General features: G+C 70.8%; 56 protein-coding genes (1 of these 56 running past the window's edge). 34 read left to right on the top strand and 22 right to left on the bottom strand.

Features of this window, described 5'->3' with window-relative positions:
* Nucleotides 1-1,282 carry the 3' portion of an RICIN domain-containing protein gene (locus ACIBJH_RS24755; protein WP_399119021.1) on the top strand. It extends 83 nt beyond the left edge of the window, so only the last 1,282 of its 1,365 coding nucleotides appear in the window; its start codon lies off the left edge, out of view; its stop codon occupies nt 1,280-1,282.
* 42 nt (nt 1,283-1,324) lie between these two features.
* Nucleotides 1,325-2,230 (top strand): aldo/keto reductase, encoded by a 906-nt coding sequence (locus tag ACIBJH_RS24750; protein WP_399119020.1) that lies wholly within the window; start codon nt 1,325-1,327, stop codon nt 2,228-2,230.
* 149 nt (nt 2,231-2,379) lie between these two features.
* Here the strand turns inward: ACIBJH_RS24750 and ACIBJH_RS24745 are convergent, their stop codons facing one another.
* A complete protein-coding gene (locus tag ACIBJH_RS24745; RefSeq protein ID WP_399119018.1) occupies nt 2,380-3,090 on the bottom strand; it encodes a dienelactone hydrolase family protein in 711 nt (236 codons plus the stop codon).
* 181 nt (nt 3,091-3,271) lie between these two features.
* On the opposite strand from ACIBJH_RS24745, the gene ACIBJH_RS24740 reads away from it, so the two are divergent.
* The 4 genes from ACIBJH_RS24740 to ACIBJH_RS24725 all read left to right on the top strand — a co-directional run bounded on the left by ACIBJH_RS24740 (nt 3,272) and on the right by ACIBJH_RS24725 (nt 6,246).
* A complete protein-coding gene (locus ACIBJH_RS24740) occupies nt 3,272-3,646 on the top strand; it encodes a BlaI/MecI/CopY family transcriptional regulator (RefSeq protein WP_399119017.1) in 375 nt (124 codons plus the stop codon).
* Nucleotides 3,647-3,693: 47 nt separating this feature from the next.
* Entirely contained in the window at nt 3,694-4,626 is a 933-nt protein-coding gene (locus ACIBJH_RS24735) for a M48 family metalloprotease (protein WP_399119016.1), read from the top strand.
* A gap of 103 nt (nt 4,627-4,729) precedes the next feature.
* A complete protein-coding gene (locus tag ACIBJH_RS24730) occupies nt 4,730-5,125 on the top strand; it encodes a VOC family protein (protein ID WP_399119015.1) in 396 nt (131 codons plus the stop codon).
* 50 nt (nt 5,126-5,175) lie between these two features.
* On the top strand, nt 5,176-6,246 hold the full coding sequence (locus ACIBJH_RS24725; protein ID WP_399119014.1) for an adenosine deaminase: 1,071 nt from the start codon (nt 5,176-5,178) through the stop codon (nt 6,244-6,246).
* On the opposite strand, the gene ACIBJH_RS24720 is transcribed toward ACIBJH_RS24725, so the two are convergent.
* Nucleotides 6,228-6,743, bottom strand: coding sequence for a DUF664 domain-containing protein (locus tag ACIBJH_RS24720; RefSeq protein WP_399119013.1), 516 nt, complete (start codon nt 6,741-6,743; stop codon nt 6,228-6,230). The two genes, ACIBJH_RS24725 and ACIBJH_RS24720, sit on opposite strands and share 19 nt — an antisense overlap.
* 27 nt (nt 6,744-6,770) lie before the next feature.
* Nucleotides 6,771-7,661: a LysR substrate-binding domain-containing protein gene (locus ACIBJH_RS24715; RefSeq protein ID WP_399119012.1), complete on the bottom strand. Its 891-nt coding sequence runs from the start codon at nt 7,659-7,661 to the stop codon at nt 6,771-6,773.
* Nucleotides 7,662-7,786: 125 nt separating this feature from the next.
* On the opposite strand from ACIBJH_RS24715, the gene mgrA reads away from it, so the two are divergent.
* Nucleotides 7,787-8,779 carry an L-glyceraldehyde 3-phosphate reductase gene (mgrA, locus tag ACIBJH_RS24710; RefSeq protein WP_399119011.1) on the top strand — a complete coding sequence of 331 codons (993 nt, stop codon included), beginning with the start codon at nt 7,787-7,789 and terminating at the stop codon, nt 8,777-8,779.
* A gap of 3 nt (nt 8,780-8,782) precedes the next feature.
* On the opposite strand, the gene ACIBJH_RS24705 is transcribed toward mgrA, so the two are convergent.
* A complete protein-coding gene (locus ACIBJH_RS24705; protein WP_399119010.1) occupies nt 8,783-9,769 on the bottom strand; it encodes an oxidoreductase in 987 nt (328 codons plus the stop codon).
* A gap of 104 nt (nt 9,770-9,873) precedes the next feature.
* Between ACIBJH_RS24705 and ACIBJH_RS24700 the strand changes: the two genes are divergently transcribed.
* Nucleotides 9,874-10,803 carry an AraC family transcriptional regulator gene (locus tag ACIBJH_RS24700; RefSeq protein ID WP_399119009.1) on the top strand — a complete coding sequence of 310 codons (930 nt, stop codon included), beginning with the start codon at nt 9,874-9,876 and terminating at the stop codon, nt 10,801-10,803.
* Here ACIBJH_RS24700 and ACIBJH_RS24695 read toward each other — a convergent pair.
* A complete protein-coding gene (locus tag ACIBJH_RS24695) occupies nt 10,742-11,080 on the bottom strand; it encodes a DUF1905 domain-containing protein (protein ID WP_399119008.1) in 339 nt (112 codons plus the stop codon). The genes ACIBJH_RS24700 and ACIBJH_RS24695 overlap by 62 nt on opposite strands.
* A 75-nt stretch (nt 11,081-11,155) precedes the next feature.
* Complete coding sequence (locus tag ACIBJH_RS24690) at nt 11,156-11,539, bottom strand: nuclear transport factor 2 family protein (protein WP_399119007.1); 384 nt, start codon at nt 11,537-11,539, stop codon at nt 11,156-11,158.
* A 370-nt stretch (nt 11,540-11,909) separates the two neighbouring features.
* On the opposite strand from ACIBJH_RS24690, the gene ACIBJH_RS24685 reads away from it, so the two are divergent.
* From ACIBJH_RS24685 to ACIBJH_RS24670, 4 genes are all read left to right on the top strand, one after another.
* Nucleotides 11,910-12,320 (top strand): hypothetical protein, encoded by a 411-nt coding sequence (locus ACIBJH_RS24685; protein ID WP_200709653.1) that lies wholly within the window; start codon nt 11,910-11,912, stop codon nt 12,318-12,320.
* A 72-nt stretch (nt 12,321-12,392) separates the two neighbouring features.
* Nucleotides 12,393-14,732 (top strand): FHA domain-containing protein, encoded by a 2,340-nt coding sequence (locus ACIBJH_RS24680; RefSeq protein WP_399119006.1) that lies wholly within the window; start codon nt 12,393-12,395, stop codon nt 14,730-14,732.
* Nucleotides 14,733-14,741: 9 nt separating this feature from the next.
* A complete protein-coding gene (locus tag ACIBJH_RS24675) occupies nt 14,742-15,290 on the top strand; it encodes a hypothetical protein (RefSeq protein ID WP_399119005.1) in 549 nt (182 codons plus the stop codon).
* Nucleotides 15,280-16,227 (top strand): serine/threonine-protein kinase, encoded by a 948-nt coding sequence (locus ACIBJH_RS24670; protein WP_399119003.1) that lies wholly within the window; start codon nt 15,280-15,282, stop codon nt 16,225-16,227. Before ACIBJH_RS24675 ends, ACIBJH_RS24670 begins: the two co-directional genes overlap by 11 nt.
* A 1-nt stretch (nt 16,228) precedes the next feature.
* On the opposite strand, the gene ACIBJH_RS24665 is transcribed toward ACIBJH_RS24670, so the two are convergent.
* Together ACIBJH_RS24665 and ACIBJH_RS24660 are read right to left on the bottom strand one after the other, a co-directional pair.
* A complete protein-coding gene (locus tag ACIBJH_RS24665; RefSeq protein WP_399119002.1) occupies nt 16,229-16,696 on the bottom strand; it encodes a nuclear transport factor 2 family protein in 468 nt (155 codons plus the stop codon).
* 31 nt (nt 16,697-16,727) lie between these two features.
* Nucleotides 16,728-18,017: a streptophobe family protein gene (locus tag ACIBJH_RS24660; RefSeq protein WP_399119001.1), complete on the bottom strand. Its 1,290-nt coding sequence runs from the start codon at nt 18,015-18,017 to the stop codon at nt 16,728-16,730.
* A 162-nt stretch (nt 18,018-18,179) separates the two neighbouring features.
* Here ACIBJH_RS24660 and ACIBJH_RS24655 point away from each other — a divergent pair, with 162 nt between their 5' ends.
* Nucleotides 18,180-19,451, top strand: coding sequence for a DUF6777 domain-containing protein (locus tag ACIBJH_RS24655; protein ID WP_399119000.1), 1,272 nt, complete (start codon nt 18,180-18,182; stop codon nt 19,449-19,451).
* Between the two features lie 79 nt (nt 19,452-19,530).
* Nucleotides 19,531-19,983, top strand: coding sequence for an ATP-binding protein (locus tag ACIBJH_RS24650; RefSeq protein ID WP_019069155.1), 453 nt, complete (start codon nt 19,531-19,533; stop codon nt 19,981-19,983).
* On the opposite strand, the gene ACIBJH_RS24645 is transcribed toward ACIBJH_RS24650, so the two are convergent.
* Nucleotides 19,980-20,759 carry a class I SAM-dependent methyltransferase gene (locus tag ACIBJH_RS24645; protein WP_399118999.1) on the bottom strand — a complete coding sequence of 260 codons (780 nt, stop codon included), beginning with the start codon at nt 20,757-20,759 and terminating at the stop codon, nt 19,980-19,982. The two genes, ACIBJH_RS24650 and ACIBJH_RS24645, sit on opposite strands and share 4 nt — an antisense overlap.
* Nucleotides 20,760-20,846: 87 nt before the next feature.
* Between ACIBJH_RS24645 and ACIBJH_RS24640 the strand changes: the two genes are divergently transcribed.
* Nucleotides 20,847-21,239: a helix-turn-helix domain-containing protein gene (locus tag ACIBJH_RS24640; RefSeq protein ID WP_399118998.1), complete on the top strand. Its 393-nt coding sequence runs from the start codon at nt 20,847-20,849 to the stop codon at nt 21,237-21,239.
* Nucleotides 21,240-21,248: 9 nt separating this feature from the next.
* Here the strand turns inward: ACIBJH_RS24640 and ACIBJH_RS24635 are convergent, their stop codons facing one another.
* From ACIBJH_RS24635 to ACIBJH_RS24625, 3 genes are all read right to left on the bottom strand, one after another.
* Entirely contained in the window at nt 21,249-21,851 is a 603-nt protein-coding gene (locus tag ACIBJH_RS24635) for a ClpP family protease (protein WP_399118997.1), read from the bottom strand.
* 1 nt (nt 21,852) lies between these two features.
* A complete protein-coding gene (locus ACIBJH_RS24630; protein ID WP_399118996.1) occupies nt 21,853-22,506 on the bottom strand; it encodes a ClpP family protease in 654 nt (217 codons plus the stop codon).
* A gap of 102 nt (nt 22,507-22,608) precedes the next feature.
* Nucleotides 22,609-23,817 (bottom strand): epoxide hydrolase family protein, encoded by a 1,209-nt coding sequence (locus tag ACIBJH_RS24625; protein WP_399118995.1) that lies wholly within the window; start codon nt 23,815-23,817, stop codon nt 22,609-22,611.
* A gap of 133 nt (nt 23,818-23,950) precedes the next feature.
* Between ACIBJH_RS24625 and ACIBJH_RS24620 the strand changes: the two genes are divergently transcribed.
* A complete protein-coding gene (locus tag ACIBJH_RS24620) occupies nt 23,951-24,433 on the top strand; it encodes a VOC family protein (protein ID WP_399118994.1) in 483 nt (160 codons plus the stop codon).
* Nucleotides 24,434-24,438: 5 nt separating this feature from the next.
* On the opposite strand, the gene ACIBJH_RS24615 is transcribed toward ACIBJH_RS24620, so the two are convergent.
* Nucleotides 24,439-26,967: a beta-L-arabinofuranosidase domain-containing protein gene (locus ACIBJH_RS24615; protein ID WP_399118993.1), complete on the bottom strand. Its 2,529-nt coding sequence runs from the start codon at nt 26,965-26,967 to the stop codon at nt 24,439-24,441.
* Between the two features lie 178 nt (nt 26,968-27,145).
* On the bottom strand, nt 27,146-27,904 hold the full coding sequence (locus tag ACIBJH_RS24610; RefSeq protein WP_399118992.1) for an ABC transporter ATP-binding protein: 759 nt from the start codon (nt 27,902-27,904) through the stop codon (nt 27,146-27,148).
* 156 nt (nt 27,905-28,060) lie between these two features.
* Between ACIBJH_RS24610 and ACIBJH_RS24605 the strand changes: the two genes are divergently transcribed.
* The 9 genes from ACIBJH_RS24605 (at nt 28,061) to ACIBJH_RS24565 (ending at nt 38,675) form a co-directional block, all read left to right on the top strand.
* Complete coding sequence (locus ACIBJH_RS24605; RefSeq protein WP_399118991.1) at nt 28,061-29,095, top strand: ABC transporter substrate-binding protein; 1,035 nt, start codon at nt 28,061-28,063, stop codon at nt 29,093-29,095.
* A 5-nt stretch (nt 29,096-29,100) separates the two neighbouring features.
* Nucleotides 29,101-29,901: a class I SAM-dependent methyltransferase gene (locus tag ACIBJH_RS24600; protein ID WP_399118990.1), complete on the top strand. Its 801-nt coding sequence runs from the start codon at nt 29,101-29,103 to the stop codon at nt 29,899-29,901.
* The gene (locus ACIBJH_RS24595) at nt 29,898-30,689 is read left to right on the top strand and encodes an ABC transporter permease (protein WP_399118989.1); all 792 of its coding nucleotides are present in this window, start codon (nt 29,898-29,900) and stop codon (nt 30,687-30,689) included. Before ACIBJH_RS24600 ends, ACIBJH_RS24595 begins: the two co-directional genes overlap by 4 nt.
* Before the next feature lie 164 nt (nt 30,690-30,853).
* Nucleotides 30,854-32,437 carry an ABC transporter substrate-binding protein gene (locus ACIBJH_RS24590; RefSeq protein WP_399118988.1) on the top strand — a complete coding sequence of 528 codons (1,584 nt, stop codon included), beginning with the start codon at nt 30,854-30,856 and terminating at the stop codon, nt 32,435-32,437.
* A 2-nt stretch (nt 32,438-32,439) separates the two neighbouring features.
* The gene (locus tag ACIBJH_RS24585) at nt 32,440-33,396 is read left to right on the top strand and encodes an ABC transporter permease (protein WP_399118987.1); all 957 of its coding nucleotides are present in this window, start codon (nt 32,440-32,442) and stop codon (nt 33,394-33,396) included.
* Nucleotides 33,393-34,280 (top strand): ABC transporter permease, encoded by an 888-nt coding sequence (locus ACIBJH_RS24580; protein WP_399118986.1) that lies wholly within the window; start codon nt 33,393-33,395, stop codon nt 34,278-34,280. The genes ACIBJH_RS24585 and ACIBJH_RS24580 overlap by 4 nt, the downstream gene beginning before the upstream one ends.
* Entirely contained in the window at nt 34,280-36,010 is a 1,731-nt protein-coding gene (locus ACIBJH_RS24575) for a dipeptide ABC transporter ATP-binding protein (protein ID WP_399118985.1), read from the top strand. Before ACIBJH_RS24580 ends, ACIBJH_RS24575 begins: the two co-directional genes overlap by 1 nt.
* The gene (locus ACIBJH_RS24570; protein ID WP_399118984.1) at nt 36,007-38,013 is read left to right on the top strand and encodes a CocE/NonD family hydrolase; all 2,007 of its coding nucleotides are present in this window, start codon (nt 36,007-36,009) and stop codon (nt 38,011-38,013) included. Before ACIBJH_RS24575 ends, ACIBJH_RS24570 begins: the two co-directional genes overlap by 4 nt.
* Nucleotides 38,010-38,675: a TetR/AcrR family transcriptional regulator gene (locus tag ACIBJH_RS24565; protein WP_399118983.1), complete on the top strand. Its 666-nt coding sequence runs from the start codon at nt 38,010-38,012 to the stop codon at nt 38,673-38,675. Before ACIBJH_RS24570 ends, ACIBJH_RS24565 begins: the two co-directional genes overlap by 4 nt.
* Here the strand turns inward: ACIBJH_RS24565 and ACIBJH_RS24560 are convergent.
* The 3 genes from ACIBJH_RS24560 to ACIBJH_RS24550 form a co-directional block, all read right to left on the bottom strand.
* Entirely contained in the window at nt 38,629-39,531 is a 903-nt protein-coding gene (locus ACIBJH_RS24560) for an SGNH/GDSL hydrolase family protein (RefSeq protein WP_399118982.1), read from the bottom strand. The two genes, ACIBJH_RS24565 and ACIBJH_RS24560, sit on opposite strands and share 47 nt — an antisense overlap.
* 77 nt (nt 39,532-39,608) lie before the next feature.
* Nucleotides 39,609-41,273, bottom strand: a complete 1,665-nt coding sequence (locus ACIBJH_RS24555; protein ID WP_399118981.1) for an ATP-binding protein — start codon at nt 41,271-41,273, stop codon at nt 39,609-39,611.
* Nucleotides 41,274-41,281: 8 nt separating this feature from the next.
* On the bottom strand, nt 41,282-41,956 hold the full coding sequence (locus ACIBJH_RS24550) for a response regulator transcription factor (protein WP_399118980.1): 675 nt from the start codon (nt 41,954-41,956) through the stop codon (nt 41,282-41,284).
* Between the two features lie 232 nt (nt 41,957-42,188).
* Here ACIBJH_RS24550 and ACIBJH_RS24545 point away from each other — a divergent pair, with 232 nt between their 5' ends.
* Complete coding sequence (locus ACIBJH_RS24545; protein ID WP_399118979.1) at nt 42,189-42,581, top strand: STAS domain-containing protein; 393 nt, start codon at nt 42,189-42,191, stop codon at nt 42,579-42,581.
* A 3-nt stretch (nt 42,582-42,584) separates the two neighbouring features.
* Here ACIBJH_RS24545 and ACIBJH_RS24540 read toward each other — a convergent pair whose 3' ends face one another.
* From ACIBJH_RS24540 to ACIBJH_RS24530, 3 genes are read right to left on the bottom strand one after another with little or no spacing between them, the layout of a single operon-like run.
* Nucleotides 42,585-43,460 carry a geranyl diphosphate 2-C-methyltransferase gene (locus ACIBJH_RS24540; RefSeq protein ID WP_399118977.1) on the bottom strand — a complete coding sequence of 292 codons (876 nt, stop codon included), beginning with the start codon at nt 43,458-43,460 and terminating at the stop codon, nt 42,585-42,587.
* Nucleotides 43,461-43,509: 49 nt separating this feature from the next.
* Nucleotides 43,510-44,550 (bottom strand): family 2 encapsulin nanocompartment cargo protein terpene cyclase, encoded by a 1,041-nt coding sequence (locus tag ACIBJH_RS24535; protein ID WP_399118975.1) that lies wholly within the window; start codon nt 44,548-44,550, stop codon nt 43,510-43,512.
* 16 nt (nt 44,551-44,566) lie between these two features.
* Nucleotides 44,567-46,009, bottom strand: a complete 1,443-nt coding sequence (locus ACIBJH_RS24530; RefSeq protein WP_399118974.1) for a family 2B encapsulin nanocompartment shell protein — start codon at nt 46,007-46,009, stop codon at nt 44,567-44,569.
* 292 nt (nt 46,010-46,301) lie between these two features.
* Between ACIBJH_RS24530 and ACIBJH_RS24525 the strand changes: the two genes are divergently transcribed.
* On the top strand, nt 46,302-47,096 hold the full coding sequence (locus ACIBJH_RS24525; RefSeq protein WP_399118973.1) for a VOC family protein: 795 nt from the start codon (nt 46,302-46,304) through the stop codon (nt 47,094-47,096).
* Between the two features lie 16 nt (nt 47,097-47,112).
* On the opposite strand, the gene ACIBJH_RS24520 is transcribed toward ACIBJH_RS24525, so the two are convergent.
* On the bottom strand, nt 47,113-47,727 hold the full coding sequence (locus ACIBJH_RS24520) for a TetR/AcrR family transcriptional regulator (RefSeq protein ID WP_399118972.1): 615 nt from the start codon (nt 47,725-47,727) through the stop codon (nt 47,113-47,115).
* Between the two features lie 57 nt (nt 47,728-47,784).
* Between ACIBJH_RS24520 and ACIBJH_RS24515 the strand changes: the two genes are divergently transcribed.
* Nucleotides 47,785-48,252, top strand: a complete 468-nt coding sequence (locus ACIBJH_RS24515) for a nuclear transport factor 2 family protein (RefSeq protein WP_399118971.1) — start codon at nt 47,785-47,787, stop codon at nt 48,250-48,252.
* A 13-nt stretch (nt 48,253-48,265) separates the two neighbouring features.
* Here the strand turns inward: ACIBJH_RS24515 and ACIBJH_RS24510 are convergent, their stop codons facing one another.
* A complete protein-coding gene (locus ACIBJH_RS24510) occupies nt 48,266-49,477 on the bottom strand; it encodes a low temperature requirement protein A (RefSeq protein ID WP_399118970.1) in 1,212 nt (403 codons plus the stop codon).
* A 121-nt stretch (nt 49,478-49,598) separates the two neighbouring features.
* Between ACIBJH_RS24510 and ACIBJH_RS24505 the strand changes: the two genes are divergently transcribed.
* The 6 genes from ACIBJH_RS24505 (at nt 49,599) to ACIBJH_RS24480 (ending at nt 55,138) form a co-directional block, all read left to right on the top strand.
* Nucleotides 49,599-50,297, top strand: coding sequence for a ribonuclease H (locus ACIBJH_RS24505; RefSeq protein WP_399118969.1), 699 nt, complete (start codon nt 49,599-49,601; stop codon nt 50,295-50,297).
* A gap of 207 nt (nt 50,298-50,504) precedes the next feature.
* Complete coding sequence (locus ACIBJH_RS24500) at nt 50,505-50,630, top strand: hypothetical protein (protein ID WP_399118968.1); 126 nt, start codon at nt 50,505-50,507, stop codon at nt 50,628-50,630.
* Nucleotides 50,631-51,233: 603 nt separating this feature from the next.
* A complete protein-coding gene (locus tag ACIBJH_RS24495) occupies nt 51,234-51,602 on the top strand; it encodes a roadblock/LC7 domain-containing protein (RefSeq protein ID WP_399118967.1) in 369 nt (122 codons plus the stop codon).
* 131 nt (nt 51,603-51,733) lie between these two features.
* On the top strand, nt 51,734-52,945 hold the full coding sequence (locus ACIBJH_RS24490; protein ID WP_399118966.1) for an FAD-dependent monooxygenase: 1,212 nt from the start codon (nt 51,734-51,736) through the stop codon (nt 52,943-52,945).
* Between the two features lie 115 nt (nt 52,946-53,060).
* A complete protein-coding gene (locus ACIBJH_RS24485; protein WP_399119302.1) occupies nt 53,061-54,551 on the top strand; it encodes an MFS transporter in 1,491 nt (496 codons plus the stop codon).
* On the top strand, nt 54,548-55,138 hold the full coding sequence (locus tag ACIBJH_RS24480; protein WP_399118965.1) for a TetR family transcriptional regulator: 591 nt from the start codon (nt 54,548-54,550) through the stop codon (nt 55,136-55,138). The genes ACIBJH_RS24485 and ACIBJH_RS24480 overlap by 4 nt, the downstream gene beginning before the upstream one ends.
* Nucleotides 55,139-55,229: the final 91 nt, after the last annotated feature.

Genomic DNA, 55,229 nt, shown 5'->3' with positions numbered 1-55,229 from the left:
GGTCCCGGCGCCCGGCACCTACTACGTCCAGAGCGCCACCACCGGCCTCAACGCGGCCGACAAGGGGGGAGCGGTGGAGCAGCACAACCCCAAGGGCGACGAGGACCACCAGCAGTGGAACCTCAAGGCGAGCGGATCCTCGTACGTCCTGGAGAGCACCGACACGGCAGGCAGCTGCCTCGGCCGCTCGGGTGCCCAGGCGAAGACCGTCGCCTGCACGAGCGCCGACGCCGCCTGGCAGATCACCGCGACCGGCGGTGACCAGTACACGCTCCAAGTCCCGGGCACGGCAAGCTACTTGACCGTCGCCGCCAAGCCCTCCGGCGCCAACTACCCGGCCCAGCTGGCCATCGGCTCCTCCGGCGGGCTCGCGTCCTGGTACCTGACCCCGATCAGCTCACCCACCAGGCCGATCCCCGCCCAGGATCAACGCACCCTGGACCAGGTCACGTTCCTCACCGCGCACAACGCCTACGCCAACGGGGTCGACGGCGGCTTCGCCCCGCCCTTCGTGAACTTCTTCCCCAACCAGGCCCGGGGCATCAACCAGCAACTCTCTGACGGTGTACGGGGGTTCATGCTGGACATCCACCAGACCTCCGACGGCGCGATCCTCTGCCACGACAGCTGCACCCTGGTCAGCAGCCCGGTCGCCCTGAATGTCGACCTCCAGCGCATCGTGGACTTCCTCAAGGCGCACACCGACCAGTTCGTCACCGTCTTCCTGGAGGACTACGTCGACCCGACCGTCCTGCGCGGCGAACTCGCCCGTGTCAACGGCCTGTACGACGTGCTGTACCGCCCCGACCAGACCGGTGTGCAGCAGAACGGCTGGCCGAAGATGGCCGACCTGATCGCCGCCAACCACCGCCTGCTGATCTTCACCGACCACAGCCGCGCCTCCGACCAGTCCGCCGGACTGACCCGGGACAGCTTCGGCGTGATGTACCAGCGCGAGTGGACCGTCGAGAACTACTGGTCCATGGGCTCCGGCGCAGGCTCCTCCGACTGGTCCTGCTACAGCCGCTGGTACGGCAGCGACCTCAACGTGCCGCTCACGCAGACGTATTCGGGGTTCCGGCCGCTGTTCGTCATGAACCACTTCCGTGATGCCACCATCGCCGGGACGGCCCAGACCGACAACACCAAGGTCCTGGACCGGGCCCGGCGGTTCTGCCAGCCGGCCGCCCGCAAGAAGCCCAACTTCCTCGCCGTGGACCGCTACGACCTCGGCAACCCCGCGTCGGCCGTCGACAGCCTGAACACCTACACGTATCCGTAAAGTGCGGGCGGCTGCGGCGCGCGTGTGTGCGAAACTCCGCTGATGACCTCAGCGAAGATCACCGCCGCAGCCGCGGGCACCTGGAAACTCGGCGACCTGACCGTCAACCGCCTCGGCTTCGGCGCGATGCGGCTGACGGGCAGCGCCGCCTTCAACCTCGGTACGCCGAGCGACCGTGACCGCTCGATCGCCGTGCTGCGCAAGGCGGTTGAGCTGGGTGTGAACCACATCGACACGGCCGCCTTCTACTTCTCGTCGCTGCGGTCGGCCAACGAACTCATCAACACCGCGCTCGCGCCCTACTCGGACGACCTCGTGATCGCCACGAAGGTCGGGCCCTTCCGCAACTACTCGGGGGAATGGAGCAGTTCGGCACGCCCCGACGACCTGCGCGGGCATGTCGAGGAGAATCTGCGCCAGCTCGGGCGCGACCAGCTGGACGTGGTCTATCTGCGCCGGATGGGCCAGGACTCGATCGCCGAACACTTCGGCGCGCTCGCCGAACTCCAGGAGGAGGGCCTGGTCCGGCACCTCGCGCTCTCCGACGTCGAGCCCGGGCACCTCGCCGAGGCGCAGGAGATCGCCCGGGTGGTGAGCGTCCAGAACCGGTTCGCGCTCGACTCCTACCAGGCCGAGACCGACGACATGCTGCGGATCTGCGGCGAACAGGGCATCGCGTTCGTGCCGTTCTTCGCCATCGCGGGCGCGGGCGGGGCGAGAAGCGCGACCACCGCCCACGACGACGAGGTCCTGGCCGTCGCGGAGGCCCACGGCACCAGCCCCGCCCAGATCCGCCTGGCCTGGACCCTGGCCCAGGGCCCGCACGTCCTCGCCATCCCCGGCACGGGCAACCCCGACCACCTCGCCGAGAACGTGGCGGCCGGCGCGATCCACCTGACCGACGACGAACTGGCCGGACTCAACGAGCTGCACAGCAAGGCCGGTTGAGCCACGGCTGGGCTGCTCGCACCAGCATGACTCCGTCCAGCATCAGATGGTGTTGGGGCAGCTCGCGCACCTCGGGCCGGGGCGGTAGGACCTCGGACCGAGGCGCCGTGGCCTCACTGCCGTGCGGCGTGTGCGAAGTCGCCGTGGGGTCAGCCCAGTTGGGCGTGCAGGAAAGGCACCGTGCTCGCCCAGGCGCGGGTCGCGGAGTCGGCGTCGTAGACCGGGCGGCCGTCGTTGAAGAAGGCGTGGTTCGCCGGGTAGAGGCGCAGGTCCGCGGTGATGCCGGACTGCCGCTCGACGGTCTCGCGCAGGGCGTCGAGGCTCTTCGTGGGGATGCTCTCGTCCAACTCGCCGTAGTGGCCCAGGATTTGCGCCTTCAGCCCGGAGAAGTCGGGGAACTCGCCCTGGATCACGCCGTAGAACGGCACCGCAGCGCTGACCCGCGGGTCGGCCGCGGCCAGGTAGAGAACGAAGCCGCCGCCCATGCAGAAGCCGACCGCGCCGACCGTGTCCGAGGTGACCTCGGGCAGCGACAGCAGGTGGTCGACCGCGCCGGAGAGCAGTTCGACACCGCGGGCGACGGGGAGCGCCAGCATCATCCGCAGGGCCTCGTCGCTGTCGTGCGCCACGTTCCCGCCGTACAGGTCTGGGGCGAACGCGACGAAGCCCTCCTGCGCGAGCCGGTCGGCCACATTGGCGATGTGGTCGGTCAGACCCCACCACTCCTGGATGACGATCACACCCGGCCCGCTCCCGGACGGCGGCAGCGCGAGATAGCCGTGAGCGGTGCCCCCGGCGCTGGGAAAGGTGACGTTCTGGTGGGCCGGGGCTCCGGTCGACTTCGGCAGCTCGGAGGACATGACGCCCAACTCCTGTACGGCGGTGCTCGATGGGGGAGTGCCGGGGCGGCCTCGACCTCCTTCCGCAGGGGGCACGCGGGAACGGGCACTCGGGTGCCGTGACGATACGGCACCCTGATGACTACAATTCTGTAGACGGTCTGCTGGACTGTATGACGAGGACGGGGTGAGGATCGTTCCCATGGCCGACGCGAAGGACGAACGCCGACCGGCGGGTGAGCTGGAGGCCACCGTCATGGCCGCCCTCTGGGCCGCCGGCGCCCCGCAGACCCCCGGAGAGGTGCAGCTGAGCCTCGGCACGGGCCTGGCCCGCACCACGGTGACGACGATCCTGACCCGGCTGCACGACAAGGGCGTCGTCGACCGCAGGCGCCAGGGCCGCGGCTACGCCTACTTCCCGGTCCAGGACGCGCAGGGCCTCACCGCCCGCCGTATGCACACCGAACTCGACCGCGACGGCGACCGGGAGACCGTCCTCGCCCGCTTCGTCGCCCAGCTCAGCCCCGACGACGAACGCGTCCTGCGCGACCTCCTCGAATCCGGTGAGCAGGCGTGAGGCGCGGTGGCGCGTGGGATCCTGGGTGCGATGAAATCCGGTGACCGATGATCGCCCCGCTGCTCCTCCCGCTCGTGCTGCCGTTCGCGCTACGGCCCATGGCCCGGCGCGCCCTGGAGCGGCTCACGCCGGTCACCGCCCTGTGGCTGCTCACCGGCTCTGCGGTGATCGCGGCCGGCTGTACCCTCACCGCCCTCGGCGCGTTCGTCCTTACCGGCCTGCTCCGACTCCCGCTGTTCGCGGCACTCGGCGAACTGATCCACCCACTGCGCACCTCCTACGGCGGTCTCGTCCCGCCGGCGGCCGTGCTGTCCGCCGGGGCCCTGACCGTGTGCGCCTGGACGGTGACCCGGTGGGCGCTGCGCGAGTCGCGTGCCTTCCGCGTCGCCCGCGCGCAGGCCGCGACTGCGCCCGTCGCGGGTGACCTGTGCGTGCTCGACTCCCCGCACCCGGACGCCTACGCCCTGCCCGGGCGACCGCACCGCATCGTCGTCACCACCGGGATGCTGCGCAGCCTCGACGCCGCCGAGCGCGAGGCACTGTTCGCGCACGAGCGGGCGCACAACGCGGGCGGCCACCACTACTTCCTCGTGGCCGCCGAACTCGCCGCGCGCTGCCATCCCGCGCTCGGTCCGGTCCGCGACGCGATCCGGCTGGCCGCCGAACGCGCGGCCGACGAGGCCGCCGCCATCGCAGTGGGCGACCGGCGCCTGATCGCCCGGGCCATCGCCCGCGCGGCCCTCGCCGGACAGTCGGCCCGCTCCCGGCGCCCGGACTTCGTCCCCGGCGCCACGACAGGCCCGGTCCCACAGCGCGTCAAGGCGCTCCTCGCGGCCCCGCGCGGCACCCACCGCACCGCAGCCTGCGGACTCGCCGCCCTGCTGATCGCCTGCGCGACGCTCTCCTTCGCCGCCGCGGCCACCGAGATGATCGACGTCCACCACCGGGTGGAGGTGGCGCAGGGCGAGGAGGCCGGGTGAGGGGAGGGGCCCGGGGTTCCGGTGCTTGACTGGCGCGAGTCACGTTTTACGTATAACCTCGCCTGTCGATATCCCGCTGAACGGAACCGCACGGAGACCCCCGATGAGCCGTATCGCCCTGGTCACCCTCGTCGTCGACGACTACGACGAGGCGATCCGCTTCTACACCGAAGCCCTGGGCTTCCGCCTCGTCGAGGACACGCCCCGCCCCGACGACTCCCGCTGGGTCGTCGTGACGCCGCCCGGCACGGACAGTTCCGGCACCGGTCTGCTGCTCGCCCGCGCCAAGGGCGAGGACCAGCGCGGCCGGATCGGTGACCAGACCGGCGGGCGCGTCGGCTTCTTCCTGCACACCGAGGACTTCGCCCGCGACCACGCCCGGATGCTCGCCGCGGGCGTGACCTTCCTGGAGGAGCCGCGCCACGAGGAGTACGGTTCCGTCGCCGTCTTCCAGGACCTGTACGGCAACCGCTGGGACCTGCTCCAGCCCGCCGCCTGAAACCCGTACCGCCCGACCCCGCTCACCGAACGACCGAGGAACGACCGCACATGTCATCTACGCGCATAGACGCCGACACGCTCCGCCGGCTCCCCAAGGCCGTGCTGCACGACCACCTCGACGGCGGACTGCGCCCCGCCACCGTGGTGGAACTCGCGGAGACGGTCGGGCACACCCTGCCCACCACCGACCCGGACGAGCTGGCCGCCTGGTACTTCGACGCCGCCAACTCCGGTGACCTGGTGCGCTACATCGCCACCTTCGAGCACACCCTCGCCGTCATGCAGAACCGCGAGGGCCTCCTGCGCGTCGCCGAGGAGTACGTCCTGGACCTCGCCGCCGACGGCGTCGTCTACGGCGAGGTGCGCTACGCCCCGGAGCTGAACACCAACGGCGGACTCACGCTCGCCGAGGTCGTCGAGACCGTCCAGGAAGGCCTCGCGGCCGGTATGGCGAAGGCCGCCGCAGCCGGAACCCCGGTCCAGGTGCGGACCCTGCTGTGCGGGATGCGGATGTTCGACCGGGTCGGCGAGGCGGCCGACCTCGCGGTGGCCTTCCGGGACGCCGGTGTCGTCGGCTTCGACATCGCCGGCGCCGAGGACGGCTTCCCGCCCGCCGACCACCTCGCGGCCTTCGAGCGCCTGCGCGGCGAGAGCGTCCCGTTCACCATCCACGCCGGCGAGGCGCACGGCCTGCCCAGCATCCACCAGGCGCTCCAGGTGTGCGGCGCCCAGCGCATCGGGCACGGCGTCCGCATCACCGAGGACATCGTCGACGGCAAGCTCGGCCGCCTCGCCGGCTGGGTCCGCGACCGCCGGATCGCCCTGGAGATGTGCCCGACCTCCAACCTCCAGACGGGCGCGGCCACTTCGATCGCCGAACACCCCATCACCGCCCTGAAGGACCTGGGCTTCCGCGTCACCCTCAACACCGACAACCGACTGGTGTCCGGTACGACGATGACCCGCGAGATGTCCCTCCTGGTCGAGGAGGCGGGCTGGACGGCCGAGGACCTGCGCACGGTCACCGTGAACGCCCTCAAGAGCGCGTTCATCCCGTACGACGAGCGCAAGGCCCTCATCGAGGACGTCGTCCTGCCGGGCTACGCCTCCGCGCTCTGAAGCAGCCCCCGCACGTACTGCGCCTGTCCGACGTGCTCCAGATCGTCGGACAGGACGCTGACCAGTCGCACGCCCAGGCTGACCGGCGGGTCCCAGCGCTCGTCCACGATCCGCTCGTAGTCCTCCGGGGTCAGCCCGCGCAGATACTCCAGGGTCTGCTCGTGGACGGCGTCGTAGTACCCGGTCAGCTGCCCGGCCGACTCGACGCGCACCTTGCCGACCTGCGAGGAGGTGTGGCCGTATCCGGTGTCCCGGGCCGGCAGATCGAGGCCGAAGCGCTTCTCCCAGCCCTGGGTCAGCCACACCTGGTCGAGGCCCGAGGCGTCGGCGACATGGTCGTCCTGGACGCGGGTGAGATGCCAGACCAGCCAGGCGATGGAGTTGGCGTCGGCGGCCACGCGCGTGTGCAGCTGGTCCGGTGTCAGGCCGTCGACGGCGGCGTGGACTTCTTCCTGGATACGGCCGTACGCGTCAATGAGGATGTCGTTGGCATGCATACGACCACCATCGCGCATCGCCGTCGTTCATGCGGCCGGAGTCCCGGTTTCCAGCAGGGTCATCAGGGCGCGGGCCGCCGGGCTGGTCGCCTGCGGGGGCGGGAGCAGGGCCACCGTCTCGTACACCTCCTCGCCGGTTCCCTTGAGGGGGAGGGCGGTGAGGGGCTCGCGCTTGTGGCGGAAGTGCTGGGGGACCACGGCGATCCCGAGGTTCTCGTCGATCAGGTCGAGGAGGCTGTGCACGTCGTTGACCTCCAGCGCGACGGTCCGCCGTACGCCCGCGGCGGTGAAGACGGCGTCGGTCGTGCGGCGCGAGGCCCAGTCGGGGTGGAAGTCGACGAAGACCTCGCCGCCGAGGTCGTCCGGCGTCACAGCCGCGCCGGTCTCCGCGAGCCGGTGGCTGGGATGGCACAGCACGGTCATCGGCTCGCTGGTGAGCGACACCGAGCGCAGCTGGTCGGTGTCCGCCTGGGTGCGGTAGGCGAAGGCCAGGTCGAGGCGCCCGGCCGCGACCTCCTCGGCCAGCGCCCCGGAGCCCGCCTGCCGGAGCCGGATCTCCACGTCGGGATGCCGACGCCGGAACGCGGCGAGCAGCCCCGCCACATGCACCCCGGCGATGCACTGCTCGGTGCCCAGGGAGAGGGTGCCGCGCAGCACACCCTGCACCGCGGCCACCGCCTCGTGCGCCGACCGTACCTGCGCGAGGATCCGTTCCGCCTCGCCCAGCAGGGCCCGGCCGGCCTCCGTGAGCGTGACCCGGCGGGTGGTGCGCACGAACAGCGGGGTCTGCAACTCCCGCTCCAGGGCCCGGATCGACGCCGACAGACCGGACTGGGACACCATCAGCCGCTCGGCCGCGCGGGTGAAGTGGTGGTCCTCGGCGACGGCGATGAAATGCTGAAGATGACGCAGCTCCATGATTGAGAAGCGTAACCGCTGAATTCCATCGGATTCTTCTGTTGGACCACTGCCCGCAGGTCGGACAGAGTGGACGACGGTTCCCTGGAACCGGTATCCCGTGTGCCAACCCCTCTGGAGTCGCGTTGTACACCGCACACCCCGACCGCTACGCGGACCTGCCCTACCGGCGCACCGGACGCAGCGGTCTGAAACTCCCCGCGATCTCGCTCGGCCTGTGGCACAACTTCGGGCCCGACCGCCCGGTCGACACCCAGCGAGCGATCCTGCGCCGCGCCTTCGACCTCGGCGTCACCCACTTCGACCTGGCGAACAACTACGGCCCGCCGCCCGGCGCCGCCGAGTCCGCCCTCGGCGAGGCGCTGAAGGCGGACTTCGGGTCGTACCGCGACGAGCTGGTGATCTCCACCAAGGCCGGCTATCTGATGTGGCCCGGCCCCTACGGCGAGTGGGGTTCGCGCAAGTACCTGCTGTCCTCGCTCGACCAGAGCCTCACGCGCATGGGCCTGGACTACGTCGACGTCTTCTACTCGCACCGCCCCGACCCGGAGACTCCCCTTGAGGAGACGATGGGCGCCCTGCACTCGGCGGTCCAACAGGGCAAGGCGCTCTACGTCGGCATCTCCAACTACTCGGCGGAGCAGACCCGCGAGGCCGCGCGCATCCTGGGCGACCTGGGCACCCCGCTCCTGATCCACCAGCCGCGCTACTCGATGCTCGACCGCCGCCCCGAGGACGAGGGCCTGCTCGACGCCCTCGACGAGCTCCAGGTCGGCTCCATCGTCTTCTCCCCGCTGGAGCAGGGGCTGCTCAGCTCCCGCTACCTCGACGGCATCCCGGAGGGTTCCCGGGCGGCGAGCGACAGCCCGTTCCTGAACTCGGACGCGGTCACCGAGGACCTGGTCGGGCAGTTGCGTGCCCTCGACGACATCGCCAAGGGGCGCGGTCAGACCCTCGCGCAGCTGGCCCTGGCGTGGGTGCTGCGCGGCGGGCGGGTGACCTCGGCCCTGGTCGGTGCGAGCAGTCCGCAGCAGATCGAGGACAGCGTCGCGGCCACCCGCAACCTGGACTTCGACGCCGAGGAACTGGCCCGCATCGACGCGATCGTCAGGCCGTAACCGCTAGGCGACCAGCCGCTCGCTGACCTCCCAGAGACGGGCCGCCGCCTCCGGGTCCACCGCACGGAGGAGCACCCCCGGGATCGTGTCCCCGGTGGCCCAGGCGGTCTCGTTCTCGGGGGTCACCAGCGGGGTGATGTCGACGTTCTCGCAGTAGACCCCGCCGAGACCGTCGAGGCGCGGACTGGTCGCGGCCCAGACGGTGGTGGCCGCGCCCTGCTGCACGGTCTTCATCTGCCGCTCCGGGTCACGGATCGGCTCGCCCGCGCTGTCGAGCGCGCCCGCGGCTTGAAGCATCGCCGGGTCGATGTGCTTGACAAGGCCGGTGTCGATGATCAAGCCCGGGTGCACGGCGAAGGCGCGGATGCCGTGCTCCTTGCCGCGCCGGTCCACCTCGACGGCGAAGAGGGCGTTGGCGGTCTTGGACTGGCCGTAGGCGAGGAACGGCTCGTAGGTGCGGTGCTCGAAGTGCAGGTCGTCGAAGTCGACGCCGGCGAAGCGGATGCCCCGCGAGGACAGGACGACGACTCGCGCGCCCTTCGCCGCGACCAGCGCCGGCCACAGCCGGGTGGTGAGCTGGAAGTGCCCCAGGTGGTTGATGGCGAACTGCGCCTCGTAGCCGCGCGCGTCCCGGGCCAGTGGGGTCGCCATGATCCCGGCGTTGTTGACCAGGAGGTGCAGCGGGCGCCCGGAGGCGAGGAACTTCTCCGCGAAGGTGTCGATGGACGCCGGGTCCAGCAGGTCCAGATACTCGACCTCGGCCCCGGGCACGGCCAGCAGCGCCGTCCGGGCCCGCTCCACGTCCCTCGCCGGTACGACGATCTCGGCGCCGGCGGCGCGCAGCACCCGGGCCGTCTCCAGGCCGATGCCGGAGTAGCCGCCCGTGACGATCGCGACCTTGCCGGTGAGGTCGATGCCCTTGATCACCTCCTCGGCGGTGGACGCGGCGCCGAAGCCGGAGTTCAGGGGCTGCTGTGCGGTGGTGGTCATCTCTGCGCTCTCCTCGTCAGCTTGAGTTGGTGAGATCACCGTAGGTCGACCGATCCGTACGATGAATGCTTGAGAATCCGCATTACTTGCGTGATAGTTCGAGCATGACCGTGGATCCCCTGTCCGACGCCCTCGCTGTCGCCGATGCCCGCAGTGTCTTCTCCGGCGGGTTCACGGCGGGCGGCGACTGGGCCATCCAGCTGCGCGGACGCGACCGGCTGAAGGTGAACGCCGTGCTGCAGGGCAGCTGCCTGTTGGTCCGGGACGACGGCGGCGAACCTCTGCGACTCGCCGAGGGGGACGTCGTGATCTCCGACGGCGGACAGCCGTACACGCTGTGCAGCCGGCCCGGTGTCGAGCCGACCGACTCCGACGACGTCGTGATGGACCCGGAGACGCGGATGGGGCGCCTCGGGCAGGGCGAGGCGGTGGACGTCGCCTGCGTGTCCGGACACATCGACCTGAGCCGGGACCGCGGCGACCTGCTGCGCCGGGCGCTGCCGGAGCTGGTCCACGTCCGGGCCGACTCGCCCGAGGCCGGTGTACTGCGGTGGCTCATCGGGCAGTTGGCGGCCGAGATGCGGACGCGCAGGGCCGGAGTCGAGTTCGTGTCGGCGCAGCTCGCCCAGCTGATGTTCGTCCAGGTGCTGCGGGTCTGCCTGGCCGAGTCGGACGGGCTGCCGCCGGGCTGGCTGCGCGCCCTCGCCGACGAGCGGCTCGCTCCAGCCCTGCGTCTGATGCACGGCGACCCGGCCCACCCCTGGCAGCTGGAGGAGCTGGCCCGGGCGGCGGCGATGTCCCGCACCACGTTCGCCGTACGGTTCAAGGAAGCGGCCGGAGTGCCGCCCCTGACGTATCTGCTGAACTGGCGCATGAACCTCGCCGCCCGCGCCCTCCGCCAGGACGCCGCCCCGGTCGGCGCCCTCGCCCGGTCCGTCGGCTACACCTCCGAGAGCGCCTTCAGCAACGCCTTCAAACGCGCGGTCGGGGTGGCACCGAGGCGGTACCGCGAAGAGGCCCTGGCGAGGAGCTGAGCCGCTCTTCGAGCCGTACGGTCACGCGGTCTCCCTCGCCTTTTCCGACGGCCTTGCGGAGATCGGCCTTCACGGGCAGTTTGTGGGTGCCGTCCCCGAGAGCCATGAAGGAGCTGCGGAAAGGGTGACCGTCGATCGTGCCGCGTACCTTCACCAGGCCTCGGGTGCCGAAGAACGCGACGGACTCGGGCCAGACGAGGTAGGTCCAGCCGGCGTCGTTGGGGCTTTTGATCAATACGGCGGTGAATTCCTCGTCCAACGGGATGCCGGTGCTCATGATGTCCTCCGCTCGGGGTGGCCTGTCGTACGAAAGACCGCCCCGGGCGGGGAAACTCATCGTGGACACCGGCCTTCAGGCCCCGGCGGGCACCCGGTCGAGGAAACCGAGCACGGAGTTGATACGGCCGTCCGCGTCCAGCGTGATCACGTCGAAGCCGGCGACGGGCGCCGAACCGTCGGCCTCGCTCACCAACTCCCACGCGAACCGCGCGGTGTCGTGGTGCCCGTCGACGGTCCCGAGGGGACGGAAGGCGAACCCCGGGAACTGCGTGTGCGCCCCGGCGATCAGTCCGGCGATCTCCGTGTGGCCGGTGACTGTCGCCAATGGGTCGGTATAAGTACCCTCGACGGACCAGGCGGCGGCCACCGCCTTCGCCAGTGCCTCCGGCTCGCCCGCGTTCCAGGCCTCGAAGTAGCGGGCGACGGCATTCTCGTATCGATCGGTGTTCTCGGACATGGTGAATCAGCCTCCGTCGAGGTCGTTCGTACTGGTCAGGGACCGGATCTGGGTGCCTGCCGACCCGGTGGTTCCACCATGCCGGGGGCCGCGCGGAGGGTCGATTACCCCTCGGGTAATGGCCGCCGGAGATCGCCACAAAAGGGATCCCGAAGCTTTTCGGCCACAAGGGGCTGTGAATATGCCAAGAGACTGGCTAAAAAGTCGTGGTGACAGTGTTTCAGGAGTGAACATACTCGTCTGCTAGAGCACAACTTCACGATGCGAATCCGCCATCGTGCGCACCACCTGAGCCACCCGAGCCGCCAGCCAGAGCCGCATCGAAAGCGAGGCCCGACCGGCATTCGAGACACGCGACGGGGGAGTGAACGTGCACGACGAATTCCTGTGCCATGTCACCGCGTACGGTACCTGCGACGGACAGCGCGTCGGCGTGCCTCTGGGCACCTACCGCGCCCCCACACTGGCGCTCGCCCTGTGGTGGTTACGGGACCGCGCGGTGTGGATGGCCGACCGGCTCGACCCGCAGCCGGAGAACCCGCGCTTCCCCCGGGGGGCACTGGTACCGGTCGCCGACACGGCGCCCGACGTGCCGAAGGCGTTACGCACCTGGGCCCGAGACGTCGGCCATCAGGAGCAGGTCGCCTACGAGTTGGCGGCCGGCCGGCTGGTGCAGATCGCCATCAGTGACGAGACCACCGAGTACGAGCTGCTCGCCGAATCGGTGGACGCCCTCCGTATGCAGCGGACCGTTCCCGCGCTCGTCGTCCCTGTCGCCTGACACGTGTCGCCCGTCGCACAGCCCTGACCGCTGGCCGGGCGCATGGGTGAACCAATCGGTAGAATTCGGGGCATGCCAGAGCGGCCGATGGCGCCGACCGCGCCCGAACTCCTCCTGGAGACGGAGTCGGGCTCCACGGTCATGACCCCCAGCCGCGACTACCACGTGGGGCGCGACCCGCTGAGCGACATCGTCATCGACGACGCCCGGGTCTCCTGGCACCACGCGGTACTGCGGCCCGACGCCGACCACTGGACGCTGGAGGACGAACACAGCACGAACGGCACCTACGCCGACGGCCGCCGCGTCCAGCAGTGGGGCGTCGGCCCCGGCAGCGTGATCCGCTTCGGCAGCGCGGCCGACGGCCCGTGCGTCACCCTGGCCGACCGCCCGGCCCCGGCCCCGGAACGCCCCTCGGCCGTGTCGATGCCCGCCTTCACCGGCACCTTCCGGCAGCCGACCACCGTACGGCCGCTGCCCGCCCGCACGGTCCGCATCGGCCGGGCCGCCGACAACGACCTCGTCGTGGACGATCTGATCGTCTCCCGCCGTCACGCCGAACTCCGGGCCATGCCGGACGGGACGTACGAGATCGTCGACCTCGGCAGCCACAACGGCACCTACCTCAACGGCCAGCCCGTCACCCGTGCCCCCATGGGCCCGGGCGACATCGTCGGCATCGGACACTCCGCGTTCTGTCTCGTCGGCGACCAGCTGCAGGAGTACGTCGACACCGGCGAGGTCTCCCTCGACGTCCAGGACCTCACGGTCGCCGTCGACCACGGCCGCAAGGTCCTGCTCGACCAGGTGTCGTTCCCGGTCGGCGAGAAATGCCTGCTCGCCGTCGTCGGACCCAGCGGCGCCGGCAAGTCCACCCTCCTCAACGCGCTCACCGGCCAGCGCCCCGCCGATCGCGGCACCGTCCTGTACGACGGCCGCGACCTCTACCGCGACTACGCCGAACTGCGCCAGCGCATCGGCCTCGTCCCGCAGGACGACATCCTGCACGCCCAGCTGACCGTGCACAGCGCCCTGTCCTACGCGGCCGAACTGCGCTTCCCCCAGGACACGGCGAAGGCCGAACGGCAGGCCCGGGTCGAGGAGGTAGTCCGCGAACTGGGCCTCCAGCAGCGGGCCGAGCAGCCCGTGCACAGCCTCTCCGGCGGCCAGCGCAAGCGCGTCAGCGTGGCCCTGGAGCTGCTGACCAAGCCGTCGCTGCTCTTCCTCGACGAACCGACCTCCGGCCTCGACCCCGGCATGGACCGCTCGGTGATGCACATGCTGCGGGGCCTGGCCGACGACGGCCGCACCGTCATCGTCGTCACCCACAGCGTCCTCAGCCTCGACGTCTGCGACCGTCTCCTGGTGCTCGCGCCCGGCGGCAGGGTCGCCTACTACGGGCCGCCCGGAGACGCCCTCGCGTTCTTCGGCTTCGAGCACTGGCCGGAGGCCTTCGAGTCCTTCGAGCGCGATCAAGACCGGGACTGGGCAGGGGAGTTCAGGGAATCCCCCTTCCAGCGCCAGTACATCCGCAACTCCACCGCGCAGCCCCATCTGCTCGGCTCCGGCCCGGTCGCCGTGGCCCCGCCGCCCCGGCCCCGCAGCCGCAGCGCCCAACTCGGCACGCTGGTACGGCGTTACGCCGCCGCCCTCGCCGCCGACCGGACCTTCCTCGCCATCATGATCGCGCTGCCGTTCGTCATGGGCGCGATGGCCCGCGCGCTCGCCGGGAGCACCCTGACGCGGGAGACGGCGATGAACGCGCTGCTCATCCTCTGTGTCGGCGGTGTGCTGACCGGCGCGGCCAACGCCGTGCGCGAACTCGTCAAGGAACGCGCGATCTACCGGCGCGAGAGAGCCGTCGGCCTGTCCAGATCGGCGTACCTGCTCTCCAAGGTCGTCGTGCTGGGCGCGATCACCGTGGCACAGGCCGTGGTGCTCACCCTGGTCGGCCTGTTCGGCGTCGACCTCAACGCACCCCGCGGAAAAGGGGTGTTGATGCCACCCCTGATCGAAATCACTGTGGCCGTCGCCCTGTTGGCGTTCACGGCGATGATGCTCGGCCTGCTGGTCTCCGCGCTGGTGCGCAAGGAGGAGGTGACGATGCCGTTGCTCGTGCTGCTCGCCATCGTCCAAGTGGTGTTCTGCGGGGCCCTGTTGAAACTGCACGGCGTACCCGGCCTGGAACAGCTCTCCTGGCTCGTGCCCTCGCGGTGGGCGCTCGGCGGCATGGCCGGCACCATCGGGCTGGCCCGCATCGTGCCGGGCGAGCTGACCGGCGATCCGCTGTTCCGGCACTCGGCCGGGGCCTGGCTGCTCAACATGGGCATGCTCGTCGTGCTGTCGCTGCTCTTCGGCTTCCTGGTGTCCCGGCTGCTGCGCCGGCACGAACCCGCCGTGATGCGGAAATAGGACGCCACGATGACGACCACCCCCGGCTTCCGGCCCACGCACGTCGTCCCCGAACACGGGATGCCCGCCTGGGAGTCCCCGGACCCCGCCCGCCCCACCGTGCCGCTCGACGCGCTGCTGCCCGTGCAACTCCTCGAACGGCGCGGCGACTGGGCCCACACCCTGTGCTCCAACGGCTGGTCCGCCTGGGTCGACGGCCGCCACCTCATCTCCGTCTCCCAGGACCCGCCCGCCGCCGGCGCCCCGCAGGCCCGCACCGCCGACCCACGCCCGCTCCTCGCCCGCGCCGAACAGGCCCTCGCCCGCTACCGCGCCGCCGTGGAGGAACTCGCGAGCGGCGCTCTCGACGGCGCGTCCTTCGAGGCCCGCACCAAGGGCCTGCGCATCGGAGTGGTCGTCGACGGCGCCTCCGTCTGGCTCTACGACGCCGACCACGAACGCTGGGTCTACGGCGACGGCACCCGGCTCAGCACCTACGCCACCGACGACGGACCCCGCGCCGAACCGGCCGACCCCGGCCACGCCCCCACCCAGGTCGTGAGCCCCGATGGCCCGTGACGCGAGCCTCTTCTCCGGGCGCCCCTCCGAACTGATCGGCAAGCAGATCGCCGGTTACCGCATCGAGGACGAGATCGGCCGCGGCGGCATGGCGGTCGTCTACCGCGCCCACGACCTGCGCCTGGACCGCACGGTCGCCCTCAAACTGCTCGCTCCGGAACTCGCCCGCAACGACACCTTCCGCAAACGCTTCACCCACGAGTCCCGGGTCGCCGCCGCGATCGACCACCCGCACATCGTGCCGGTCTTCGAGGCGGGCGAGACGGACGGCGTCCTGTACATCGCCATGCGCTACGTCTCCGGCAGCGACCTGCGCCATCTCCTGGACCGGGCGGGCCCGTTGGGACTGTCGACGGCCGTGCGCATCATCGGCCAGGTCGCGTCCGCGCTGGATGCCGCGCACGAACACGGGCTGGTCCACCGGGACGTGAAGCCCGGCAACATCCTCGTGGCGCGCGGCACCGACGACGACCATCCCGAGCATGTGTACCTGACCGACTTCGGTCTGACGAAGAAGTCCCTTTCGCTGACCGGGTTCACGACGGTCGGGCAGTTCGTCGGGACTCTCGACTACGTGGCGCCCGAGCAGATCTCCGGGCGGCCTGTCGACGGGCGCTGTGACGTGTACGGGCTCGCCTGTGTCGCGTACGAGAGCCTTGCGGGGCGTCCGCCGTTCCGGCGGGACGACGACATGGCGTTGCTGTGGGCGCACCAGTACGACATGCCTCCGGCGGTCACCGAGTCCCGGCCTGATCTGCCTGGGCATGTCGACGCCGTGTTCGCGAAGGCGTTGGCGAAGAGTCCGGACGATCGGTACGAGTCGTGTCTGGCGTTTGTGACGGAGTTGCGGGGTGAGGTTGCCGGGCATGCGGCTACCGAGGTGGCAGTGGTTGCGCCGCCGGCGTGGGCTGTGCCGGTGTTCAGAGGCGGTAACTGACCTAAGTCGTCTGCGGGTTCGTTGTGGCTGGGCGCGCAGTTCCCGGCGCCCCTGGAGGGACGCTGCGCGTCCCATTCAGTGGCACTCGCCGTGCCGACACCTTGCGATGCGAGATCCGCCAGCCGACCCCCGTGCGCACCACAGTGTCCTCGTACGTCACCGAACCGCACGAGCCGTCCGTCCGGATTCCCAGGCCCTTCGAGCGGGCCTGGACCCGTTCCTCCGTCGCTTCCTCGATCACCACGTTCGTGACGTGATGTGCGACGGGGTTCCCGGCTCCCAACGCCAAGGACGCGCCCACGAGTTCGGCAAGGCCGGTTACCGTGCCCTGGCCGAAGTCCGTGAGGTCGTACTCGACATCCTCGGTGAACACCGCGTCCAGACGGTCCAGTTCGCCCTCGTCGACCAGGTGGCCGTGCAGTGCGATCAACTCCGTTATGGCCAGGCGGTCTTCGAGAGTCAGCGCCATGTCTGCCCTTTCCTCGGCTGGGCGCACACTCTCATGCCGGGCGCTGCGACTGCTCGGGGATTTCGATCTCGCCGTGGCGGCGTACCGGCTTCGCCAAGAGCGCCCCCAGGAAGCCCGCGACGAAGCCCCAGAGCAACGCCAGCCCCACCGCCGACCACAACTCGGGCTTCAGGAACAGGTCGCCGGAGAGTCCGCCGCCCACGTCGCCGATGCCGAGGAGGGAGAGGCCGTAGTGGGCGGAGATACGGCCGACCAGGCAGATCATCAGGACCGCGAGGGCGAAGGCGACCGCCAGGTGGACGGCGTGCTGCCAGGCGCGGGTGTGGGCCGGGGAGCGGGCGGCCATCAGGAACGCGGCGGACAGGAGCAGGACCGCGTTCACCACCAGGAGCCACCACACCCTGCCGTCGAACGCGGCGAGGGAGTGCAGGTTGAGGGTGGAGATGTCCGGGGTGCGCAGGACCTCGTCCAGCAGGTGGGGCATGGGCAGGCCGAAGGGGCCGTCGACCCGGCCGTTCCAGGTGGCGCCCAGGCCGATCGTGAGGGCGAGCCAGACGAGGTTCGGCATGCCGAGCAGGATCAGGGCGAAGGTCTGGGTGACGTTCCCGCGTGTCGCCGCGGTGAGCAGGGCGACGACGACGCCGAGCGCGACGTAGGCCAGGAGCAGGGCCACCACGGCGTACGCGGCCGGGCGGACGGAGGCGTGGAAGCGCAGCAGCGCGGCCGGGAGCGGTGCGCCCGGCGACACCAGGAGGGCCAGCACCAGTACCCCGGCCAGCCACAGCAGGCCGAACAGCACCGTCTGCGGCACGTCCGCCTCGAAGCCGACCTCGGGCGAGGCGCCGATCAGGTCGCCGATGTCGCCGAGCGTCCCGCTGCCGAGGGAGATCGAGAACTTCTGGCGCGCGCCGAGGGCCAGTCCGATCAGGCCGAGCAGCCACAGGACGCCGATACGGGCGGCCCAGCCGGCCAGCTCCGCGGCCGAGGCGACCGCGCGGTGCCGCAGGGGCCGTAGGAACGCGGCAGCGGTTGTCAGGGCGCCGGCCAGGGTCACCGAGAGGGGGATGACCGTCAGGCCCGCCTTTGTGTCGGCCAGTGCGCCCGCGTTGCCGGAGAGCTTCACGGTGCCGCCGACGGCCGTCACCACGGTCGCCGTGACGACCCGGGGGAACGCGCCGTCCGGGAGGCCCGTCGCGCCCGCCGCCCACAGGCCCAGCGCGGCGACCACGCCCATGGTGAGCAGCCCGGCCAGTACCGCGCTCAGGGCCTGTACCCAGCCGTGGCGGGCTACTGCCTGGTCAGAGGGGGTTCGGGGGGTCACGCCTGCCACGCTAAGCAGCGCCGGGGGAGCGCGCCCGCCGGGAGGGCCGTCCGCGTCGGCTTGCGGGCGGACGGGGACCGGAGCACACAATGGGTTCGTTGTGGATAAAGCGGCGTGAATCATTACGAATGCCGCTGACAACCGCGTCGGGAAGAAGAACTCGTGAGCGTCGAACCTCCGTCTTCAGGCCGCCCCACCGGACCGCCCTCCGGCCCGCTGTCGGGACCCTCCCAGCCGCCTTCGGGCCCGCCCTCGCAGCCCTCGGGCAGCGGTGGTGCGGGCGCGCCGGAGCCGCACCGCCCCTGGTGGAAGTCGGTGCCACGCGTCGCGATCCTCACCGCGGTCGTGGTGGCCGCCGTGGTGCTGGGCCTCGTCTTCACCCGCTCCGACGGCGGCTCGACCAAGACCGCGAGCAAGGGCGAGGTCTTTCTGCAGGCCGCGGCCAAGACCGGTCCCGACCCGTTCACGGAGTCCACGGCGAGCGAGAGTTCCGCCCCGCCCGTCTCCGCCTCGCCCACCGCGTCGGAACCGGCGAACGCCGTGCGCGGTGTCGACGGCGGCGCCCCCGGCCTCTACGGCGGCACCCAGAACGTCGCCAGCTGTGACGTGGAGAAGCAGATCAAGGCGCTCCAGGCGAACCCGGCGAAGAACAGGGCGTTCGCGTCCGTCGTCGGCGTCCAGCCCGCCGGAGTCCCCGCCTATCTGCGCTCCCTCACCCCCGTACAGCTGCGCATGGACACCCGCGTCACCAACCACGGCTACCGCGACGGCGTCGCCACCAGCTATCAGGCCGTCCTCCAGGCCGGTACCGCCGTCCTCGTCGACAGCCACGGAGTGCCCCGCGTCCGCTGCGCCTGCGGCAACCCGCTGTCGCCGCCCGTCGCCCAGCAGACCACCCCGAAGCCGACCGGCGACACCTGGTCGTCGTACCGGCCGCAGAACGTCGTGGTGGTCACGCCCGCACCGCAGGTCATCAACATCTTCGTGATCTACGACCCCCACAACGGGCACTGGTTCGGCCGCCACCACGGCGACACGGGCCGGCACGACCACCGGACCCCGCCGCCGCTGAATCCGGCCAGCCCCTCGGTGACCGTGTCCCCGCCGACCTCGCCGTCCTCCAACTCCCCGTCGGCCTGCGCCTCCACGGCCCCCGGCACTCCAGGCATTCCGGGCACGCCCGGTGCGTCCACGAGCCCGTGCCCGCCGACGTCGAGCTCCCCGTCGTCGCCGTCCGCTCCGTCCTCGTCGTCCCCGAGTTCGGAATCGCCGTCCTCCGAGCCGCCGTCGACCGAGTCGTCGGCAGCCTCGTCGGCCTCGTCCTCCGCGCCCGAATCGATCGCCTCCAGTGCGACGACGACGTCCGCGTCGGCTTCGGTGTCGAGCTTCAGCGCGCCGGTTTCCCCGGTGACGAGTTCACCGTCACTCTTCTAGGGGGACTGCCCGGCGTGGGGCTGGGTACGAGCACTGGTGCGACAGCAACAGCCGGCGCCCGCCTTCGAGAGAGACACGCATGATCGACCACCGGGACGGGGTAGTGATACCGACTCGTTTCGACGTGCCCGTGGAACCGCTGAGGCGGGCGGCGCACTACACCGGGGAACCGGGCTGCATCTCCGATGCCCGGCACTTCACGCACCAGTTCCTTGAGCAGCTCAGAACCGAGTGGTGCGCCACGATCGATGACCGGTCCGAAGGTGAACTGCTGCTGGTGGTGAGCGAGTTGGTCACCAACGCGGACCGGCACAGCAACGGCCCGTACATCCTGGAACTGGAGGGCACGGACGCGTCGGTGACGGTCTCCGTCTGCGACAGCAGCGTCGCCCTGCCCCGGCTCTTCGCCCGCGACCCCGAGCGGATCGGCCGGCACGGTCTGGAGATCGTGAACGCCCTGGCCGCCCGCGTGACGGTCGAACGGGTACCGGTCGGCAAGCAGGTCAGGGCCGTGGTGGAGCTGAGCGGTTAGGTCCCGGTGCGGGTGGCCGTGATCAACTCGTGGAAGTACCGCTTGGTGACCCGGCCGCCGTGCCGTGTCTCCAGCAGCTCCCGGAGGCAGGCCAGGAGGCCCTGGCGCGAGGGCTCGTCCAATGCGAGATGGCCCGAGTACGTGAGCACGACGTCGAGGTACTCGTCGGTCGTGTACGTGATCTCCTGCGCACCGCGCCACACAGTGACGTCGTCGAAGTGCTCGGAGCGCTCGAACTCGCCGGTGTCCGTGGCAGTTTCGTCCTCGGCGGGACTTCGGAAGCCGGGCGGGGTGGCCGGGTCCCAGCGTTCGTAGCAGCGCTGCATCCGGTCGAAGAACTCCTGGGTGCCGCCCGCCACATGGTGCGTGGTGATGACCGCGAGCCGTCCGCCGGGGCGCAGGGCGGACGCCGCCTTCGCCAGGAACATCGCGGGATCGAACCAGTGGAACGCCGTCGCGATCGCCACCAGGTCGAAGAGTTCGTCAGGCAGTTCCCACCGCTCGAAGTCCGCCACGTCCACGTCGGCCCGGGGGAAGGCGCTCAGGTTGCGCCGGGCCACCGCCGCCAGGGACGGCCCCAGCTCCACGGCGGTGAGCCGGCAGCCGAACTCGGCCAGTGGGACGGTGAGTTGACCGGTCCCGGGGGCGATCTCCAGCACCCGGCTGTCCGGGCCGAGGTCCGTCACTCGGGCCAGTTCCTCCACCAGAGGGCGCGGATACCGGGGGCGGGCCCGGTCGTACCGCTCGGCCGCAGTGTCGAACGTGTCGCGCAGCACCGTTCCCGCACCCTTCGGATCGGCGATTCCACCCAGGGCAGAATGCTGATCCCTTGCCCTCGCGTCCAACCCTTTTAGTCTGAGGGGGTGAGCAACCAAGCGCCGAACCAAGCCCGCGTGATCCCCCTGCGCCCGCACGAGCCGGCCCCTCACCTGCCGGAGCCCACGGTTCCCGCGCCCAAGGAACCCCTGTGGCGCGACCTGGTCGGTGACGTCCTACGACGTGAACGCCTCGCTCAGGAACGCACGTTGAAGGATGTGGCCGACGCCGCCCGTATCTCCATGCCGTATCTCTCGGAGGTGGAGCGGGGCCGCAAGGAGGCCTCCTCGGAGGTCCTCGCAGCCGCCGCCCACGCCCTCGGTCTCGACCTCGGCGACCTGCTGTCGCTGACCCGGAACGAGTTCACCCAGTACCGCAACAGGCGTCAGGGCAGGATGAGTTCGCCGTACAACGGGCAGCTGTCCCTGGTCGCCGCCTGACGGTGTCGCTCAGGCCCTGACGAGGCGCCGGCTGACCACCTCGTCGGCGAGGCCGTACGCCACGGCCTCCGGCGCGGTGAACACCTTGTCGCGGTCCATGTCGGCGCGCAGGGTCGCGATGTCGTGGTGCGTGTGCCGCGACAGCACCTCCTCGACCTGGGAGCGGATCCGCACCATCTCCTTGGCCTGGAGCGCGAGATCGGAGACCATGCCGCGCTGCCCGCCGCTCGCCGGCTGGCCCAGCAGCACGCGCGCGTGCTCCAGGACGAACCGCCGTCCCGGGTCGCCGCCCGCGAGGAGTACGGCCGCCGTCGAAGCCGCCTGACCGACGCAGAACGTCGAGATCGGGGCCTGTACGTACGTCATGGTGTCGTAGATCGCCATGAGTGAAGTGAACGAGCCGCCGGGGGAGTTGATGTAGATCGCGATCTCGCTCTCCGGGGACGCCGACTCCAGATGGAGGAGTTGCGCGATGACGACGTTGGCGACCCCGTCGTCGATCTCGGTGCCGAGGAAGATGATCCGCTCGGACAGCAACCGGCTGAACACGTCGTAGGACCGCTCGCCCTGCGGGGTGCGCTCGACGACGTTCGGAATCGTGTACGTACCCATGTCAGAGCCCCATCCGTCGCTTCGAGGCGGCCGGGCGCACGTCGGCCAGTGAGGCGACGACCTGGTCCACCATGCCGTACTCCTTGGCCTGTTCGGCCGTGAACCAGCGGTCGCGGTCGCCGTCGCGGGAGATGGTCTCCTCGCTCTGGCCGGTGTGCTGGGCGGTGAGGCGTTCGATGGTCTTCTTCGTGTGATCCAGGTTCTCCGCCTGGATCTCGATGTCGGCCGTGGTGCCGCCGATGCCCGCCGAGGGCTGGTGCATCATGACCCGCGCGTGGGGGAGGGCGTACCGCTTGCCGGGCGCGCCGACGGTCAGCAGGAACTGGCCCATGCTCGCCGCGAAACCCATCGCCAGCGTCGAGACGTCGTTCGGGATCAGCTGCATCGTGTCGTAGATCGCGAGGCCCGCCGTCACCGAGCCGCCGGGGCTGTTGACGTACAGGCTGATGTCCGTGCGCGGGTCCTCGGCCGACAGGAGCAGGAGCTGGGCGCAGACCCGGTTCGCGGAGACCTCGTCGACCTGGGTGCCGAGGAGGACGATCCGCTGGGCGAGGAGCTGCGCGGCCAGGTGGTCGTCGAAGCGGGAGGGCGGGGTGTCGCCCTCCTCGGCGCGGGGCATGAGGGCCGGCGCGAAGCCGGCCGTGAGTGAAGACATCGGCACTCCTTGTCGAGGCTCTGTGGTGTCTCCACTGTCGACCGGCAAGCGCCCGAACTGCGGGTTTCTAGGCCCGTAGCAGATTCGCCGTGGGCAGAGGGGTCACTCTGAGCCCTTCTCACGCAGCTGCCGGAAGAAGGCCCGTACGTCCTCGGCCAGCAGGTCCGGTTCCTCCATGGCGGCGAAGTGACCGCCCCGGTCGAGCTTCGTCCAGCGGACGATGTTCTCGGTCCGTTCCGCCTTGTGGCGCAGCGGGATCTGGATCTCGGCGGGGAAGACGGCGAGCGCGGTGGGGGTGGTGGACGGGAGGGCGGGCGCGGCGGCCCGAGCACCGGTGGCGTGGGCCCGCTCGTAGTAGATCCGGGCGGCCGAACCGGCGGTCCCCGTCAGCCAGTACAGCATCACGTCGGTCAGCAGCCGGTCCCGGTCCACGGCCTCCTCCGGCAGTTCCTCCGAGTCGGTCCACTCCCTGAACTTCTCGACGATCCAGGCGAGTTGACCGACCGGCGAGTCCGTGAGGCCGTAGGCCAGTGTCTGCGGGCGGGTGGCGTGGAGGACGGCGTATCCGGTGCCTTCGTGCGACCAGGCGGTCCAGCGGCGCCAGGACTCCAGGGTGTCCGCCCGCTCCTCCGGGGCGAGCGCGTCCAGTTCCTCGGGGGTGGGCTCGGTGAGGGCCTGGGCGCCCGGCAACAGGTTGAGATGGACGCCGATGACCCGGTCGGGGTGGGCGCGGCCCAGCTCGCGGGAGATTGCCGCGCCCCAGTCGCCGCCCTGCGCGCCGAACCGCTCGTAGCCGAGGCGGTGCATCAGCTCGGCCCAGGCGTCGGCGATGCGGCCCGCCTCCCAGCCGGTGTCCGCGGGCGGCCCGGACAGGCCGAAGCCAGGAATGCTCGGCACGACCACGTGGAAGGCGTCGGCCGGGTCGCCGCCGTGGGCCGCCGGATCGGTCAACAGGCCCACGATGTCGACGAATTCGACGATCGAGCCCGGCCAGCCGTGGGTGATGATCAACGGGGTGGCGTCCGGTTCCGGGGAGCGGATGTGCGCGAAGTGGACGTTCGACCCGTCGATGGTGGTCGTGAACTGCGGCCACGCGTTCAGCTCGGCCTCGGCCGCCCGCCAGTCGTAGTCGTGCCGCCAGTACCGCACCAGCTCCCGCAGATAGTCCGCCGGCACGCCGTCCGCCCAGCCCGTGCCGGGCAGCTCGTCGGGCCAGCGGACGCGGTCGAGCCGGGCGTGCAGATCGTCGAGGTCGGCCTGCGGGATGTCGATGCGGAACGGGTGGACGCTGTCTGCCTGCGGATACGTCATGGAGAGCGAGCCTAGTTCCGGGCGGCGGATGGGCCACCTGGATTATCCGGCCCCCCGACCGATGAGTTTCAGGGGGACGATCGGTCGATACAGATGTCCGTGTTCGACGCCCCAGGAGCCCATGGAGGAACGCATGACCACCGACGGATTCACCACGTGTCTCTGGTTCGACGGCCAGGCCGAGGAAGCCGCCCACCTGTACGTGTCGATCTTCAAGAACTCCAGCATCGGCCGTATCAGCCACTACGGCGAGGGCGCCCCGCAGCCGGCGGGCTCGGTGCTCACCGTCGAGTTCACGGCCTTCGGCCAGAAGTTCGTCGCGCTGAACGGCGGCCCGATGTTCAAGTTCACCGAGGCGGTCTCCTTCCAGATCCCGTGCGAGAACCAGGAGGACATCGACTACTACTGGGCCAAGCTGCTCGAAGGCGGCGGCGAGCCCGGCCCCTGTGGCTGGCTCAAGGACAAGTTCGGCCTGTCCTGGCAGGTCGTCCCCACCCGGCTGATCGAGATGATCACCGACCCGGACCCCGCGAAGGTCGCCCGGGCGACGGAGTCCTTCATGGCGATGGGCAAGTTCGACCTCGCCGCGCTGGAGAAGGCCTTCGCGGGGGAGTGAGCCGGTTATGTCGGTCGCGCCAGCGTCGCCACCTCGGCGGCGCTCAGCGCCCTGCCGTAGACCCGGAAGTCGTCGACCGCGCCCTTCAGGTACGGATCGGCGTACTGCGACCGGCCGACGTATCCGGCCCGGACGTGGTTGCCGAAGCGGCGCGGCTCCACGGTGACGGCCGCGTTCCGGCCCGCTTCCGCGCCGTCCACGTACAGGACGGCGGTCCCGTCGCCGTAGGCCACCGCCACGTGCACCCAGCGGTCGGTCGGCAGTGGCTCGGCGTCGATGCGCTGCTCGGCGCCCGCCCCGCCCGCGGTGATCGCGTATCGCAGGGTGCCGTCGCCGCTGAGCGGGGTCAGGAACATGTTGGCGGTGACGCCGGTGCCGAGGTCGAAGATCCGGCTCCAGGTGCCGGGGCGACCGTCCAGCCGGACCCACGTGGCGAGCGAGTACGCCGACGCACCCGCCAACAGGTCCTCGGCGAGGGCGACATGACCGTCGACTCCGTCCAGGGCAACCGCGCCACCGACCAGGCCGTCCGCCAACCACGTTGCTCCACCGATCAGTTGGGCCGTACGGCCGTTGCCCGTCGCGTCGGCCGCCGTCGTGCCCGAGGTCTCGTCGAAGCGGTGCCAGGCGGCGAACTCCGGGGGAGCGGGCGGGGGTTCACCGGTCAGCCAGTACACCGAGTAGTGCTGGTGGTGGACGCGGGCGATCGGCAGCAGAGTCACGTCCGTGTCGTCCGCGCGGGCGGTGAAGCGCAGCGGGTCCGACGACAACTGCCGTACGGAGTCGACGTCCAGGCGTGACAGCCAGGGATCGGCTCGGTCGCCGAACGCCCCGGCCAGCACCACCGGACCGTGCAGCACGGCCTGCACATCGGGGTCGTCGGGGGTCGGCTCGACGACCGTACGCATCGGCAGGGACACCTCGACGCGGTCGCCCGCGCGCCAGGTCCGCTCCAGGGTGAGCCAGGTGCCCGGCTTCGGACGGTCGGGCAGCGCACGGCCGTTGAGGGCGGCGCGGGCGCCGGAGGCCCAGGACGGGACGCGGACGCGCAGCCGGTGCGCGGCCCGGCCCGCGATGACCGTCAGGGCGGTGGTGGAGCGGTCGGGGAAGCCGGTGGTCTGCCGCCAGGTGATCCCCCGCTCGCGCCAGACCACTTGCGAGGGGATGAACAGGTTGACCAGCAGGGCGTGTTCGTCGTGCGTGTAGATCGTGTCGGCGAACTTGGCCTGGGTCTCCATGCCGGTGCCGTGGTCGCAGGAGAAGTTGTCGTAGTCCGTGGAGTACACGCCCGGATCCGCGCCCATGAACGACGGCTGGCGCTTTGCCGATCCCGGCGCCAGACCGGTGTAGTAGATGTTGAAGCCGTGCTCGGAGTCCGGGTCCTGCTCGCCCAACAGCTGGTTGAACAGGGCCCGTTCGTAGAAGTCGAGCAAGCCGACGCGGTCCGGGGTGTGGAAGTGCAGCAGCCGGGTCAGCTTCAGCATGTTGTAGCTGTTGCAGTTCTCGCAGGTGTTGTCCGACAACTGCCCTGCCACCACGTCCGGTTCGTGGAACGCCTCGCCGTTGCTGTTGCCGCCGATGACGTACGAGTGGTGGCCGGTGACGATCTCCCAGAAGTTGGCGCCGATCGTGCGGTACCGCTCGGGCAGCCCCTCCTCCCACAGTCGCAGCGCGCCGACCATCTTCGGGATCTGCGTGTTGGCGTGCAGCCCGGCGAGCCGGTCCTCGCCCTCCGCCAGCGGGTCGAACACCCGGGCGTGCGTGAAGCGTTCGGCGACATCGAGCCAGGCGGTGTTCCCGGTGAGGGCGTGCAGATCGGCGAGCACGTCGTTCATCCCGCCGAACTCCGTCTCCAGCACCCGCTGCATCCGCTCGTACGACAGTCCCGCTGTCCGCGCGTCGACCCAGCGCGCCTGCCGGAGCACCACGTCGAGAGCCTGCTCGTTCCCGGTCAGCCGGTACTGCTCGACCAGTCCCGCCATGATCTTGTGGATCGTGTAGTACGGCGCCCACACCCCGGTCCCGGCCTCCAGCCGGTCGAAGAAGCTCTCCGGGAACGCCGACAGATATCCGGTGCGGAAACCCGCGGCGGGCGAGGCCGCCTGACACTTCGCCAGCTCGGCGACCAGGGTCCGGCCCTTGTCGCGCAGGACCGTGTCACCGGTGTTGGCGTACGCGAGCGCGAGTCCGGAGAGCAGATGGCCGGTGGAGTGGCCGCGCAGTTCCACGTCGGGCCCCTCCCAGCCGCCGCAGGGCCGCGCGCTGCTGGGCAGGCGGACGTTGGTCCGGAAGGTGTGCAGCAGCCGGTCGAGGTCGACGAAGCGCAGATAGGCCGAGTTGCGGCGCTGGTTGTCCCGGAACGGGCTGTCCAGCAGGGTCACGGCGGTGAGCGGGAAGGGGCGGACCGCGGTGGGTCCGTCGGCGGCGCGGTCCGTGGCGGCCTGCGCCGTGCCGTCCGTGCCGGTGAGGGTGAGGGCGGCCGAGGTGGCACCTGCGGCCGCGAGCAGCTGACGTCTGCCCAGGGGTGGGGTCATCACCAATGTCCTTCGCATGTCGAGGAGTTGGAGTCGGGGCGGCGGTGTCCCTCCACCGCTCCACTCCGGTTCGAGATCCCGAATGTCGTGCGACATGCTGTGCGCTGGACACGCTAGGCGTCCGCTGTGTGATGTCAACAGGGCGTGGAGGGACGGTAGTTGACGATGAGGCTGGGGGTCAGGTGTCGCTGTCCAGCAGCAGCGCGTGCAACTCGGCGGCCCGCCGGGCCAGTTGCTCCGCCTGCTCGGCCCTGGCGCGCGTGCGCGGCCGGGGGAGGGTGATGTCGAGGACCGTACGGATCCGGCCGGGGCGGGGCGTGAGCACCACCACCCGGTCGGCCAGCATGACCGCCTCGTCGACGGAGTGGGTGACGAGGACGATGGTGGACGGATGCTCGCGGTGCGTGCGCTGCAACTCGGCGCACAACTCGTCCCGGGTGAGCGCGTCGAGCGCGGAGAACGGCTCGTCCATCAGCAGCACCCGAGGGCGCTGCATCAGCGACCGGCACAGCGCCACCCGCTGCTGCATCCCGCCGGACAGCTCGTGCGGCAGCCGCCGCTGGAAGCCGTCGAGACCCATCGCCTCGATCAGTCCCAGCGCCCGTTTCCGCGAGGCGTCGCGCCGATCGCCCGAGATCTCCGCAGGCAGCAGCACATTGTCGAGCACGGACCGCCACGGCAGCAGCGCCGGCCGCTGGAAGAGGACGGCGCAGTCGTGGCGCGGCCCGGTGACGGCACGGCCGCCCATGAGGACCTCGCCCCGGGTCGGCGGCGCCAGCCCTGCGATGAGCCGCAGCAGCGTCGACTTCCCACAGCCGGAACGCCCGACGACCGCCACGAACTCGCCGTCACCGGCTTCCAGATCGATGCCCTGAAGCGCTTCGACACGGCCGCGCCGATGTGCGAACTCCTTGGACACACCCCGTAATTGGATCACGCGTCGACTCCCGTCGGCCGCCGTGCGCGGAATACCGAAAATCGCTCTGCTGGATTGTGACATGCACGCGTACGATTTGCCGGATCGCGACCCCGGCGACAAACCCCCCACCGACTTCTGCAGTTCCCCCCACCCATTCCCCTCAGGGAAGGTCGCATGATCCGCTCACACCGTACGGCGACGGTTTTGTGCGCGGCGGCCACACTGCTGGCCGCCGTAGCCTGTGGCTCCAACTCCCCTTCCAGGAGCACGAGTTCGGCCAAGGATCAGCTCACCTATGTCACCGCCTTCGGTGCGGCGGGACGGGACGCCTTCGCCTGGGTGGCCGAGCAGAAGGGCTATTTCCGGCAGGCCGGAATCGACGTGAAGATCGAACTCGGAAAGGCCGCCGGAGAGAACCTCAAGGCCCTCGCTTCCGGAAAGGCCCAGTTCACCAGTCTCGACCTGACGGGCGCGATGATTTCCGCCGGAGCCAAGAACTCCTCGGCCTATCGCGACTTCCGCGCCGTGCTCGCCATCCACCAGCGCACCCTCGTCTCCATCATGGCGATGCAGGGCTCGGGCATCAGCACCCCGAAGGACCTCACGGGCAAGAAGATCGCCGCCGCCGCCAACTCCGTGAACCAGCTGCTGTTCCCCGGCTACGCCAAGCTCGCCGGTATCGACACCGCCGGAATCCACTGGATCGCCGTCCAGCCCGTCCAGTTGGGCCCGGCCCTCGCGAGCGGAAAGGCCGACGCGCTCAGCACCTTCCTGATCGGCCGGCCCACCATCGAGAAGGCCACCGTGCAGGCCCGGTCGAAGCACGTCGTCGTGTTTCCCTACAGCACTTATCTGCCCGACCTGTTCGGTAACGCGACGGTCACCACGGCCACCATCGCCGCCAAGCAACCCGACCTGGTCAAGCGCTTCCGCACCGCCCTTCTCAAGGGGCTGAAATACACGATCCAACACCCGGACGAGGCGGGGAAGTTGCTGCACGCCAAGCACCCGGAGACGGACGCCGCGGCGGCGACCCAGGAGATCAAGCTCATGACACCGGCCGTGACGGCCGAGGGCGACGCGAACATCGGCGTGATCACCGAGGCGCGGATGCGAGGCGCCCTCACCAGCCTGGAGAAGGCCGGTGTCATTCAGCCGGGGATGACACCCCAGGACGTCGTCGACTTCGCCGCCATGAAGGCGAGTTGACGGCCATGGAGACCCCGCTCTCGTACGTCTTCGACAACGACCATCCCGAAGCCGCCGACCGGCACGGCCAACTCCCGGCGATCCTCGACGAGTTCACCATCGCGCGGCTGTCCTCCCTCGGCGATCTGACCGGCCTGCGCTGCCTGGAGACCGGCGCCGGGGGCGGCAGCATCGCCGCGTGGCTCGCCCGTGCGACGGGACCGACGGGACGGGTGCTGGCGACCGACGTCAACACCCGCCATCTGCCCGCGAGTCCGCCGTACGACGTGCTGGTGCACGACCTGGAGAGCGAACCGGTGCCGGACGGCCCCTGGGACGTGATCCACGCCCGGCTGGTGCTGCTGCATCTGCCCGGACGGGAGGCCGTGCTCCGGAGGCTCGCGGCGGCCCTCGCGCCCGGCGGCGCGCTGGTGCTGGAGGACTTCGAGACGACCTTCCGCAAGCTGGTGCTCGCGGCCCCCACCCCGCAGGCCGCCGAACTGGTCGATCTCTACCACGAGTTGCTGGTCGAACGCGTGCTGCCCGCCCACGGCAACGACCCCACCTGGGCCGGACGGGTACCCGCCGCCATGCTGGAAGCGGGCCTGACCGACGTGGACACCGTGATCCACTCCCGCTCCTGGCCGGGCGGTACCGCGGGCGCGCTGCTGATCGCCGCGAACATCGCGCAGGCACGCGAGGACTTCCTCGCGGCCGGCATGACGGAGGCCCAACTCGCCGAGCTGGACCGGCTGGTGGCCGACCCCCGGCTGCTGGTGCGCGGCCACTTCACCTACTCGACCATCGGCCGCAGGCCCCCGGTGTGAGAGGCGTACCGACGGCACTGGCCACCGGCGTGAGACGCGTCCTGTCGGCGGGACCGCCGGTCCTGGCGGCCGTGTGCGCGCTCGCCGGGTGGTGGCTGGTGACCGTCGTCTTCGACATCCGGCCGTTCCTGCTGCCCGCGCCGCCCGATGTCGTCGACGCCTTCGGCCGGCTGCCCGGCTATCTGCTGCGTCAGAGCTGGCAGACGTTCACCGAGACGGCCGTCGGCTTCGGCCTGGCCGTCGGCGCGGGACTCGTGACCGCCGTGCTGCTCACCGCGTCCCGGGGCGTGGAACGCGCGGTCATGCCGTTGCTGGTCGCCGTCAACGCCGTACCGAAGATCGCGGTGGCACCGCTCCTCGTGGTCTGGCTCGGCTTCGGCACGGCCCCGAAGGTGTTCATGGTGGCGCTGCTCGCCTGGTTCCCGGTCGTCGTGTCGACGATGGCAGGGCTGACGTCCGTCCCCCTGGAGCTGACCGAGCTGGCCCACTCCCTTACCGCGTCCCGCTGGCAGACCTACCGAAAACTCCGCATCCCCTGGGCCCTGCCCCAGGTCTTCGTCGGCCTGCGCCTCGGCGTGACCCTCGCCGTCGTGGGTGCGGTCGTCGGCGAGTTCGCGGGCGGCGACCAGGGCCTCGGCTACGTGATCGTGGCCTCCGGCGGCAACGCCGACACACCCCTCGCGTTCGCCGCGATGGCCCTGCTCAGCGCCATGAGCGTGCTCCTCTTCTACGCCGTCGTCCTCGCGGAGCGGGCACTGCTGCCCTGGGCCCGCGAGATCACCGGCTGAGCCGCCCCCTGCGCGACGCCTCCCGGTAACCAGTGCGTTTCGGACGTTAATTTCCGCGCCCAAAGGGTTGGCGGGAAACCATCCCCTCGTTATCGTTCACGCACTTCACTCAATCGTTCCGCTGAACGAATAGCTGAACGAATAGCGACAAGGACGGTCGGTACATGTCCGACATCCACCACCCGGGCCGCCGGTCGGTGCTCACCGCGGGCCTCGCCTCGGCGGCGGCACTCGGCGGGTCCTGGCTGCTGACCGGCTGTGCCGGGGCGGAGGCCGCCCCCGTCCTGCCGGCCGCCGCCGCGAAGGGCGCCCCCGACCGCGGCGGGACGCTGCGCATCGCCCGGCCGCCCGCCTCCGACGCCGAGACCCTCGATCCGGCCAGCTCACTCTCCGCGTACGAGTACCTGGGCGCGCTCTACAACCGGCTCGTCCGCATCGGCACGAACGGTGAGCTGGCCCCCGACCTCGCCGAGTCCTGGGAGCCCGACGCCAAGGCCCGCACCTGGACCTTCCGCCTCCGCAAGGACGTCGCCTTCCACAACGGCCGCGCCTTCACCTCCGCCGACGCCGCCTACACACTCCGCCACATCCTCGACAAGGCGACGGCCTCTCCGCAGGCCGCGGTCCTCGCCCCGCTCATCGACCCGGCGAAGCTGGGCACACCCGACGCCCACACCCTCGTCGTCCCGCTCAAGACCCCGAACGCCGAGTTCCCGAGCCTGCTGACGCACTACAACTGCTACGTCATCCCCGACGGCAGCGCGAAGTCCATCGGCCGCACCGGCATCGGCACCGGCCCCTTCAAGCTGGAGTCGTTCGCCCCGGCTGGCCCCGGCCGCGTCACCGCGTACACCGACCACTGGGCGGGCCGCCCGGTACTCGACACGATCGACTTCTACTCGGTCGCCGACATGTCGGCCCGCTCAAACGCCTTGCTGGCAGGCCAAGTCGACCTGCTCTCCCAGACCAACCTCGACTTCGCGACGGCCCGCGTGGTCGCCGCCTCGGACCGGGCCACCATCGCCCGCGTGAAGAACGCCCAGTGGTACGTCCTCCCGATGCTCACCACCGAGAAGCCCTTCACCGACGTCCGCGTCCGCCAGGCGATGAAGCTCGCCTACGACCCCGAGCACGTCGTGCAGGTCGCCCTCCAGGGCGCGGGCACGGCCGGCTGGGACAACCCGGTGCCGCCCAGTGACCCGGCCTACATCTCCGCGCACCCCAAGCACGACCCGGAGAAGGCGAAGTACCTGCTCAAGCAGGCGGGCCACGAGGGCCTGGCGATGGACCTCTACACCTCCTCCTACGACCCGCTGTTCACGCCGATGGCACTCGCCTACCAGGACTCCGCGAAGCGGGCCGGCATCCGTATCAAGGTCAAGACGGCCTCGGCGGACTCCTACTACACGCAGATCTGGATGAAGAAGCCGCTGATGGCGACCTACTGGTTCACGGGCCGTCCCGTCGACCAGCTCTTCACCCAGATCTTCCGCAGCGGCTCCTCGTACAACGAGACCGCCTGGTCCGACAAGGGCTTCGACGCGGTCCTCGACCGGGCCCGCGCCGAGCTGGACGAGACCAAGCGGCGCGAACTGTACGGCGAGGCACAGACGTTGGTGATCGAGAGGGGCGGGGCGATGACCCCGATGTTCGCCGACCGGCTCGTCGGCATCTCCCGCAAGGTGCGCGGATACGCCGAGCACGGCTTCGAGTTCGACTACCTGGGCATCGGCCTGAAGGGAGCCTGACCATGCTCTCCTTCATAACCCGCCGCATAGCAGCCGCAGTTGGCACCCTCTTCCTGTCCTCCGTCCTCGTCTTCCTCGCCGTCCAGGCCCTGCCGGGCGACGTCGCGACGCAGATCCTCGGCAAGGACGCGACCCCGGACGCGGTGGCCGCCCTGCGCACCAAGCTCAAGCTCGATCAGCCCGCCTGGGAGCGGTACTTCGACTGGGTGGGAGGCGCGCTCCACGGCGACTTCGGCACATCTCTTGTCTCCGGCAAGGCGGTCGGCGGCGAAGTGTCCATGTACCTCGGCAACTCGGCCCTGATCGCCCTCGTCACGGTCCTCTTCGCGGTCACCGGCTCGATCGTCCTCGGCATCCTCGCGGGCCTGTACCGCGACCGCTGGCCCGACCACCTCATCTCCACGGTCAGCCTCGTCGGCATGAGCGTCCCCGAGTTCGTCGTCGCCACCGTCCTCGTCCTGTGCTTCTCGGTCGCCCTCCCGTGGTTCCCGGCGGTCGTCCTCTACGGCCCGGACGCCACGGTCGGCCAACTCCTGCCCGCCGTATGGCTTCCCGCCCTCGCTCTCGCCGTGGTGATGGCCGCGTACATCGTCCGCATGGCCCGCACCTCCGTCATCGACGTGATGGCCACCGAGTACGTCACCACCGCCCGCCTCAAGGGCCTCTCCACCTGGCGGGTCGTCACCCGGCACGCCCTGCCGAGCGCCCTGCTGCCCACCCTGCACGTCATCGCGCTCAACGTGGCGTGGCTGGTGGGCGGGGTCGCGGTGGTCGAGAACGTCTTCAACTACCCCGGCATCGGCAAGCTGATGCTCTCCTCCGTGCAGAACCGCGACCTGCCCACCATCCAGGCCATCGCCCTGATCAGCGCGGTCGTCTACGTCGTCTGCAACCTCGCCGCCGACCTGGCCACCATGGCCCTCAACCCCAGGCTCCGCACCCGAGGGAGGACCCGATGACCACGCTCGCCACCGCCCCGCCGACCACCGTCCGCGGCGCCCGCACCGTCCGCGCCTGGCGCACCCTGACCAGCTCCCGCACGGCGCTCATCGGCCTCGCGATCGTCGCCGTACACGTCGTGATCGCCCTGCTGGCCCCGCTGCTCACCTCCTACGACCCGATCGCGAACGACGCCAACCACGCCTTGCTCGGCTCCAGTTGGAGCCACTGGGCCGGCACCGACCAGTACGGCCGCGACGTCCTCGCCCGCGTCCTCTACGGCGGCCGGTACGCCCTCGGCGTCTCCCTCGCCGCCACCCTCCTCACCGTCGCCCTGGGCACGGTCATCGGCTGCGCGGCGGCACTGCGCGGCGGCTGGTTCGACGACGTACTGGGCCGGATCCTGGACGCGGTCCTCTCCGTACCGTCGATCCTCGCCCTGCTCGTCGTGGTGACCGCCCTCGGCACCGGCCCTGCGGTCATCGTCCTCGCCGTCGCGATCACCTACGTCCCGCAGGTCGTCCGCGTCGTACGCGGCGCCGCCCTCGCGGTCGTCCCCGCCGACTACGTGACCGCGGCCCGCGCCCGAGGCGAGAGCACCTGGTCGATCCTGCGCCGGGAGATCCTGCCGAACATCACGGACGTGGTGTGCGTGGAGTTCGCGATGCGGGCCTCCTGGGTCGTGCTGCTGATCTCCTCGCTGTCCTTCCTCGGCTTCGGCGCCGACCCGCCGACTCCCGACTGGGGACTGATGGTCGCCGAGAACCGCACCGCCATCACCGTCGTCCCGATGGCGAGCATCGCGCCCATCATCGCCCTGGCCACCCTCGTGGTCGGACTCAACCTCGCGGCCGACGGCCTGTCCAAGGCGTGGGGCGTCGACCGGATCAGGGAGGGCTCCTGATGACCCCGATCGTTTCCGTCCACTCCCTGTCCGTGGCCTACCGTTCGGGCGGCCGGGACGTGCCCGTCGTGCACGAGGTGTCGCTGGACGTCTCCGAGGGCCGGACACACGCGCTCGTCGGGGAATCCGGCAGCGGCAAGTCGACCGTCGCCGCGACCCTCCTCGGGCATCTGCGCCACGGCTCCCGGATCACCGGAGGATCGGTCCAGGTGTCCGGCTCCGACGTATTCGCCCTGCCCGCACGGGACTTGCGGCGGCTGCGCGGCGGCACGGTCGCCATGGTCGGGCAGAACGCCGGCCACGCCCTCACCCCCTCCATGCGCATCGGACGCCAGATCGCGGAGGCCGGCGGCGAGGTCCCCGTCGTGGAACTCCTCGAACAGGTCCGGTTGCCCAACCCCGCCGACCTGGCCCGCCGTTACCCGCACGAACTCTCCGGCGGCCAGCAGCAGCGCGTCGCCATCGCCATGGCCATCGCGGCCCGCCCCAAGGTCCTGGTCCTCGACGAACCGACGACCGGCCTGGACGTCGTCACCCAGCGCAGCGTCCTCGATCTGATCGCGGCTCTGAGCGACGAACTCGGCCTGGCCGCCGTGCTGGTGAGCCACGACCTCGGGGTCGTCGCCCACATGGCCGACGAGGTGACCGTCCTGCGGTCGGGCCGGGTGGTCGAATCGGCGCCCACCAGGCAGCTCTTCACCCAGCCACAAGACCCTTACACCCGCCGCCTGTTGGCGAGCGTTCCGCGCCTCGACGACGCCGGTCTCGCGGTCGTCGGCGAGGCAGGGGAGCGGGAGGTCAGGCCCAAGGCCGTGGTGCCCGCCGACGCTCCCGTTGCCGTCTCCGCGCAGGACGTGACCATCGACTACGGCAGTACGCGCGCAGTGCACGGCGTCTCCTTCGACGTCCGGCGCGGCGAAGTCCTCGCCCTCGTCGGGGAGTCGGGCAGCGGCAAGTCCACCCTCGCGTGGACCCTGGCCGGACTGCGCACCCCGTCCGGCGGCACCATGCGGCACGAGGACGGCGACCTGGCCCGTCCGGCGCAGCAACGGCCGCTGTCCCTGCGGCGCCGGGTGCAGCTCGTCTTCCAGAACGCGGACACCTCGCTCAACCCGCGCCGCTCCGTGGGCGACGCGGTCCGCCACCCCCTGCGCTTCTTCGGCACGGCGACCGACCGCACGGAGGTGGCCGAGCGGGCCCGACAGCTCATCGCCGACGTACGGCTCGACCCGGCCCTCGCCGATCGCCTGCCCGCGCAGCTCTCCGGCGGTCAGCGTCAACGCATCGGCATCGCACGGGCGTTGGCGGGCGAGCCGGACGTCCTGATCGCCGACGAGATCACCACCGCCCTGGATGTGTCGGTGCAGGCGGACGTACTCCGCCTCCTCGACGACCTCCGTCGCGAGCGCGACCTCGCCTGCCTGTTCATCAGCCACGACCTGGCCGTCGTACGAGGGATCGCGGACCGGGTCGTGGTCCTGCGCCACGGAGTCGTCGTGGAGGAGGGCCCGACGGATGCCGTGTTCGCCGACCCCCGGCACCCCTACACCCGCCAGCTCATGGCCGCCGCCCTCGAACCCGACCCCGACGCACAGCCCTACGTCGACGACACCGCCGACTGGGCCGACGCGGCGGACGGCGACGACATCTGGACCGACCAAGGCGACGACGGCCACCGTGTCCGACGCTGGCGACCCCTCAACGCCCCTGTGGCAGAAGGAGCTTTGTGAAGTACCGCAAGCAGTTCGACCGCCAGGTCGTCCGTGAGGACGTCTGGATCCCCACCCGGGACGGAAGGACCCGGCTGCACGCCCGCGTCTGGCGGCCAGATGACGCAGAGTCGGACCCGGTGCCCGCGCTGCTCGAATACCTGCCGTACCGCAAGAGCGACTGGACCGCGCCCCGGGATGCGCAGCGCCACCCCTGGTACGCCGGGCACGGCTATGCCTCCGTGCGCGTCGACATCCGAGGGCACGGCGACAGTGAGGGCCTGCCCGGCGACGAGTACGACGCGCAGGAACTCGCGGACGGTGTGGATGTCGTCAACTGGCTTGCCGCGCAGCCCTGGTGCACCGGCAAGGTCGGTATGTTCGGGATCTCCTGGGGCGGCTTCAACTCCCTCCAGATCGCCGCGCTCGCCCCCGAACCGCTCAAGGCGATCGTCACCGTCTGCTCGACCGACGACCGCTACGACAACGACGTCCACTACACGGGCGGCGCGGTCCTCGGCATCGACATGCTCGCCTGGGCCGGCACCATGCTCGCCTTCGCGGCCCGCCCGCCGGACCCGGCGAGCGTCGGCGCGGACCGCTGGCTGCCGATGTGGCGCGAACGCCTCGACGCCCTCGAACCCTTTCTGCACGCCTGGCTCGACCACCAACAGCGCGACGACTACTGGAAGCACGGCAGCGTCTGCGAGGACTACACCGCGATCGACGCGGCCGTCCTCGCGGTCGGCGGCTGGAACGACCCGTATCGGGACACCGTCCTGCGGCTCGTCGAGCACTTGCCCGGCGACCGCGTCCGGGGGATCGTCGGCCCCTGGTCGCACCAGTACCCCGACCGGGGACTGCCGCCGGGCCCCGCGATCGGCTTCCTCCAGGAGACGCTGCGTTGGTGGGACCAGCACCTCAAGGGCATCGACACGGGGGTGATGGGGGAGCCCCTGCTCCGGGCCTGGATCACGGACCCGGTTCCGCCGGCGACGTCGTACGACGTACTGCCCGGCCGTTGGGTGGGTGATGTCAACTGGCCCAGCCCGAAGGTCGGTTGGGACTCAAGGCCGCTCGGCGCAGGCACTGAGCCCGTCCTCGTACGGTCCCCGCAGCACACCGGTCTCGACGCCGGGCGCTTCTTCCCCTTCGGGAACGCGAGCGATCTGCCGCCGGACCAGCGTGAGGAGGACGGCCGTTCGGTCTGCTTCGACTCCGAGCCGCTCACCGAACGCGTCGAGATCCTCGGCCGGCCGCGCGTCCGGCTCCGTCTCGACAGCGCCACCCCGCGCGCTCATGTCGTCGCCCGGCTGTGCGATGTCGCCCCGGACGGCTCGTCCACGCTCGTCACCCGTGGCGTGCTCAACCTGCTGAGCAGGCACGGCCGGGACCGGGCCGTCGAGTGGACACCGGGGACGTACGAGGACGTCGAGTTCGAGCTGACCGGCATCGGGTACGCGATCCCGCCCGGCCACCGGATCCGCCTCGCCGTCTCCGAGACCTACTGGCCGTGGGTGTGGCCGCACGGCGAGCGCGGCGAGCTGCGGGTCGTCCCGGCCGAGAGCGTCGTACAACTGCCCGTGCGCGAAAGGGGATCGGAGCCGCCGATCCGCTTCGAGGAGCCCGAGCAGGCGGTCCCGCTCGACGTGACGTACGACCGGCCCGCCGAGCCGACCCCCGAGCGGCTGGTCACGCACGATGTCGCCAAGGGGGAGTGGACGCTGGAGGTCGACCCCAACTACGGAGGCTCGCGGACATATCCGGACGGGCTGCGCTACGAAGAGAGCGCGCGGGAGACGTACCGCATCCGGAGCGACGACCCGCTGTCGGCGCACGCCGTGTCGGAGTGGCGGATCCGGTTGCGGCGCGGGGACGACTACGACGCTGAGATCATGGCGTGGACGGAGCTGCGCGCCACGGCCGCGGACTTCGTCATGGACAGTCGCGTCGAAGCACGGGCGAACGGAGAGACAGTGGCCAAGCGCGCATGGCACCGCACCACCCCGAGGACGTCGGGATGACGGCCGCCAAGCCCTCGCAGGCCGCCAAGGCACCGCGCCGTGCCGTCGCCGCCGCCGACCGCACCCGGCAGCCCACCGAGGTGCGGCGCCGGTTGATCGTCGAGGCGGCCGTCCCGCTGATAGCGGAACGCGGCTACGCCTCGGTCGGTGTGCGGGACGTGGCCGCTGCCGCCGGGGTCTCCGTCGGTACCGTCACGTACCACTTCGGGAGTGTGCAGGAGATCCTCTCCGAGGCGATGGTGCTGCACATCGAGCGCTACTACGCCGAGTTGCACGAGGCCGCCGAGCAGGCGACCAGCGGGGCGGAGGCGCTGCGGCTGCTGGTCGACGCGCTGTTCACCGAGGACACCGACCGGCACTGGCGGATGTGGTTCGACTACTGGAACGCGGGCGAACAGGGCACTGACGAGGCCTTCAGCAGCGGTCAGGCCCGGCGCTACGAGAGCTGGCACCAGCAGATCCGCGCGCTGGCCGAACGGGGCGTCGCCGACGGCGAGTTCCGCTCCGACGACCTCGACGGCTTCACGGTCCGCTTCGCCGCCCTCGCCGACGGCCTCGCCCTGCAACGGCTGCGCCAGGCACCGCCGTTGAGCACCGAGGACGCCCGTCGTCACCTCAACCGGCTGATCGAGACCGAGCTCGGGAGCCGATCACGCGGGTGATCTCCCGGGCCATGCGCAGGATGCCGGGGGAGCGGACCGGACACGGCCTGGGCGTCGAGGTCGTCGGTGCCAGGCAGAAGTGCAGGTAGTCGTCGTCCCGGTGCAGGGTCGTACGGCCGTTGCCGGGCTGGGTGCAGTAGTCGGGGTGGGCGCGCTCGTAGGCGGTGCACGGGAGGTACTGGGTCCAGGTGTAGCGGGCGCCGGCGGGGCTCACGGCCTTGCCGGCGTCGGCGACGATGTCGCCCGTGGACCTGGCCGATGTCCCGTAGAGCGCGTTCACCGCCCGGACGCGCTCGGGGGTGATCGGGTCCGGCCCCTGCAACACCCAGACGACGGTGGGCCGTTGGGCACCTCCGGCGGTCGCGATCTGCGCGGTGAGCTTCCTGATGTCGGAGGCGTACCGCCGCAGATACGTCTGCCGGTCGGCGTCGTAGGTGATCCCGTCCATGCAGGGCGTGTAGCCCCACGCGTTGCCCCAGAACTGCAGGACCACGAAGTCCGGCTGCAGCGCGCGCACCAGCGCCGCCGCCTTGTCGCCGTCCGGCACCAGGGAACGCGCCCCGGTGCCCTCCAGGTAGTCGCACAGTGTGGTCCCCGAGTACGGGGCACTCGTGTACGTCGCGTCGAGCGTGCCGCGGAGTTCCTGCCCGAGCACCCGCTGGCTCTCCATCGCGAGGGAGTCTCCGAGATACAGCACACGGGGCGCCGACTTCACCGGGGCGACGGGGACTTGTCGGTGTGTGGCGGTCGGCACCGAAGGCGTCGGTGGGGTGACCGCGGGTCCGGACGCCGGGTCCGTGCACGCGCCGAGCAGCACTCCGGCCAGCAGCACACCCACGATCCACGGCTTCCGCATACGGCGACTCCCGCCCCGGGCACCGGAAAACGGCTCCCCAGGCAAGCACAGGCAGGGTGAAGGGGGAAGACGCCCCGCTACTCCAGACGCTCCAGCAGGTCGAGCAGATCCGTCAGCGGCAGCGGCTTGGCGAGGTGGGCGTCGAAGCCGGCCGTCCGGGACAGCGAGCGGTCGGTGCCCCGGCTGAAGCCGGAGACCGCGATCAGACGTGGCCGGTCACCGTGCGGCCGGGACCGTACCGTACGGGCCACCGTGTAGCCGTCGGTGTCGGGCAGCCCCAGGTCGCACAGGACCACGTCGAAGACGTCGGCCTCGGTCGCGGTGAGCGCGTCGGCGCCGGTGTGCACGGCGGTGACATGGTGGCCCTGGCGTTCCAGGAGGGTGCGGTAGGTCGCGGCCAGGTCGGTGTTGTCCTCCACGATCAGGATGGCCAGTCGGCGCCGGGCGCGAGGGGGCGTGGACGGCCGTACCGGCTCCGGAGCCGTCTCGTCGGCGCGCGGCAGGAGGACCGTGAACGTCGCGCCCCTGCCCGGCCCTTCGCTGTGCGCGCCGATCCGGCCGCCGTGCAGCTCGACCACCGTCCGGGCGACCGCGAGTCCCAGCCCGAGCCCCTCGGGTGTGTTCGGGCCCGCCGGAGCCGCCCGCATGAACAGCCCGAACAGGTCCTCGGCCTGGGCGGGTTCGAAGCCTATGCCGTCGTCCCGCACGGTCAGCCGGGCCTGTTCGTCCCCGACCGTGAGCCGGACCTCCGTACTGCCGCCGGGCGGGGTGTACTTGAGCGCGTTGGACAGCAGGTTCGTCAGCACCTGCGCCAGCCGCAGGCGGTCCCCGTCGACCACAACGGGTGTGTCCGGCAAGGCCAGTCGGAGGGTGCGCTCCTCGTGTCCGAACAGGCTCCGGATGTCGGCGCAGGCGCTCTCGACCACGGAGCGTACGTCGACCCGTTCGGACACCAGCTCAAGGCGGCCGGTCAACGCCCGTGTGCCGTCGAGGAGATCGTTGCTCATCCGCACCAGCGTGCCCAACTGCCGCTCCAGGACGGCCAGTGCGGGAAGGCCGCCGTCGGGCAGATCCAGCGCGAGCAGTTCCACGGCCGCGCAGGCGGCGGCGAGCGGGTTGCGCAGTTCGTGCGAGAGCGTGGCGACGAACCGGTCCTTGGCCCGCTGCTCCTCCCTCAACTGCCGTCCCGCCGCGTCCAGTTCGGCATTCGCGCGGCTCAGTTGCTCGTTGACCTCGCGGATCTCCCGGGCCCGTACGAACAGGTCGATCTCCATGCCCTCGGCCCGCATCTGCGCCTCGGCGGCGGCCCGTTCCTGCTCCCGGCCGACCCGGCGCAGATGCACGAAGTCCGTGACGTCCTCCACCCGGTGGATGATGTGCGTGACTCGTCCCTCGGCGTCCAGGACGGGGGAGTTGACGGGGCTCCAGTACCGCTCGGCGAAGCCGCCCGCCTCGCCGGTCGGGATGTCGTAGCGCTGCAGGGCCATGGTGTCCTTGCGGCCCGTGGCCGCCACCGACTCCAGCGAGCGGCGCAGATTGGCCACCCCGTCCGCCGAAGGGTCGTCGGGGTTGTCGGGGAAGACGTCGAAGATCCGTTGCCCGACGATCGTGCGTTCCGTACGGGTGGCCGCGAGATACGCGCGGTTGACCTCGACGATGGTGAAGTCGGGGCTGAGCACCAGCAGCGGGGAGAGCGAGGAGTCGAAGAGCAGCCGGAAGTCGGGGGTGGCGAGGGGCGGCATGGCGGCTCTCAGGGGTCGAGGCGGTAGCCGTAGCCGCGGACCGTGGTGATCCGGGGTGCGGGCGTGGGGAGTGCCGCGAGCTTGCCGCGCAGGCGGTACACGTGCTCGATCACGGTGGCGGGCTGCTGCCAGGAAGCACCCCAGATCCGGTCGAGGACCTGCTCGGTGGAGAACACCCGGCCGGGCGCCTCGCCGAGCATCTCCAGCAGGGCGTACTCCTTGGGGCGCAGGGTGAGGAAGACGCCGTCGGCGGACGCCTGGCGGGCGGCCGTGTCGATCCGCAGCGAGCCGACCTGGATCACCGCCGGGACCTCCGGTGGCTGCGACCTGCGCAGCACCGCCCGGATGCGCGCCACCAACTCCCGCTGTGAGAACGGCTTGACGAGGTAGTCGTCGGCGCCGATCTCCAGTCCCGCCACCCGGTCGGCCTCCGCGCCCCGGCCGGTGACGATGATGACCGGAAGCCGGCTGGTGGAGCGGAGCGCCCGCAGGAGTTCCAGGCCGCTGCCGTCCGGGAGGCCCAGGTCGAGGACGGCGAGATCGATGCGGCTCTCGTGCAGGACGGACTTTCCGGCGCGGGCGTCCATGGCCCAGGTGACGGTGAATCCCTCGTGCTCCAGGTAGGAACGGCACATCAGTGCGAAATCGGGTTCGTCCTCGATCAGTGCCAGGTGCGGACGCATCCCGCATCACCTGGCCCGACCTCGGCCCGCTCGTTGTGTCGCTGATGAGCGGGCGTTGATGCCCCGACCATGTGGCGAAGGTAGAACAGTAGGCACCCACGGTTCAAGGGGGAGCCGCTCGGGGGGAGTTCCGGCGCGGGCTCGTACGGTGCGGGGATGTCGAAGCCGCCGCACGGACCCGCGCCGGATCGCGCGCCCGGGCGCGACAGGCACGGAACGGGGACGGAACACCTTGCACGAGAACAGCCTGGAGCCGGTGACCGCGGCGGCCTGGCCGGCGCCCGGCGGCCACGCCCTGCTGGGCGCCAGGGACAGCCTGCTGGTCGTCGACCTGCACGGCGACATCGATCTGGCGACCGCGACTCCGCTGCGTGAGTGGCTGGACTCCGTCGTCGCCCTGCGCGCGCCCGCCTATGTCGTCGATCTGCGCCGTACGACGTTCATCGACTCCACCGGACTCAACCTGGTGCTGCGTTTCCGCCGCCGGGTGCGGGAGCACGAGGCGGGCTTCGCCGTGGTGTGCGCCCCGCGCACCGTGCGCCTGTTGCGGGCGCACGGCACGCTGGACGTACTCGATCCGGCGCCCGGCCTCCCGGAGGCGGCCTCCAGGATCGCCGGCCGCTGAGACTCAGACCCGGTCGGCCGCGATCAGCAGATACTGGAAACTGCCGTTGTGGTAGGCGCTCAGGAAGGTGTCCTCGATCCCCGTGACCAGATGGTCGGCCCGGCTGCGCAGCGCCCAGTAGGGGATCGTGTCCTGGGTGAGGTCCTGGACGTGGACGGGCACCAGCCGGTTGCGGGCCATCGCCCGGAAGTACTCCGACCTGGGATGGATGTCGCAGATGTAGTGGGCGTTGATGAGGGACACCTCGCGCGAGGCCCGGCCGTAGGTGTCGTTGTAGCAGCCGGTGATCACCACATAGCGTCCGCCGCGGCGCAGCAGCCGGGCGTGCTCGGCGAACAGCAGGTCCAACTCGACGTACATCGTGGACTCGTTGTTCCAGGACGCGGCGAACTCTCCTGTGAGGAAGCCGGTGTCGAGCATGTTGCGGTGGTGGTAGCGCACCTTGCCGTCGATGCCCCGGGCGCGGGCCCGCTCGTTGGCGAACTCGGCCTGCTTGGCGGAGATGGTGACCCCGTCGGCCCGGCAGCCGTGGCGCAGATGCGCCACCACACTGCCCCCGCCGCGCCCGCAGCCGGCGTCGAACACCCGGTCGTCCGGGGTGAGTCGGCCGAGGTGGGAGGCGAGGAGCTCGGCCTGGGCGTGTTCCAGGCGGTGGAGTTCGGCGGTGAGCCGCTCCCGGCGCCGTACGGGGTCGGGGTCCTCCAGTACGGATTCGTCGGCCCCGCCGATTCCGTAGTGGTGGTGGTACAGGTCGTCGAGCTGTCCGAGGGCGAGGTTGACCGGGTTCTCTTCGGCGTTCCAGTAGTCCGCGACACGGCTCTGGTACGTGGACTGGGTCGGCACCGGTGGTGCTGTGGTGCCGGCGTCGGTGGTGGTCAACGGTGACTCCTAGCGTGGTGCGTCTGACGAGACGTCAGGGACCGGACTCTTACCAGTAGTTGGGCAGGTGGTAGCGGTGGGTGTTGGTCGCGTGCCACTCGTGGTTGCCGGACACCCAGGCGGCCAGGCCCTCGGTGTAGCGCGCGACGAGGGGCGAGGCGGCGGACAGCGCGGCGGACTCCTCCTCGAAGGCGTCCATGATCCGGTTGTGGATCCCGACGGATTTCAGATAGGCGGCCTTCAGCCCGCACCGCTCGTCGGCGGCGACGACCTGCGGGAGGTTGAGGTGGTCCGGGTCGCTCGCCAGCTCCTTGGTGAAGGAGTACAGGTCGTTGACGATGGTGGTGGCGTTGCAGGCCAGGGCCGTGACCCGCTGGATCTCGGGCCGGGCGTAGACCTGTTCGGGCAGTTCGTAGCCGTCGACCGCGTCCACGATCGACAGACAGGGCCGGAAGTTGTTGAACTGCCGCATCATCAGGTACTCCCAGACCCGCGGCTTGTACCGGATCTCGGCCCACGCGGCCTCGGCGAGATAGCCGAGGTGCAGCCGGGCCAGGTCGTGCACGATCCGGTCGGTCTGGCTGGGGGTGGCGAGGAGGGCGTAGTCCTGGATCGCGAAGTGGTACGAGCGCAGCGGGCCGTCGGCCTGGACACCGTGCCGCCACTCCTCTTCCAGTTCGGGGGTGGAGTGGAACGGGTCGAGCGCCGACTGCGCGAAGATCAGCCGTCCGCCCAGCCCCCGGTGCGCGCCGCCCTTCCCCTCGTCCTCCTCGCAGTAGCAGTTGTCGACGATGTTCTCGGCGAGCAGCAACTTGCCTGCCGCGGTGAGCCGTTCGAGGTCGAGCGCCCCTGGGTGCTGGAGCACCACGGCCCGGCCGAACTGGAACCCGGCGAAGTCCCCGCCCCACGCGGCCGGGAACAGATCGAGGCCGCGCGCCCACGCCTCCAGTCTGCGGTCCAGTTCCGCGGCCTTCTCCGGGTCGGCGGGCGCCGCGGGCCGGTAGGTGAGTCCGGGGATCGCCCCGGTGCGCCGGGCCCGCAGTGTGCCCGCCAGATTCGGCGGGCCGGGCAGCGAGAGGGAGGTGGTCATGAGTTTCTCCAGGCCGTCACTCGGCGGTCCTGCCGATCTGTACGTTCTCCAGGATTCCCGCCGCGTCGGGGACCAGGATGGCCATCGAGTAGTACGCGGTGACCAGGTAGCGGATGATCGCGGCCGAGTCGATGCCCATGAAGCGGACGTTCAGACCGGGCTGGTACTCCTCGGGGATACCGGTCTGGAACAGGCCGACGACACCCTGGTCGGCCTCACCGGTGCGCAGCGCGATGATGCTGCTGGTGTGCTGCGGGGAGATCGGGATCTTGCTGCACGGGAAGAACGGCACCCCGCGCCAGGCGGGGATCTCGTGCCCGTCGACGCTCGCCGTGCCCGGTACCAGACCGCGCCGGTTGCACTGCCGGAAGAAGGCCGCGATCGCCTTCGGGTGGGCGAGGAAGAGCTTGGTCTTGCGGCGCATGGCGAGCAGTTCGTCGAGGTCGTCCGGGGTCGGCGGGCCGGTGAAGGTGCTGATGCGCTGGGTGTAGTCGATGGTGGGCAGCAGCCCGAACTCCCGGTTGTTGACCAGCTCCCACTCCTGCCGCTCGCGGATCTCCTCGATGGTGAGCCGCAGTTGCTGCTGGGTCTGGTCCATCGGATCGTTGTAGAGGTCGGCGACCCTGGTGTGCACCCGCAGCACGGTCTGGGTGAGGGACAACTCGTACTCGCGCGGGGCGAGTTCGTAGTCGACGAAGCCGCCTGGCAGCGTCGGCTCGCCCACATGGCCGGCCTGCACCGGCACATCGGCCTCGCCCTTGCGGTTCATCGGCAGTTGCTGCCGCTCGGCGTACGCCTCCAGATGGGCGGCCAACGACGGTACGCGGTCGGTGAATTCGGAGACGACGTCCCAGGGCAGGACGAGCAGCACGCCCGCGGTCTCGGCGCGCACGGAACTCAGCCACAGCGGGTCGGACTGCCCTATGGCCTCGTCCCCCATCTGGTCGCCGTCGGTGACGACTCCGAGGATCTCCTCCTCGTCGTAGGGTCCCGCGGCGTAGCGGGTGAAGCGGCCGTGGGCGACCAGGTAGGCCTCGGTGACGGGCTGTCCGGCCTCGAACAGGACCTGGCCCGCCCGCACTTCCCGGACCCGGAACCGGGTGGCGATCTCCTTCAGGACCTCCGTGTCGGAGTACCCGCGCAGCACGGGCAGTTCGGTGAGCGTCTGGGGGATGACCTTGATGTCGTCGGCGCCGTTCTGCTCGAACCGCACCCGGCCGCGGCCGACGCTGAGCTGGAGCCGCCGGTTGACCCGGTAGGCGCCGCCCTTGACGTCCACCCAGGGCAGCATCTTCAGCAGCCAGCGCGAGGTGATGGCCTGCATCTGCGGTTCGGACTTGGTGGTCGTGGCGAGTTGCCGGGCCGCGACGGTGCTGAGACTGGTGAGTGGTCCGTTGTCGGCCGGCTCGGGGGCGGAGTCGTCGGTGGCCGGTCCGTTGACGCTTTCCGGAGTGGACACATTCCCTCCCGGGAGGTGAACAAGGGTGAGCGCGTCGTCGGTGTACAAGCCAAACAGTCCTGCCAAGCACCGGTAACCGCGCGCAAGGGGCGGCTTCGCGTCCTGGGGTTCGTAAACCACTGATCGAGTCGGGGACGGCCGGGGATCGTGTCCGTGCCCCGGCGCACGGGGCGCGCGGGCGCGGTGGCGGGCGATTCGGGCGTTCGGCGCGCGCCCCGCACGCCTGGTGACTAGCGTGAGTTTTCGGACAACCTGATCCAGCCAACCCGACCTACCGGAGAGGGCCGCAGCCATGGCCGTACAACCTGAAGGAACCCCCTGTTGGGCCGACGCGATGTTCGGCGACGTCGAGGGAGCCAAGAGTTTCTACGGCGACGTCCTCGGCTGGACCTTCGGCGAGGCGTCGTCGGAGTACGGCAACTACACGCAGGCCTACGTCGACGGAAAGGCCGTGGCCGCCGTCGTACCGCCGATGCCCGGCCAGGAGGGGCAGTCGCAGTGGTGCCTCTACCTCGCCTCGCCGGACGCCGCGGCGACCGCGGCGAAGATCCGGGAGAACGGCGGCGAGGTGCTGATGGAGCCGATGCAGGTCGGCGAGTTCGGCACGATGTGCCTGGCCCGTGAGCCCAGCGGCGCCGTGTTCGGCGTCTGGCAGGGCGGCACCCACGAGGGCTTCGAGGCATCGGGCGTGGCCGGCGCGTACGCCTGGGCCGAGGTCTTCACCCGCGAGCCCGCGAAGGCGGACGGCTTCTTCTCGGCGGTCTTCCCGTACTCGGCGAAGAGCATGGACGACCCTGGTGTCGACTACCGCGTCTACAACGTCGGCGAGGACACGGTCATCGGACGGATGGCGATGGGCGACGAGTTCTCGCCCGAGGTGCCGTCGTACGTCAACGTGTACTTCGCGGTGGACAACTGCGACGACGCCGTCGCCAAGGCCACCAAGCTCGGCGGGATCCTCCGCTTCGACCCCATGGACAGCCCCTTCGGGCGGTTCGCGGCCCTCAGCGACCCGCAGGGCGCCTCGTTCTCGGTGATCGACATGACCACCACCCAGGGAGACATGCCGCAGATGACGGACGTCTGACCGGGCGGGCCGTCGGTCAGCGGCTCTCGGCCGTCCACCAGGCGGGGGCGCAGGCCACGGCCGCGTCGACCATGTCGTCCTTGGTGACCGCCGGGTCCTCCAGCCATGCCCTGATGGCGCCCGCGAAGCCGTGGGCCAGGAACTGCGCGACGATCCGGCGATTGGCCGCGGGCAGCCCCGGACGGTCGCCGTCGGCCATGAACGACAGCGTGTAGTCGCCGAAGTGGCGCACGAGCGCGTCGTACACACCGCTGTCCGCCGGATCCGCGAGGGCGTTCCGGTAGACCGGCAGATACCGCTCGACGTGGTCGGCGACCCCCGCCGTGGCCAGCCGGAGCAGTGCGGCGGCCGAGTGCCCGCCCTGTGCGCGGGCCTCGGCCTCCTGGCGGTGGCCGCGCTCCAGATCGGCCTGGAGCACCTGGATGAGCAGGTCCAGCGGGGAGCTGTAGCGGTTGTAGAACGTGGCGCGGGTGACCCCGGCGCGGTCGGCCAGCTCGGCGACGGAGATCCGGGAGACGGACCGCTGCGCGGCGAGCTCCACGACGGCCTCCTCGAAGGCCCGCGTCGTGCGGGTGACGCGTGGATCGATCCGCTGGTTCAGCGCTCCGCCCTCCTCGGGTTCACGTTGCACTCTGCCATGACGAGTGATTTTATACACATGTCAAATAGTGCGGCGAAAGGAACGGTCATGGCCTCGCACACCGCGATCTCACCCCAGGAGGCCGCCGACCGGCTGGCCGTCCGCGAGCTGATCGACGCCTACGCGCACTGCGCGGACCGGCGGGACGCCAAGGGGCAGATGGCCCTCTTCGCCGAGGACACCCGTTTCCTGGTCTTCATGGACGCCACCGCTGCGGAGCCGACGCAGGAGCTGCACGGCCGCGAGTCGCTGGCCCCGGTCTTCGACAATCTCAACGTCTACCGGGCCACCACGCACTTCAACGGCCAGAGCACCATCACCCTGGACGGCGAACGGGCGAGCGGCGAGAGCTACTGCCTGGCCCACCATGTCTCGGTCGACGAGTCCGGGCAGCGCACCCTCATGATCGCGTCCATCCGCTACCTCGACGAGTTCACCAAGCTGGACGGCGACTGGTACTTCGCCGAACGCCGGCTGATGGTCGACTGGACCGAGACCCGCCCCTCGACGCCCTGACACCCGTAGGCGGTCACACCGCCGGTTCCTCCTGGTGGGACAGGCGGTGTGCCACGGCCAGTCCCCAGGGCACCCCGAGCACGACCACGAGGCCGATGCCCAGGAGCAGGGGAGCCGGACGCAGCGCGCCCAGGGCCAGGCACACGACGGCCATGGCGACGCAGGTCCGGGCCAGCGGCCGGTAGAGGCCGAGGTCCTCGCTCCACACGCGCAGGGACGACGCGAGCACCATCGTCGCGCAGAGCACGACGGCCGTGCCCCCGCAGAGCACCCAGGCCGTGGCCGCCGGAGTCCGGCCGTCGTGGGCGTGCTCGACCAGGCTCACCATCGCGGCACCCATGGCGGCCACCGCGGCCGTGAGCGGCAGGTGGATCATCATCCACTGGAGGGCGCTCGCCCGCGTGGGCCGCGGCAGCCGGTGCCCGGCGAAGTCGAAGTACGTCCACCAGCCGCCGAAGCCGACCACGACGGCGACCAGTCCGACGGCGAGGGTGAGCGCGTTGGTCGGCTCGTGGGACAGCCCGTCGACCACGCCGGTCACGTTCTCGCCGAGCACGATGATGATGAGCAGCCCGAACCGCTCGGCGAGCGCGTCGGTCACGCTGAACCCGACCACCCGTTCCGGAATGGCCCTGGCGAGCACGAACACGAACCCCAGCAGATAGACGACGGCCAGCGCGCCCCACGTCAGCACCCGGGCGTCGGCGGGCAGCGCGGCGCTCGCGGCCAGGACCACCGAGCACAGGGCCGTCCCCGTCACGAACAGCGCGCTGGGGCGCCGGAATTCGGGGGAGTCGCCCCGCGAGGCAAGCAGCCACAGCAGTGCCAGAACCGCGAACAACACCCCCGCGTCCACGGCGAACGCGGCACCGCGCGCGTCGCCCGCCTCCGGGATGAACGCGCCCAGCGGCACCAGCACCAGGATCTGCAGCAGGAACATGCTCCGGCCGCGGGCGTCCTCGTGCCCGTGCAGTTCGTGGTGCAGGCTGCCGTTGAGCCACGCGATCCACACCAGCGCGAACACCGCGGCGAACAGACCCACCCCGTGCCAGTCGAGATCCCCGGCCAGGTGGTGGGCGGCCTGGGCGACGAGGACGACCACGACGAGGTCGTAGAAGAGTTCGAGCGGGCCGACGACCCGCTCGCGCGGTTGTTCACCGTGGGGGCGCGGAGGCAGCCACAACAGGTGACGCAGCCGGGCCCACTGCTCGTGTCGCGAGGTCATGCGCGCAGCGTAGAGGGCCGAGCGGTCCGATTCCCGGACGGGGCGCGCGGCCGGGTCGCGGCACCGCTGCCGGACGTTCCGCCGGTCCGGGGCGGCGCCGAGCGCGCGGTGCGGTCATGGCATGATCGGGCACATGCGTGAACGTGTGGTGGCCGCCTGCGACGGGGCTTCGAAAGGAAATCCCGGGCCCGCGGCCTGGGCCTGGGTCGTGTCGGACGACGAGGAGAGCCCGGCCCGCTGGGAGGCCGGACCGCTCGGCAAGGCGACCAACAACGTCGCCGAACTCACCGCGCTGGAGCGCCTGTTGACGGCGACCGCACCGGACGTACCGCTGGAGATCCGGATGGACTCGCAGTACGCCATGAAGGCGGTCACCACCTGGCTGCCCGGCTGGAAGCGCAACGGCTGGAAGACGTCCGGCGGCAAGCCGGTCGCCAACCAGGAACTGGTCGTCCGCATCGACGAACTGCTCGACGGCCGCTCGGTCGAGTTCCGCTACGTCCCCGCCCACCAGGTCGACGGCGACCCGCTGAACGACTTCGCCGACCGCGCCGCCAGCCAGGCTGCCATCGTCCAGGAGCCCGCGGGCAGCGAACTCGGTTCCCCGGAACCGCCGCCTTCGCCCGACACCCCGAAGAAGTCCGCCCGTCCGGCCGGTGCCAAGTCGGCACGGAAGGGCGCGAGTTCGTCCTCCCGCACCATCAAGGCGAAGTTCCCCGGCCGCTGTCTGTGCGGGCGCGCTTATGCGGCCGGTGAACCGATCAGCAAGAACGGCCAGGGCTGGGGGCACCCGGAGTGCAGTACCGGGAAGGTGGACTAGACAATTACGGTCCCTCCGCTTTAACGGTCGTGCGCTGTTCGGGAATTCGGACTCGCAGAGGTAGCACTTAATAGCCGGACCGGTCTCGGCGGACATGGCCGCGCCGAGACCCCGTGAAATGGCGGAGATCGCCCGCACCCGCCTCAACCACGCCGGTGCGCCGGGGGAGTTGGAGAGCGTCGTCGTGACCACCGACACCCGCCACTCGTGACGCTCCAACTCCCGCGGCGGGGCGACCCCTTGCTGCTGTTCGCGACCGTCGACCGCGAGCGCACCAACCTCACCTGGGCGCTGCGCGAACTGCACGGGCACGCCCACGAGTTGCTGGTATGACCCAGGCCTGCACCGAGGAACCGCTCGCCGACTCCCGCAACGTTCCGGCGCTGTTGGCGGCCCTCCGGGACCGTGCGCGTCACCGGCACCTCGCTCAGATCGGGCCGGATCAGCGAGGAGGCGTGCTCGGAGGTCCGGGCTTCCGGCACCACCCACGAACACCTCGCCGCCGAACTCGTACCGGCGCTGTACCGCAACGCCGGCGTCACCCCCCGAGCGACTTCTCGACGAGGTGTCCCGGCGGATCAACCTCCTTGCCGGGGAACCCGGTTCGGCCGCCGCCCTCGCCCGCACCCGCGTCCGCTCGGTGCCCGCCGCCAGGCTGCCCGCCCGACACCGGGAGGTCCTGGCCCACGCGGACGGCACGCATCCTCGGCGGACATCAGGCCCAGCACGGCGGCCCGCAGTGCGCCCTCCGCACCTCCGTCCACCGCGCCCCGCTCCCGCGCCGCGAACCCGGTCGGAACTCCGCACCGGAGCTTCGGCCCACGACTGAACGACCCGTCCCGCCTCGCCCGTTCGTGCCGATTCCGGCTGAAACCGCGACCCGGCCCGCTCCCGCCTCGTTGTCCCACCGCCTGCAAGCAACAGGAAGAAGACGCCATGAGCGACCCCGTGACCGACCTCCTCATCGCCCTGCGGGACAACGTAATGGGAGTCACCGAATCCACCCTGGCCACCAGTGACGGGCTCGTCGTGGCCGGCGACGCGAACAAGACCCATCCCGAGTCCATGGCCGCCCTCGCGGCGGCGGGCCTCGCACTCGGCCACCGGCTCGCCGATCACGGCGGCGCGGGACAGCTCCGCGAGATCATCGCGCGGGGCAGCACGGGCCATGTCATCGTGACGGCCGTCGGAGACCGCGCGCTGCTCGCCGTGGTGGCCGACGACGGCCTCGACGAAGCCGCCTTCCGCCGCGAGATCCCGGCACTCATCGCGAAACTCCGCCGCCACCTCGACAAGGACGTCTGATCGACAAGGACGTCTGAGCCGTCCCGGTCCTCTCATCGGTCCTGTGCGGGGTGACGCGAATTCCACGCCGCCCCATCCTGCTACTCTGCGGATCCACTTGACCACTTTGAGTAAAACCCAGGGGTGTGCGCGTGAAGGTCGCCTGTGTCGGAGGCGGGCCCGCCGGTCTGTATCTCTCGATCCTGCTGAAGCGGCAGGACCCGTCCCACGACATCACCGTCTACGAGCGCAACCCCGAGGGCTCGACCTACGGCTGGGGCGTCACGTACTGGCGCGGACTGCTCGACCAACTGCGGGAGTACGACCCCGAGTCGGCGCAGGCCATCGACGAGCACTCGGTGCGCTGGAGCGACGGTGTCGCCCGCATCCGGGACCTCACGACCACCCAGCCCGGCGACGAGGGCCACGGCATCGGCCGCCACCGCCTCCTCAAGGTCCTCGCCGAACGGGCCAGATCCCTGGGCGTACGGCTGGAGTTCGACCACGACATCACCGCCGACGACCTGCCCGACGCGGATCTGATCGTGGCCGCCGACGGCGTCAACAGCGCGCTGCGCACCCGCCACGCCGACGACTTCGGCGCCGAACTCAAGCCCGGCCGCAACCAGTACATCTGGCTCGGCACCAGCAAGGTCTTCGGCTCCTTCACCTTCGCCTTCGTGGAGACCGACCACGGCTGGATCTGGTGCTACGGCTACGCGTTCGGCCCCGAGGGCAGCACCTGCGTCATCGAGTGCGCCCCCGAGACCTGGTCCGGCCTCGGCCTCGACACCGCCGCCGAGGCCGACGGACTCGCCCTCCTGGAGAAACTCTTCGCCGACCTCCTCGACGGCCACTCCCTGATCGGCCGCGCCTCCGCCGACGGCAGCGCCCAGTGGCTCAACTTCCGTACCCTCACCAACCGCACCTGGCACCGCGGCAACCTCGTCCTGCTCGGCGACGCCGCCCACACCACCCACTACTCCATCGGCGCCGGCACCACCCTCGCCCTGGAGGACGCCATCGCGCTCGCCGACTCCCTGCGCGACCACACCGAACTGCCGCAGGCCCTCGCCGCCTACGAACAGCGCCGTAAATCCGCCCTGTTGTCCATCCAGAGCGCGGCCCGCTACAGCGCCCAGTGGTACGAGAACCTTCAGCGCTACATCCACCTGCCCCCGCACCGCATGTTCGCCCTGCTCGGCCAGCGCCACTCACCGCTGCTGCCGTACGTCCCGCCGCAGGTCTACTACGGCATCGACAAGGCGGCCGGACGGCTGGAGGCGCTGCGCCGGTTCAAGCGCTGGCTCGGTCCCAGGGTGGCACGCACCGTCCACGCCAGGGCGCTCGCCTCCCGCAAGTAGGGCGCCCGGCTCCCGGAAGGAGGGGCGTCCGGCTCCCGAGCGCATTGGGTGAATGGCTATTCACCGGATAGGGTGAATAGCCATTCACCTTCTTTACGTGTCCGCTGGAGTGCCCATGGGCCAGCCCGTACCGATACCCGAACCGCCCGGCACCACCGGGCGGGCACCCTTGCGGGACCGGCTCACCGTCCCGGTGCTGGCTTTCGGCGGGATCCTGATGGCGGTCATGCAGACCGTGGTCGTTCCGCTGCTGCCGTCCCTGCCCAGGCTGACCCACTCCTCCGCGGGCGCCGTCTCCTGGATGGTCACGGCGACCCTCCTCTCCGGCGCCGTCCTCACCCCCGTACTCGGCCGGGCCGGTGACATGTACGGCAAGCGGCGGGTGCTGACGGGCGCCCTGAGCCTGATGACCGTCGGCTCGGTCATGTGCGCCCTGTCCTCCGACATCCGCGTGCTCATCACGGCCCGCGCCCTCCAGGGCGCCGCCTCCGCCGTCGTACCCCTGTCGATCAGCATTCTGCGCGACGAACTGCCCCCGGAACGCAGGGGCAGCGCGGTGGCGCTGATGAGTTCCACCGTCGGCATCGGCGCCGCGCTCGGACTGCCCCTCGCCGCGCTGATCGTCCAGTACTCCAACTGGCACGTCATGTTCTGGGCGACCGGTGCCCTCGGCGCGATCGGCGTCTCGGCGATCTGGTGGGCGGTGCGCGAGTCGCCCGTCCGGGAACCCGGCCGCTTCGACGTTCTCGGCGCGCTCGGACTGGCCGCCGGCCTGGTGTGCCTGCTCCTCGGCGTGTCCCAGGGCGGCCAGTGGGGATGGGGCAGCCCGCGGATCCTGGCGCTGTTCCTCGGCGCGATCGTCGTACTCGCTGTCTGGTGGTGGCAGCAGCTGCGCACCCAACTGCCCCTGGTGGACCTGCGGTTGGTGTCCCGGCCCCGGGTGGGCCTGTCCCATGTGGCCGCTCTGCTGACCGGCTTCGCGTTCTACGCCAACTCCCTCGTCACCGCCCAGCTGGTGCAGGCGCCAAAGGCCACCGGGTACGGGCTCGGACTGTCGATCGTCGAGACCGGCCTGTGCCTGCTGCCCGGCGGCATCACCATGCTGCTGCTCTCACCCGTCTCGGCCCGGATCTCGGCGGCCCGTGGCCCGCGGATCACGCTCGCCATCGGGGCCGCGATCATCGCGCTCGGCTATGTGGTGCGCATCGCCGACAGCCACGACCTGTGGACGATCATCCTCGGCGCCACCGTCGTGGCCACCGGCACCACCTTCGCCTATTCGGCGCTGCCCACGCTCATCCTGCGCGCCGTCCCGGCCGGCCAGACCGCGTCCGCCAACGGCGTCAACGTCCTGATGCGCACCATCGGCCAGGCCGTCTCCAGCGCCGTGGTGGCCGCCGTACTGGTGCACCACACCAGCCTGATCGGCGGACGCCCGCTGCCCACGCTGCACGGATACCTGATGGCCTTCGGCATCGCCGCCGTGGTCGCCCTGATCGCCTGCGCGACGGCGCTCACCATCCCCGGCGACGCCACGCCCGGCAAGGCGCGGGGCACGGACGGCCGTACCCGGGGCGCGCGGGACGAGGCGCTGGAGGGAGCATGAGGGCCGTGAGCACCCCACCCACCGCGTCCCCGTCCCCGCCCGCACGCCGGGACGCCGAGGCGACCAAGGCCGCCATCCTCAGGGCGGCCCGCTACCTCCTCGCCCGGAACGCGCACGCCGACATCACCCTCAAGTCCGTGGCCGAACGCGCCGGTGTCAGCGCCCCGTTGATCCTCAAGTACTTCGGCAACAAGGAAGCCCTCTTCGCCCGCGTGATGTCCTTCGAGGCGGACGCGGAGGCCCTGCTGGACGCCCCGCTCGACGAACTCGGCCGCCACATGGTCCGGCACGTCCTGGTCAGCCAGCGCGAGCGGGGCGCCGACCCGCTGCTGCGCATCGCCTTCGCGCCCCTGCAGGGCGACCAAGGTGACATCCTGCGCGTCAACTTCCGCGCCCAGGTGGTCGACCGCCTCGCCGAAAGGCTCCCCGGTCCCGACGCAGGCCTGCGCGCCGAACTGGCCGTCTCCACCGTCCTCGGCCTCGGCGTGATGTACGGCATCGCGCGCGGCACCCGACTGCGCGAGACCGCGACGGACGTCATCGTGGACCGCTACGGGCCCACTGTGCAGTCCCACTTGGAGGCCTAGGGCGTGTTTTAGAAGTGGGCTTCATCATTCGGGCTGCGCCGTGATGATCGCGATGTGGGGCGAGGGGATCTTTCTGACGATCAGTGGGCTG

The sequence above is a fragment of the Streptomyces sp. NPDC050548 genome (assembly GCF_044457385.1).
GTDB lineage: Bacteria > Actinomycetota > Actinomycetes > Streptomycetales > Streptomycetaceae > Streptomyces.
Note: the sequence above shows the minus strand (reverse complement) of the source record. Positions and strands in the feature narration are given on the sequence as shown.

What these genes read in the sequence shown, in the direction of transcription:
- ACIBJH_RS24750 (WP_399119020.1), top strand. Translation starts at nt 1,325, where the DNA reads ATGACCTCAGCGAAGATCACCGCCGCAGCCGCGGGCACCTGGAAACTC.
- ACIBJH_RS24745 (WP_399119018.1), bottom strand. Translation starts at nt 3,090, where the DNA reads ATGTCCTCCGAGCTGCCGAAGTCGACCGGAGCCCCGGCCCACCAGAAC.
- ACIBJH_RS24740 (WP_399119017.1), top strand. Translation starts at nt 3,272, where the DNA reads ATGGCCGACGCGAAGGACGAACGCCGACCGGCGGGTGAGCTGGAGGCC.
- ACIBJH_RS24735 (WP_399119016.1), top strand. Translation starts at nt 3,694, where the DNA reads ATGATCGCCCCGCTGCTCCTCCCGCTCGTGCTGCCGTTCGCGCTACGG.
- ACIBJH_RS24730 (WP_399119015.1), top strand. Translation starts at nt 4,730, where the DNA reads ATGAGCCGTATCGCCCTGGTCACCCTCGTCGTCGACGACTACGACGAG.
- ACIBJH_RS24725 (WP_399119014.1), top strand. Translation starts at nt 5,176, where the DNA reads ATGTCATCTACGCGCATAGACGCCGACACGCTCCGCCGGCTCCCCAAG.
- ACIBJH_RS24720 (WP_399119013.1), bottom strand. Translation starts at nt 6,743, where the DNA reads ATGCATGCCAACGACATCCTCATTGACGCGTACGGCCGTATCCAGGAA.
- ACIBJH_RS24715 (WP_399119012.1), bottom strand. Translation starts at nt 7,661, where the DNA reads ATGGAGCTGCGTCATCTTCAGCATTTCATCGCCGTCGCCGAGGACCAC.
- ACIBJH_RS24705 (WP_399119010.1), bottom strand. Translation starts at nt 9,769, where the DNA reads ATGACCACCACCGCACAGCAGCCCCTGAACTCCGGCTTCGGCGCCGCG.
- ACIBJH_RS24700 (WP_399119009.1), top strand. Translation starts at nt 9,874, where the DNA reads ATGACCGTGGATCCCCTGTCCGACGCCCTCGCTGTCGCCGATGCCCGC.
- ACIBJH_RS24695 (WP_399119008.1), bottom strand. Translation starts at nt 11,080, where the DNA reads ATGAGCACCGGCATCCCGTTGGACGAGGAATTCACCGCCGTATTGATC.
- ACIBJH_RS24690 (WP_399119007.1), bottom strand. Translation starts at nt 11,539, where the DNA reads ATGTCCGAGAACACCGATCGATACGAGAATGCCGTCGCCCGCTACTTC.
- ACIBJH_RS24680 (WP_399119006.1), top strand. Translation starts at nt 12,393, where the DNA reads ATGCCAGAGCGGCCGATGGCGCCGACCGCGCCCGAACTCCTCCTGGAG.
- ACIBJH_RS24675 (WP_399119005.1), top strand. Translation starts at nt 14,742, where the DNA reads ATGACGACCACCCCCGGCTTCCGGCCCACGCACGTCGTCCCCGAACAC.
- ACIBJH_RS24670 (WP_399119003.1), top strand. Translation starts at nt 15,280, where the DNA reads ATGGCCCGTGACGCGAGCCTCTTCTCCGGGCGCCCCTCCGAACTGATC.
- ACIBJH_RS24665 (WP_399119002.1), bottom strand. Translation starts at nt 16,696, where the DNA reads ATGGCGCTGACTCTCGAAGACCGCCTGGCCATAACGGAGTTGATCGCA.
- ACIBJH_RS24650 (WP_019069155.1), top strand. Translation starts at nt 19,531, where the DNA reads ATGATCGACCACCGGGACGGGGTAGTGATACCGACTCGTTTCGACGTG.
- ACIBJH_RS24635 (WP_399118997.1), bottom strand. Translation starts at nt 21,851, where the DNA reads ATGGGTACGTACACGATTCCGAACGTCGTCGAGCGCACCCCGCAGGGC.
- ACIBJH_RS24630 (WP_399118996.1), bottom strand. Translation starts at nt 22,506, where the DNA reads ATGTCTTCACTCACGGCCGGCTTCGCGCCGGCCCTCATGCCCCGCGCC.
- ACIBJH_RS24625 (WP_399118995.1), bottom strand. Translation starts at nt 23,817, where the DNA reads ATGACGTATCCGCAGGCAGACAGCGTCCACCCGTTCCGCATCGACATC.
- ACIBJH_RS24620 (WP_399118994.1), top strand. Translation starts at nt 23,951, where the DNA reads ATGACCACCGACGGATTCACCACGTGTCTCTGGTTCGACGGCCAGGCC.
- ACIBJH_RS24615 (WP_399118993.1), bottom strand. Translation starts at nt 26,967, where the DNA reads ATGACCCCACCCCTGGGCAGACGTCAGCTGCTCGCGGCCGCAGGTGCC.
- ACIBJH_RS24605 (WP_399118991.1), top strand. Translation starts at nt 28,061, where the DNA reads ATGATCCGCTCACACCGTACGGCGACGGTTTTGTGCGCGGCGGCCACA.
- ACIBJH_RS24600 (WP_399118990.1), top strand. Translation starts at nt 29,101, where the DNA reads ATGGAGACCCCGCTCTCGTACGTCTTCGACAACGACCATCCCGAAGCC.
- ACIBJH_RS24590 (WP_399118988.1), top strand. Translation starts at nt 30,854, where the DNA reads ATGTCCGACATCCACCACCCGGGCCGCCGGTCGGTGCTCACCGCGGGC.
- ACIBJH_RS24585 (WP_399118987.1), top strand. Translation starts at nt 32,440, where the DNA reads ATGCTCTCCTTCATAACCCGCCGCATAGCAGCCGCAGTTGGCACCCTC.
- ACIBJH_RS24580 (WP_399118986.1), top strand. Translation starts at nt 33,393, where the DNA reads ATGACCACGCTCGCCACCGCCCCGCCGACCACCGTCCGCGGCGCCCGC.
- ACIBJH_RS24575 (WP_399118985.1), top strand. Translation starts at nt 34,280, where the DNA reads ATGACCCCGATCGTTTCCGTCCACTCCCTGTCCGTGGCCTACCGTTCG.
- ACIBJH_RS24565 (WP_399118983.1), top strand. Translation starts at nt 38,010, where the DNA reads ATGACGGCCGCCAAGCCCTCGCAGGCCGCCAAGGCACCGCGCCGTGCC.
- ACIBJH_RS24560 (WP_399118982.1), bottom strand. Translation starts at nt 39,531, where the DNA reads ATGCGGAAGCCGTGGATCGTGGGTGTGCTGCTGGCCGGAGTGCTGCTC.
- ACIBJH_RS24555 (WP_399118981.1), bottom strand. Translation starts at nt 41,273, where the DNA reads ATGCCGCCCCTCGCCACCCCCGACTTCCGGCTGCTCTTCGACTCCTCG.
- ACIBJH_RS24550 (WP_399118980.1), bottom strand. Translation starts at nt 41,956, where the DNA reads ATGCGTCCGCACCTGGCACTGATCGAGGACGAACCCGATTTCGCACTG.
- ACIBJH_RS24535 (WP_399118975.1), bottom strand. Translation starts at nt 44,550, where the DNA reads ATGACCACCTCCCTCTCGCTGCCCGGCCCGCCGAATCTGGCGGGCACA.
- ACIBJH_RS24525 (WP_399118973.1), top strand. Translation starts at nt 46,302, where the DNA reads ATGGCCGTACAACCTGAAGGAACCCCCTGTTGGGCCGACGCGATGTTC.
- ACIBJH_RS24515 (WP_399118971.1), top strand. Translation starts at nt 47,785, where the DNA reads ATGGCCTCGCACACCGCGATCTCACCCCAGGAGGCCGCCGACCGGCTG.
- ACIBJH_RS24510 (WP_399118970.1), bottom strand. Translation starts at nt 49,477, where the DNA reads ATGACCTCGCGACACGAGCAGTGGGCCCGGCTGCGTCACCTGTTGTGG.
- ACIBJH_RS24505 (WP_399118969.1), top strand. Translation starts at nt 49,599, where the DNA reads ATGATCGGGCACATGCGTGAACGTGTGGTGGCCGCCTGCGACGGGGCT.
- ACIBJH_RS24495 (WP_399118967.1), top strand. Translation starts at nt 51,234, where the DNA reads ATGAGCGACCCCGTGACCGACCTCCTCATCGCCCTGCGGGACAACGTA.
- ACIBJH_RS24485 (WP_399119302.1), top strand. Translation starts at nt 53,061, where the DNA reads ATGGGCCAGCCCGTACCGATACCCGAACCGCCCGGCACCACCGGGCGG.
- ACIBJH_RS24480 (WP_399118965.1), top strand. Translation starts at nt 54,548, where the DNA reads ATGAGGGCCGTGAGCACCCCACCCACCGCGTCCCCGTCCCCGCCCGCA.